The organism is Stenotrophomonas sp. Nf1 (genome assembly GCF_003028475.1).
GTDB lineage: Bacteria > Pseudomonadota > Gammaproteobacteria > Xanthomonadales > Xanthomonadaceae > Stenotrophomonas.
The window spans coordinates 173,015-230,685 of sequence record NZ_PYTV01000008.1; the positions used below are offsets into that span (position 1 = coordinate 173,015).

The 57,671-nt window shown below is 66.2% G+C and carries 49 protein-coding genes (2 of these 49 running past the window's edge); 34 read left to right on the forward strand and 15 right to left on the reverse strand.

From position 1 onward, the window contains the following. A protein-coding gene (locus C9412_RS15350; protein WP_258190279.1) for a DUF4105 domain-containing protein crosses the window boundary here: on the forward strand, positions 1-390 show its end. The gene continues 1,374 nt to the left of window position 1, outside the view; the window shows 390 of its 1,764 coding nt (coding positions 1,375-1,764); its start codon lies off the left edge, out of view; it ends in the stop codon at positions 388-390. Here C9412_RS15350 and C9412_RS15355 read toward each other — a convergent pair. Then, complete coding sequence (locus tag C9412_RS15355) at positions 368-1,444, reverse strand: ATP-binding protein (protein WP_107232436.1); 1,077 nt, start codon at positions 1,442-1,444, stop codon at positions 368-370. The genes C9412_RS15350 and C9412_RS15355 overlap by 23 nt on opposite strands. Further along, positions 1,444-2,160, reverse strand: a complete 717-nt coding sequence (locus tag C9412_RS15360; protein WP_181358678.1) for a response regulator — start codon at positions 2,158-2,160, stop codon at positions 1,444-1,446. The genes C9412_RS15355 and C9412_RS15360 overlap by 1 nt, the downstream gene beginning before the upstream one ends. Positions 2,161-2,289: 129 nt before the next feature. Here C9412_RS15360 and C9412_RS15365 point away from each other — a divergent pair, with 129 nt between their 5' ends. From C9412_RS15365 to C9412_RS15380, 4 genes are all read left to right on the forward strand, one after another. Next, a complete protein-coding gene (locus C9412_RS15365; RefSeq protein ID WP_107232438.1) occupies positions 2,290-3,444 on the forward strand; it encodes an efflux RND transporter periplasmic adaptor subunit in 1,155 nt (384 codons plus the stop codon). Between the two features lie 65 nt (positions 3,445-3,509). Beyond that, positions 3,510-6,659: a multidrug efflux RND transporter permease subunit gene (locus C9412_RS15370; protein WP_107232439.1), complete on the forward strand. Its 3,150-nt coding sequence runs from the start codon at positions 3,510-3,512 to the stop codon at positions 6,657-6,659. Continuing rightward, complete coding sequence (locus C9412_RS15375) at positions 6,640-7,032, forward strand: DUF4440 domain-containing protein (RefSeq protein WP_107232440.1); 393 nt, start codon at positions 6,640-6,642, stop codon at positions 7,030-7,032. Before C9412_RS15370 ends, C9412_RS15375 begins: the two co-directional genes overlap by 20 nt. Positions 7,033-7,115: 83 nt before the next feature. Further along, the gene (locus tag C9412_RS15380; RefSeq protein ID WP_107232441.1) at positions 7,116-7,808 is read left to right on the forward strand and encodes an MliC family protein; all 693 of its coding nucleotides are present in this window, start codon (positions 7,116-7,118) and stop codon (positions 7,806-7,808) included. A gap of 93 nt (positions 7,809-7,901) precedes the next feature. Here the strand turns inward: C9412_RS15380 and C9412_RS15385 are convergent, their stop codons facing one another. The 6 genes from C9412_RS15385 to C9412_RS15410 form a co-directional block, all read right to left on the reverse strand. Then, positions 7,902-8,390, reverse strand: coding sequence for a hypothetical protein (locus C9412_RS15385; protein ID WP_107232442.1), 489 nt, complete (start codon positions 8,388-8,390; stop codon positions 7,902-7,904). Beyond that, positions 8,380-8,946, reverse strand: coding sequence for an elongation factor P-like protein YeiP (gene yeiP / locus C9412_RS15390; RefSeq protein WP_005409468.1), 567 nt, complete (start codon positions 8,944-8,946; stop codon positions 8,380-8,382). Before yeiP ends, C9412_RS15385 begins: the two co-directional genes overlap by 11 nt. A gap of 48 nt (positions 8,947-8,994) precedes the next feature. Beyond that, positions 8,995-9,765: an SDR family oxidoreductase gene (locus C9412_RS15395; RefSeq protein ID WP_107232443.1), complete on the reverse strand. Its 771-nt coding sequence runs from the start codon at positions 9,763-9,765 to the stop codon at positions 8,995-8,997. A 101-nt stretch (positions 9,766-9,866) separates the two neighbouring features. Continuing rightward, positions 9,867-10,763 carry a hydroxymethylglutaryl-CoA lyase gene (locus tag C9412_RS15400; RefSeq protein WP_107232444.1) on the reverse strand — a complete coding sequence of 299 codons (897 nt, stop codon included), beginning with the start codon at positions 10,761-10,763 and terminating at the stop codon, positions 9,867-9,869. Continuing rightward, a complete protein-coding gene (locus C9412_RS15405; RefSeq protein WP_107232445.1) occupies positions 10,760-11,161 on the reverse strand; it encodes a VOC family protein in 402 nt (133 codons plus the stop codon). The genes C9412_RS15400 and C9412_RS15405 overlap by 4 nt, the downstream gene beginning before the upstream one ends. Positions 11,162-11,163: 2 nt before the next feature. Beyond that, a complete protein-coding gene (locus C9412_RS15410) occupies positions 11,164-11,952 on the reverse strand; it encodes an enoyl-CoA hydratase/isomerase family protein (RefSeq protein WP_107232446.1) in 789 nt (262 codons plus the stop codon). A 119-nt stretch (positions 11,953-12,071) separates the two neighbouring features. Between C9412_RS15410 and C9412_RS15415 the strand changes: the two genes are divergently transcribed. Genes C9412_RS15415 through C9412_RS15425 form a run of 3 tightly spaced genes read left to right on the forward strand, consistent with a single transcriptional unit; the run spans position 12,072 to position 14,433 of the window. Further along, complete coding sequence (locus C9412_RS15415) at positions 12,072-12,326, forward strand: FeoA family protein (protein ID WP_107232447.1); 255 nt, start codon at positions 12,072-12,074, stop codon at positions 12,324-12,326. After that, positions 12,323-14,188, forward strand: coding sequence for a ferrous iron transporter B (locus C9412_RS15420; RefSeq protein WP_107232448.1), 1,866 nt, complete (start codon positions 12,323-12,325; stop codon positions 14,186-14,188). The genes C9412_RS15415 and C9412_RS15420 overlap by 4 nt, the downstream gene beginning before the upstream one ends. Next, positions 14,188-14,433: a DUF6587 family protein gene (locus tag C9412_RS15425; protein WP_107232449.1), complete on the forward strand. Its 246-nt coding sequence runs from the start codon at positions 14,188-14,190 to the stop codon at positions 14,431-14,433. Before C9412_RS15420 ends, C9412_RS15425 begins: the two co-directional genes overlap by 1 nt. A gap of 165 nt (positions 14,434-14,598) precedes the next feature. Here the strand turns inward: C9412_RS15425 and C9412_RS15430 are convergent, their stop codons facing one another. The 4 genes from C9412_RS15430 to C9412_RS15445 all read right to left on the reverse strand — a co-directional run bounded on the left by C9412_RS15430 (position 14,599) and on the right by C9412_RS15445 (position 16,992). Then, a complete protein-coding gene (locus C9412_RS15430) occupies positions 14,599-15,060 on the reverse strand; it encodes a DUF4304 domain-containing protein (protein ID WP_107232450.1) in 462 nt (153 codons plus the stop codon). A 116-nt stretch (positions 15,061-15,176) separates the two neighbouring features. After that, a complete protein-coding gene (locus tag C9412_RS15435; protein WP_107232451.1) occupies positions 15,177-15,758 on the reverse strand; it encodes an NAD(P)H-dependent oxidoreductase in 582 nt (193 codons plus the stop codon). A gap of 54 nt (positions 15,759-15,812) precedes the next feature. Next, positions 15,813-16,208: a MerR family transcriptional regulator gene (locus C9412_RS15440; protein WP_107232452.1), complete on the reverse strand. Its 396-nt coding sequence runs from the start codon at positions 16,206-16,208 to the stop codon at positions 15,813-15,815. Positions 16,209-16,212: 4 nt separating this feature from the next. Next, on the reverse strand, positions 16,213-16,992 hold the full coding sequence (locus C9412_RS15445; RefSeq protein ID WP_181358685.1) for a 3-oxoacyl-ACP reductase: 780 nt from the start codon (positions 16,990-16,992) through the stop codon (positions 16,213-16,215). A gap of 72 nt (positions 16,993-17,064) precedes the next feature. Between C9412_RS15445 and dapB the strand changes: the two genes are divergently transcribed. The 6 genes from dapB (at position 17,065) to recJ (ending at position 25,940) form a co-directional block, all read left to right on the forward strand. Next, complete coding sequence (gene dapB, locus C9412_RS15450; RefSeq protein WP_107232454.1) at positions 17,065-17,784, forward strand: 4-hydroxy-tetrahydrodipicolinate reductase; 720 nt, start codon at positions 17,065-17,067, stop codon at positions 17,782-17,784. A gap of 309 nt (positions 17,785-18,093) precedes the next feature. Then, the gene (gene carA, locus C9412_RS15455; RefSeq protein ID WP_107232455.1) at positions 18,094-19,221 is read left to right on the forward strand and encodes a glutamine-hydrolyzing carbamoyl-phosphate synthase small subunit; all 1,128 of its coding nucleotides are present in this window, start codon (positions 18,094-18,096) and stop codon (positions 19,219-19,221) included. A gap of 149 nt (positions 19,222-19,370) precedes the next feature. After that, positions 19,371-22,613 (forward strand): carbamoyl-phosphate synthase large subunit, encoded by a 3,243-nt coding sequence (gene carB / locus C9412_RS15460; RefSeq protein ID WP_107232456.1) that lies wholly within the window; start codon positions 19,371-19,373, stop codon positions 22,611-22,613. A gap of 8 nt (positions 22,614-22,621) precedes the next feature. Beyond that, positions 22,622-23,086, forward strand: a complete 465-nt coding sequence (greA, locus tag C9412_RS15465; protein ID WP_170272484.1) for a transcription elongation factor GreA — start codon at positions 22,622-22,624, stop codon at positions 23,084-23,086. Positions 23,087-23,089: 3 nt separating this feature from the next. After that, positions 23,090-24,007 (forward strand): phosphoglycerate mutase, encoded by a 918-nt coding sequence (locus C9412_RS15470; protein ID WP_107232457.1) that lies wholly within the window; start codon positions 23,090-23,092, stop codon positions 24,005-24,007. A gap of 175 nt (positions 24,008-24,182) precedes the next feature. After that, a complete protein-coding gene (recJ, locus tag C9412_RS15475; RefSeq protein ID WP_107232458.1) occupies positions 24,183-25,940 on the forward strand; it encodes a single-stranded-DNA-specific exonuclease RecJ in 1,758 nt (585 codons plus the stop codon). Between the two features lie 48 nt (positions 25,941-25,988). Here the strand turns inward: recJ and C9412_RS15480 are convergent, their stop codons facing one another. Continuing rightward, positions 25,989-27,029 (reverse strand): DUF1176 domain-containing protein, encoded by a 1,041-nt coding sequence (locus C9412_RS15480; protein ID WP_107232459.1) that lies wholly within the window; start codon positions 27,027-27,029, stop codon positions 25,989-25,991. A gap of 217 nt (positions 27,030-27,246) precedes the next feature. On the opposite strand from C9412_RS15480, the gene tssI reads away from it, so the two are divergent. The 12 genes from tssI (at position 27,247) to C9412_RS15535 (ending at position 44,164) form a co-directional block, all read left to right on the forward strand. Continuing rightward, the gene (gene tssI / locus C9412_RS15485; RefSeq protein ID WP_107232460.1) at positions 27,247-29,490 is read left to right on the forward strand and encodes a type VI secretion system tip protein TssI/VgrG; all 2,244 of its coding nucleotides are present in this window, start codon (positions 27,247-27,249) and stop codon (positions 29,488-29,490) included. A gap of 19 nt (positions 29,491-29,509) precedes the next feature. Continuing rightward, positions 29,510-31,126, forward strand: coding sequence for a hypothetical protein (locus tag C9412_RS15490; RefSeq protein ID WP_107232461.1), 1,617 nt, complete (start codon positions 29,510-29,512; stop codon positions 31,124-31,126). Beyond that, the gene (locus C9412_RS20945; RefSeq protein WP_006441023.1) at positions 31,123-31,251 is read left to right on the forward strand and encodes a hypothetical protein; all 129 of its coding nucleotides are present in this window, start codon (positions 31,123-31,125) and stop codon (positions 31,249-31,251) included. The genes C9412_RS15490 and C9412_RS20945 overlap by 4 nt, the downstream gene beginning before the upstream one ends. Before the next feature lie 19 nt (positions 31,252-31,270). Then, a complete protein-coding gene (locus C9412_RS15495; RefSeq protein ID WP_107232462.1) occupies positions 31,271-35,755 on the forward strand; it encodes an RHS repeat-associated core domain-containing protein in 4,485 nt (1,494 codons plus the stop codon). Between the two features lies 1 nt (position 35,756). Next, a complete protein-coding gene (locus C9412_RS15500) occupies positions 35,757-36,425 on the forward strand; it encodes a hypothetical protein (protein ID WP_107232463.1) in 669 nt (222 codons plus the stop codon). 335 nt (positions 36,426-36,760) lie between these two features. After that, a complete protein-coding gene (locus C9412_RS15505) occupies positions 36,761-37,747 on the forward strand; it encodes a hypothetical protein (protein WP_107232464.1) in 987 nt (328 codons plus the stop codon). 34 nt (positions 37,748-37,781) lie between these two features. Next, on the forward strand, positions 37,782-38,369 hold the full coding sequence (locus C9412_RS15510; RefSeq protein ID WP_107232465.1) for an SUKH-4 family immunity protein: 588 nt from the start codon (positions 37,782-37,784) through the stop codon (positions 38,367-38,369). Positions 38,370-38,630: 261 nt separating this feature from the next. Then, positions 38,631-39,254: a hypothetical protein gene (locus tag C9412_RS15515; RefSeq protein ID WP_107232466.1), complete on the forward strand. Its 624-nt coding sequence runs from the start codon at positions 38,631-38,633 to the stop codon at positions 39,252-39,254. 53 nt (positions 39,255-39,307) lie between these two features. After that, positions 39,308-39,706: an Imm12 family immunity protein gene (locus tag C9412_RS15520; protein WP_107232467.1), complete on the forward strand. Its 399-nt coding sequence runs from the start codon at positions 39,308-39,310 to the stop codon at positions 39,704-39,706. Positions 39,707-39,765: 59 nt separating this feature from the next. Next, complete coding sequence (locus tag C9412_RS15525; RefSeq protein WP_107232468.1) at positions 39,766-40,194, forward strand: SMI1/KNR4 family protein; 429 nt, start codon at positions 39,766-39,768, stop codon at positions 40,192-40,194. Positions 40,195-40,369: 175 nt separating this feature from the next. After that, complete coding sequence (locus C9412_RS15530) at positions 40,370-41,101, forward strand: hypothetical protein (RefSeq protein ID WP_219906184.1); 732 nt, start codon at positions 40,370-40,372, stop codon at positions 41,099-41,101. A 144-nt stretch (positions 41,102-41,245) separates the two neighbouring features. Beyond that, positions 41,246-44,164, forward strand: a complete 2,919-nt coding sequence (locus tag C9412_RS15535; RefSeq protein ID WP_107232469.1) for a VIT domain-containing protein — start codon at positions 41,246-41,248, stop codon at positions 44,162-44,164. Positions 44,165-44,412: 248 nt separating this feature from the next. Here the strand turns inward: C9412_RS15535 and C9412_RS15540 are convergent, their stop codons facing one another. Next, complete coding sequence (locus C9412_RS15540) at positions 44,413-45,681, reverse strand: acyltransferase (protein WP_258190284.1); 1,269 nt, start codon at positions 45,679-45,681, stop codon at positions 44,413-44,415. 175 nt (positions 45,682-45,856) lie between these two features. On the opposite strand from C9412_RS15540, the gene C9412_RS15545 reads away from it, so the two are divergent. Next, on the forward strand, positions 45,857-46,717 hold the full coding sequence (locus tag C9412_RS15545) for a LytTR family DNA-binding domain-containing protein (protein ID WP_107232470.1): 861 nt from the start codon (positions 45,857-45,859) through the stop codon (positions 46,715-46,717). Between the two features lie 33 nt (positions 46,718-46,750). Here C9412_RS15545 and C9412_RS15550 read toward each other — a convergent pair whose 3' ends face one another. Next, the gene (locus C9412_RS15550) at positions 46,751-47,491 is read right to left on the reverse strand and encodes a M48 family metallopeptidase (protein ID WP_080393032.1); all 741 of its coding nucleotides are present in this window, start codon (positions 47,489-47,491) and stop codon (positions 46,751-46,753) included. A 182-nt stretch (positions 47,492-47,673) separates the two neighbouring features. On the opposite strand from C9412_RS15550, the gene prfB reads away from it, so the two are divergent. The 7 genes from prfB to C9412_RS15590 all read left to right on the forward strand — a co-directional run. Continuing rightward, positions 47,674-48,799 (forward strand): peptide chain release factor 2 gene (prfB, locus tag C9412_RS15555; RefSeq protein ID WP_107232471.1). Its coding sequence is split into 2 segments (ribosomal slippage): positions 47,674-47,748 and positions 47,750-48,799, totalling 1,125 coding nucleotides; the frame shifts between segments, so codons are not numbered across the junction. Between the two features lie 152 nt (positions 48,800-48,951). Beyond that, positions 48,952-49,734, forward strand: coding sequence for a helix-turn-helix transcriptional regulator (locus tag C9412_RS15560; protein WP_107232472.1), 783 nt, complete (start codon positions 48,952-48,954; stop codon positions 49,732-49,734). Positions 49,735-50,446: 712 nt separating this feature from the next. Continuing rightward, positions 50,447-51,832, forward strand: coding sequence for an NAD-dependent succinate-semialdehyde dehydrogenase (locus C9412_RS15570; protein WP_107232474.1), 1,386 nt, complete (start codon positions 50,447-50,449; stop codon positions 51,830-51,832). Positions 51,833-51,895: 63 nt separating this feature from the next. Next, positions 51,896-53,536 (forward strand): acetolactate synthase large subunit, encoded by a 1,641-nt coding sequence (locus C9412_RS15575; RefSeq protein WP_107232475.1) that lies wholly within the window; start codon positions 51,896-51,898, stop codon positions 53,534-53,536. Positions 53,537-53,826: 290 nt separating this feature from the next. After that, positions 53,827-55,338, forward strand: a complete 1,512-nt coding sequence (gene lysS, locus C9412_RS15580; RefSeq protein WP_107232476.1) for a lysine--tRNA ligase — start codon at positions 53,827-53,829, stop codon at positions 55,336-55,338. A 204-nt stretch (positions 55,339-55,542) separates the two neighbouring features. Continuing rightward, positions 55,543-56,688 carry a two-component system response regulator gene (locus tag C9412_RS15585; RefSeq protein ID WP_107232477.1) on the forward strand — a complete coding sequence of 382 codons (1,146 nt, stop codon included), beginning with the start codon at positions 55,543-55,545 and terminating at the stop codon, positions 56,686-56,688. After that, positions 56,685-57,671, forward strand: the start of a protein-coding gene (locus C9412_RS15590; protein ID WP_107232478.1) for a response regulator. 1,191 nt of this gene lie beyond the right edge of the window; only the first 987 of its 2,178 coding nucleotides appear in the window; its start codon is at positions 56,685-56,687; its stop codon lies off the right edge, out of view. Before C9412_RS15585 ends, C9412_RS15590 begins: the two co-directional genes overlap by 4 nt.

The window sequence follows — 57,671 nt, forward strand, 5'->3', positions numbered from 1 at the left end:
CTGTTGGAACAAGCCGCGCAACGGCGTGCCGAGCTGCGCGCCCGCGATCTGCTCAAGCGGCGCCTGTTGGCGGCAGCGGACAGCGACCAGACCCGCGCGCTGCGCGGATTGCTGGAACAGAGTGGGCAGTGGTTGCGCCCGGCAGCGTTGTTGGCCGACGGCGGCTACGGGCTGCCGCAGGCCGATGAGCAGGTGCCACTGGCGCAGGCGGTGGCGGCGATGAGTGCGCAGGCGGTGCCCGGCTGGCAGGCGCTGCGGGTGCAGCTTCGCCAGCAGCTGCCGGCGCAGCAGCGTGCCGAGATGGACGCCATCGATGCCAACCTGGCTGCACTGGGCGCACACCTGCGCAGGCAGGCGGCGATGCCGGCTACTGGCGAGGCAGCTCGATGACGAAGCGGCTGCCGCCGGCACGGCCCGGCGTGCAGTACGCCTGGCCGCCGTGCGCATCGGCGATCGCCTTCACCACCGCCAGGCCGAGGCCGCTGCCGCCGCTTTGACGCGAGCGCGATCCGTCGGCGCGCATGAACGGGGTGAAGATATCCGCGTGCAGCTCCGGGTCGATGCCGGGGCCCTCGTCTTCGATGGCGACCTGCACATGGCCCGGTGTGTCATGTACGGCGATGCGGACCCTGCCCGGGCTGGCGTAGCGCCGTGCATTCTCCAGCAGTGCCAACAGCGCCTGCCGCAGCCGGGTCGGGTCGCAGTGCGCGTTGTGTTCCTCGCGGCTGGTTTCCAGCTCCAGCACGAAGCCGGCGGTGCGGAACTGCGGGTCGACCAGGGTCATCACCGAATGCACTTCGGCCACCACATCGGTGCGTGCCCGGCGCACGTCCAGCCGTGCGTTGTCGGCCAGGCTGAGCACGCGCAGGTCCTCGATCAGCCGCGACAGGCCCTCGACCTGCGCCAGCAGGCTGCGGAACTGCGATTCATCGGGCTGGAACACGCCTTCGGCCAGCCCCTGCAGGCGGCCACGCAGGATGGTCACCGGCGTTCGCAGTTCATGGGCGATGGCGGCATGCCACATCGCGCGCTCGCTTTCCATCTGCTGCAGGCGGCGCGCCATCGCATTGAAGTCCTCGACCAGGGTGGCCACTTCGCCCGGTGAGTTCTCCTCGGCACTGGCGCGTGCGCCCAGATCGCCGTCGGCAAGCGCGCGCACGCTGTCCACCAGCGAGTTCAGCGGTGACAGGATGCGGTGGGCCAGGCGGAAGGACGCGGCGATGGCCAATGCCAGACCGGTCAGGATCACCCCCACCATCCAGGCCAGTTCAGGCCCGGTCGGCAGCCATCCTTCCGGCTCATCGGTGCTGCCGGGGAAGAATTCCACCAGCACTGCATACAGCAGCCACGACGACAGGATCATCATCACGATGACGCCGATCACCATCAGCGACATCGATACGATGATGTGCCGGCTGAGCCCGGAGCGACGCAGGCCGGCCATCAGCGGTCGGCCATCAGCCGGTAGCCGACGCCGCGCACGCTGGCCGGCACGTTCAGCATGCCGACTTCATCCAGCTTGCGGCGCAGCTTGCTGACGTGGCTGTCGACGGTACGCTCCAGCGCCTCGCTTTCGGGCAGGCATTCGTGCATCAGTTCGCTGCGGCTGAAGATGCGCGTGGGCGCCAGGGCCATGCAGTGCAGCAGCTTGAATTCGGTGAGCGTGAGCAGGACCTCGTGGCTGTAGCCGTCTCCTTCCACGTGCACGGCATGGGTGCCCCAGTCGATCAGCAGCGGGCCCACGCGCAGCGCGGTGGGCGCATCGACGCGTGCGGCGCGCAGGGTGCGGCGCAGTACGGCGCGTACGCGCGCGGCCACCTCGGCCGGGTTGAAGGGTTTGACGACGTAGTCGTCGGCACCCATGCGCAGGGCGGTCAGCTTGTCCAGATCCTGGTCCAGCGCGGTCAACATGATCACCGGCGTTTCGCCGCGCTGGCGCAGCTGGGTCAGTACGCTCCATCCGTCCAGGCGCGGCAGCTGCACGTCCAGAAGCACCAGGTCCGGGCGGGCGCTGCGGTGCAGGTCCAGTGCGGTGTGGCCATCGGCGGCGCGCAGCGTGCGCAGCCCTTCGCGTTCCAGATAGGCGGTGAGGATGTCGGCGATCTCGGCTTCATCCTCGACGATCAGGACGAGGGCGGCCAGGGCGGGGGAGGCGTGCATGCAGGGGCGGGGCGGTAAGGTGCTTGCCTCCATCGTATCTCCACACTTCCTCCATCGAAACCCCATCATCGGCCCGCACACTGCGCGCTTCAGAACCTATCCGCCGCCTGCGCGGCATTGTGCACAGCAATGAGAACCTTCAGGACGCCGGTCGCGTTGATCGCGGCGCTCACCCTGGCCATGACGGCCTGTTCCTCCCCCGAAGCCACCCCGGAAGCGGCACCGCGCGTCAGCGTGGTCACCGTCGCCCCGCAGGTGGTGCAGCGCGATGATGAGCTGCCCGGGCGCGTCGCTGCGGTGCGTACCGCACAGATCCGCGCGCAGGTGGGCGGCATCGTGCAGCGCCGCCTGTTCGAGCAGGGTGCCGAAGTGCGTGCCGGCCAGGCCTTGTTCCAGATCGACCCGGCCGCGTTCCGTGCCGATGTCGATTCGGCACTTGCCGCTCTGCAGCGCAGCGAGGCGGCACTGGGCCGCAGCCGTGTGCAGTCGCAGCGACTGCATGCATTGGCTGCGGCGCAGGCGGTCAGCCAGCAGCACCGCGACGATGCCAGCGCCGAGTTCGAGCAGGCCCGCGCCGCAGTGAATGAAGCGCGCGCGATCCTCGCCCGTCGCCAGCTTGATCTGCGTTATGCCACGGTCAGTGCGCCGATCGAGGGGCGTATCGACCAGGCGCTGGTGACCGAAGGTGCGCTGGTCGGCGTGGCCGACGCCGAACCGATGGCGGTGGTGCAGCAGATCGATCAGGTCTACGTCGATGTGCGCCAACCCGCCGCACAGCTGGAGTCGCTGCAGCGCAGTGCCGCCGGTGGCGGCGAGCTGCCCGTGACCATCATCGGGGCGGCCGGCAAGGCATTGCCCGAGCGTGGCCAGCTGTTGTTCTCGGGCATCAATGTCGATGCGCGCACCGGCGATGTGATCCTGCGGATCCTGGTCGACAATCCGCAGCGGCAGCTGCTGCCGGGCATGTATGTGCGTGCCAGGGTGCCGCGTGGTGCGCCGGCCAGCGCGCTGACGGTGCCGCAGCAGGCGGTGCTGCGCAGTGCCGGTGGCCAGGCCTACGCCTGGGTGGTGGGTGCCGACGGCAAAGCGGTGATCCGCACATTGGAGGTGGACGGCAGCGTCAACCGCCAGTGGCTGGTCCGGCATGGCTTGAAGGCGGGCGAGAAGGTGGTGGTCGAGGGCCAGGAGCGCCTGCAGGAAGGCGTGGTGGTCGATGCGCGTGACTGGCAGTTGCCGGTCGCCAGCGCCAGCACCGGCGAGGCACAGGCCGGCAGCAAGGGCTGAGCCCTTCCAGGGGCGGTACTTCCGGGGCCGGCCCCATCAGGCCCGCTCCTCCAAGGATTTCCAACATGGCACGTTTCTTCATCGATCGCCCGGTGTTCGCCTGGGTGCTGGCGATCTTCATCATTCTGGCCGGCGTGCTGGCGATACCGCGCCTGGCCGTGGAGCGCTATCCGTCGGTTGCGCCGCCCAGCGTCAGCATCTACGCCAGCTATCCAGGCGCCAGCCCGCAGACGCTCAATGACGCCGTGGTCGGGTTGATCGAACGTGAGCTGTCCAGCGTCAAGCACCTGCTGTATTTCGAATCGTCGGTAGATACCTCCGGCGAGGCCTCGATCACCGCCACCTTCAAGCCGGGTACCGACCCGGAGCTGGCGCAGGTGGATGTGCAGAACCGGATCAAGGCGATCGAGCCGCGATTGCCGCGCAGCGTGCGCCAGAACGGTCTGTTCGTGGAGGCCGCCGATTCCGGTTTCCTGATGCTGGTGGGTCTGCGTTCGCCCGACGCCAGCGTCAGCGAAGCGGCGCTCGGTGATTTCATGGCGCGCAACATCATCGAAGAGCTGCGTCGCGTCGACGGTGTCGGCCGCGTGCAGCTGTTCGGTGCCGAGCAGGCGATGCGGGTGTGGCTGGATCCGGCCCGGTTGACCGGCTACGGCCTGACCATCGGCGATGTGGCCACCGCCATCGAACAGCAGAACCTGGAGATTTCCCCGGGGCGCATCGGTGATTCGCCGGGCGTTCCCGGGCAGCGCATCACCGTTCCGCTGAGTGCCGACGGGCAGTTGTCCACGCCGGAGCAGTTTGCCGCCATCGTGCTGCGCGCCGGTGCCGATGGCTCGCAGGTGGTGCTGGGCGATGTTGCGCGTGTCGAACTGGGCGCACAGAGCTACGCCTGGGGTACGCGCGAGGACGGCCACCCGGCCACCGCCGCCGGCGTGCAGCTGCGCCCGGGCGCGAACGCGGTGCGTACGGCCGCCGCGGTGCGGGAGCGGATGGCGGAGCTGGCGCCGTTGCTGCCGCGCGGCGTGGAATCGAGCATCCCGTTCGACACCGCGCCGTTCGTGAAGATCTCCATCCAGAAAGTGGTGCAGACCCTGCTGGAGGCGATGCTGCTGGTGTTCGCGGTGATGTACCTGTTCCTGCAGAACTGGCGCTACACGCTGATTCCTGCCCTGGTTGCGCCGATCGCGCTGCTGGGAACGTTTGCGGTGATGCTGGCGCTGGGCTTCTCGATCAACGTGCTGACCATGTTCGGCATGGTGCTTGCGATCGGCATCATCGTCGACGATGCGATCGTGGTGGTGGAGGGTGTCGAGCGGATCATGGCCGAGGAGGGCCTGCCACCGCGCGAGGCGACGCTCAAGGCGATGCGCGAGCTGACCGGCGCGGTGATCGGCATCACCCTGGTGCTGACCGCGGTGTTCATCCCGATGGCGTTCTCCAGCGGTTCGGTGGGCGCGATCTACCGCCAGTTCACCGTGGCGATGGCGGTGTCGATCCTGTTCTCGGCGCTGCTGGCATTGAGCCTGACCCCGGCCTTGTGCGCGACGCTGCTGCGCCAGGCCGATCCTGGCCACCCGCGGCGCGCTGGGCTGCTGGGCGGGTTCAACCGGGCATTCGAGCGGATGACCGGCCGTTACCAGCGTGGCGTGGCCGGGGTGCTCAAGCGCAGTGGCCGGGTCATGGCGGTGTTCGTGGCGCTGGTGGCGGCCCTGTTGCTGGGACTGCACTGGTTGCCGGGCGCGTTCCTGCCCGAAGAGGACCAGGGCTACTTCATGACCTCGATCCAGCTGCCGGCCGAAGCCACCGCCGAGCGCACGCTGGCGGTGGTGGAAGCCTACGAGCGGCATGTCGGATCGCGGCCGGGCATCGCCTCCAACCAGTCGATTCTGGGCTACAGCTTCTCCGGTTCCGGCCCGAGTGCGGCGCTGGCCTACACCATGCTGAAAGACTGGGGTGAGCGCGCCGGCGCCACCGCCGCCGGTGAAGTGGAGGCGGCGCAGAAGGTGATGGCCGCGGTGGGCGAGGGCGAAGTGATGAGCGTGATGCCGCCGGCCATCGACAGCCTGGGGCGGTCCTCTGGTTTTTCGCTGGCATTGCAGGCGCGGACCGGGCAGAGCCAGGCCGAACTGCGCGCGGCGCTGCAGCAGCTGCTGAAGCTGGCCGAGGCCAGCCCGCTGTTGTCGGAGGTGCATGCCGATGGCTTGCCGGCCGGCACCAGTGTGCGGCTGGACATCGACCGGGCCAAGGCCGAGGCGATGGGGGTTGGCTTTGCCGACATCAGCAGCACGCTGTCAGCGGCGATGGGGTCGCAGTACGTCAACGATTTCCCCAACAAGGGGCGGCTGCAGCAGGTGATCCTGCAGGCCGATGCGCCGCACCGGATGGAACTGGACGACGTGCTCAAGCTCTATGTGCGCAACAGCGAGGGTGGCATGGTGGCCTTGTCCGAACTGGTGGTTCCGCACTGGACCGAAGCCCCCCTGCAGTTGCAGCGCTATCTCGGCTTCCCCGCGCTGAACCTGTCGGGCGCACCGGCGCCGGGCACCTCCACCGGCCAGGCCATGGCCGAGATGGAGCGGCTGGCCCGGCAGTTGCCCGATGGTTTCGCCCTGCAGTGGACCAGCCAGTCGCTGCAGGAGCGTGAATCGGGCGCGCAGGCGCCGTGGCTGCTGCTGTTGTCGATGCTGGTGGTGTTCCTGGTACTGGCGGCGTTGTATGAAAGCTGGTCGATTCCGGTGTCGGTGATGCTGGTGGTGCCGCTGGGCCTGCTCGGCGCGGTGGCGGCCGTGCTGCTGCGTGACATGCCGAACGATGTGTTCTTCAAGGTCGGCATGATCACCGTGATCGGCTTGTCGGCCAAGAACGCGATTCTCATCGTCGAGTTCGCACGCCAGCTGCAGCAGCAGGGCCGCGGCCTGGTCGAGGCGGCGTCGGAGGCGGCACGCCTGCGCCTGCGGCCGATCGTGATGACCTCGCTGGCATTCGCACTGGGCGTGGTGCCGTTGATGCTGGCACAGGGTGCGTCGAAGGAAACCCAGCAGGCGATTGGAACCGGCGTGTTCGGTGGCATGGTCAGCGCGACCGTGCTGGCGGTGTTCTTCGTGCCGGTCTTCTATGTAGTGGTGCAGGGCGCGCGGCAATCGATCGCGCGGCGCCTGCACAGGCGCCGGCCGATGCCGGAAGGATCCGTGGATGGAACGGAACATCGTTGATGATCTGCACGAACGCCAGCTGGCGGTGCTGGAGCAGCGCCTGTGCCAGGCGTTGCTGGAAGATGACCACGAAACACTGACCGCGCTGGTATCGCCGGCGTTGTTCATGATGGAGGGCAACGGCGGGCGCATGCTCGAGCTGCCATGGCTGGGCGATTGGCTGGCCGGCAATCTGCAGGTCAAGGGCCTGCAGGTGCAGGCGGTGGAAACGTTGTTGTGTGGGCGGCTGGCGTTGCTGTCCAGCAATGTGCGATGGGTGGTGCACTGGCGCGGCCGTGAGCATGCGATGGGGCTGCGCCTGCTGCGGGTGTGGACCTGCAGTTCCGGTGCCGGTGGCGCGCAGCTGCTGTCGATGGCGGTGCTGGCTGCATGAATGCGGCCAGCCCGGTTTCAGCCCCCGCTCAGCGCCAGATGGTAGGGTCGGGCTTTCCTGTAGTGTCGACAAGGAGTCGAGCCATGCGTGTAGTTCCCGGTCTGTTGGCCGCTTCCCTCGGCCTGGCGCTGGCCGCCTGCCAGCCGCCGTCGTCTCCTGCTGCAGCCGGCGATGCTGCCGCCCCGGCAACGCCACAGCCCAGCGCCGCGAGCGGCGGTGGCAGCCAAACCATTTACCAGTGTGGTGACCTGAGCGTGCGCGCGACCTTCAATGGCGAGGACGCGGCCACGGTGGTGATCGGCGATCGCACCTTGGCGATGACCTCCGAGCGTGCTGCGTCGGGTGCGAAGTACGCTGACGGCCAGGGCAACAGCTTCTGGACCAAGGGCAGCGATGATGGCCTGCTCAGCCTGAAGGGCGAGCCGGACCGCGAATGCCATGCAGTGGAGGCGACAGAAGGCGATGGCAGTGCCGGCGCTGCCGTCTTCCGTGCCACCGGCAATGAGCCAGGCTGGCTGGCGGTGGTCGACGGCGACACGCCGGGGCTGCAGGTCGAAGTCGATTATGGCGAGCGCCGCTTCGACGTGGCCGCGCCCACCGCAGGTGCAGACGGCTGGAGTGGCAAGGCGGCTGACGGCACCGACGTCAAGCTCAGCTTCCAGCGCACCACCTGCCAGGACGACATGAGTGGCGAAGCCTTCGAGGCCAAGGCGATGTTGACGGTGGGTACCCGCCAGTACCATGGCTGCGGAAATTTCGGCGCCAAGCAGCCGTAAGCCCTCTGTAGAGCCGAGCCCACGCTCGGCTGCTTTGCCTTTGCACAGCACAAAGCAGCCGAGCGTGGGCTCGGCTCTACATCATATTGCGGCTCATCCCTCGCAGGGCTTCAGGTCCAGCTCGAACACCAGATCGTAGCGGCCGTTGATCGCGATCAGTGCGTCACGGATCGCGCAGTCGTCGCGATGCCGCGCGACCAGATCGGTGAAGATCTTCTCGCGGCCCTCGCAGTACTCGGCATTGGCCACTTCCAGCTCACGGCGGCGCTCGTCGTCGTAGGGTTCTTCGCCGGCAAAGTGCTGGCAGGTGTTTTCACGCGCGAGGAAAGCCTGCACATCGCTGGGCATCTGGCAGTAGATGCGCACGTCGTCGACGTCATACACGTCGGCAGGAACCGGGCAGCCGGCGGCGGCGCGCGCCCTGTCCAACGCCTCGTCGCCCGAAGGCCGGTCGGCAGCGGGTTGCGGTTCGGATGTGGGTGCTGCGTTCGGCGCGACGCCGGCGGTGTTGTCCGCTGCCTGCGGCGAGCACGCCGCAAGCAGGGACAGGCAGCCGATCAGCGCCAGGCGCTTAGTCGGCACGGCCGGCGAATTCGCCGGTGGCGGTGTTCACCAGCACGCGCTCGCCGTTGACGATGTATTCCGGCACCATGATTTCGATGCCGGTGTTGAGCTTGGCCGGCTTCGGGCGCTTGGTGGCGGTGCCGCCCTTCAGTTCCGGCGGGGTCTCGATCACTTCCAGCACCACCGAGGCCGGCAGCTGGATCGCCACCGGCTGCTCGTCGATCACCTGCACGTAGATGCCGGTCAGGCCGTCGGTGATGTAGCCGGCGTCGTCGCCGATCACGTCCGCATCCAGGGTGTAGGGGGTGTAGTCCTCGTCATCGAGGAACACGAATGCGTCGCCATCCTTGTACGAATAGGTGGACTGGCGGCGCAGCAGTTCGACTTCGACCAGGTTGTCGTCGGCATCGAAGCTGGCATCGAGCTTGTTGCCGCCCGGCACGCTGTACATGATGAAGCGGAAGCGGACGTTGCCGCCGCGACCCTGCGGCGAGCTGCGCTCGATGTCGCGGATCTGGTAGACGCCGTTGTTGTACTCGACGACGTTGCCCTTCTTGATGTCGTTGGCTTTCATGGTGATCTAGGTGGTTGGGGGAGGGCGCCGTCCCGGCGCCCGGGGGAATCACTTCGGAGCGAGGCGGGTAGCGCCGTCCAGGCGGATGGTCTCGCCGTTGAGATAGGTGTTGCCGAGGATGAAGCCGACCAGGCTGGCGAAGTCTTCTGGCTTGCCCAGACGCGACGGGAACGGGATCGAGGCGGCCAGCGACTGCTGCACGGCCTCGGGCATGCCGTCGACCATCGGCGTCCAGAACACGCCCGGCGCGATCGTATTGACGCGGATGCCGAAGCGCGACAGTTCGCGTGCCATCGGCAGCGTCATCGACACCACGCCGCCCTTGCTGGCGGCATACGCAGCCTGGCCGATCTGGCCTTCGTAGGCGGCGATGCTGGCGGTGTTGATGATCACCCCGCGCTCGCCATCGGTGCCCGCCTCGTTGTGCTGCATGCGGTTGGCGGCGGCCTTGGCGACGTTGAAGCTGCCGACCAGATTGACCATCACCGTGCCCTGGAAACCGGCCAGCGGCATCGGGCCTTCCTTGCCCAGCACACGGCCGGCGCCGAGGATGCCGGCACAGTTCATCGCCACGTTCAGGCCACCGAGGAAATCGTGGGCCTGGTCGATGGCCGCAGCAACCGCCGCCTCATCGCTGACGTTGACGTTGAAATAGCGGGCCTTGTCGGCGCCCAGTGCGGCAACGGCGGCAGCGCCCTTGTCATCATTGAGGTCGAACAGGGCCACCTTGCCGCCCTGGGCGACGAGGTGCTGGGCCACGGCCAGGCCGAGGCCGGAGACGCCGCCAGTGATCACGGCACGTACGGAAGACAGCTGCATTGAACGGTCCTGCAGGTTCGAGAACCGCCGATTCTAACGGAAGCGGCGAACGTAGCCGTTGTGCACTGCGCCGCCCCGGCAGGAGCGGCGCAGTGGGGCGCTCAGCCGGCCGCCGCCAGCGCCTGGCCGGTGCGGCTGGCGGTGGCGCGGCCAAGCAGGCCGGCCAGCCAGCGGCCGGTCTCGGCCAGCGCCGGCAGGTCCACGCCGCTGTCCAGTCCCAGCCCCTGCAGCAGATAGACCACGTCTTCGCTGGCCACGTTGCCGCTGGCGCCCTTGGCATACGGGCAGCCACCGGCACCGGATACCGCGCTGTCGACCACGCGCACGCCTTCTTCCAGGCAGCTGGCGATGTTGGCGATGGCCTGGCCATAGGTGTCGTGGAAGTGCACGGCCAGCGCATCCATGGGAATCTCGGCGGCCACTGCCTGCAGCATCGCCCGCGCCTTGCGCGGGGTGCCGACGCCGATGGTGTCGCCCAGCGAGATTTCATAGCAGCCCATCTGGTGCAGGGCGCGCGCCACGCGCACCACGTCGGCCAGCGGCACGTCGCCCTGGTAGGGGCAGCCGAGCACGGTGGAGACGTAGCCGCGAACGCGCACGCCATCAGCGGCGGCGCGACGCAGGATCGGCTCGAAGCGGGCCAGCGACTCGTCGATGCCCGCATTGGTGTTGGTGCGGTTGAATGTTTCGGAGGCCGCGGTAAACACCGCCACTTCCTCCACGCCCACCGCACGGGCACGGTCGTAGCCCTGTTCGTTCGGCACCAGCACCGGGTAGTGGATGCCGGGGCGGCGCTGGATGCCGGCGTAGACCTCGGCGGCATCGGCCAGCTGCGGGACCCATTTCGGGCTGACGAAACTGGTCGCCTCGATGCTGCGCAGGCCGGTGGCCGACAGCCGGTTGATCAGTTCGATCTTGTCGGCGGTGGCCACCGACTGCTTTTCGTTCTGCAGGCCGTCACGCGGGCCGACCTCGACGATGCGCACGTAGTCGCTCATGCCGCCACCTCGTCGGCCGGGTGGTGGCAGACCGCCTCGATGTTGTTGCCGTCCGGGTCGAGCACGAAGGCGCCGTAATAGTCCGGGTGATACCACGGGCGCAGGCCCGGGGCGCCATTGTCGCGGCCGCCGGCGGCGAGCGCGGCGGCGTGGAATGCATCCACCTGGGCGCGGCTGGCGCAGGCGAAGGCCACGTGCACGCCCTGGCTGGCGCTGCCGCCATTGCCGAGCCAGAAGAACGGCTTGCCGTCGCTGCCGAAGCCGATGTGGTCGTGGGCGCCGGTCTGCTCGGCGGTCACTTCCATCACCACGCCGATCTGCAACGGCGCCAGCGCCTGCAGGAAAAAGGCCTTGCTGCGCGCCAGGTCGGCGCTGGTCAAACCAAGATGATCGAACATGTTCAGGCTTCCGTGACCCAATGGGGTGCGCGCTTGTCGAGGAAGGCGCCCAGGCCCTCCTGGCCCTCGGCGGACACCCGCAGGCGCGCGATCAGGGCGGCATTATCCCGATCCAGCGCGTCGCGGTCATGACTGTCGCGCACCTGCCGGACCAGCTGCTTGGCGGTGGACGAGGCGATCGGGCCGGCCTTGTCGAGCAGCGCCAGCTGGCGTTCCAGGGCTTCGTCCAGGCGTTCGGGTTCGACCAGCTGGTGGACCAGGCCGATGCGCAGCGCGGTATCGGCATCGAAGTGCTCGCCGGTGGCGAACCAGCGGCGGGCCTGGCGCGGGCCGATGGCCTCGATCACGTAGGGCGAGATCACCGCCGGCAGCAGGCCGAGGCGGCTTTCGGTCAGGCCGAAGCGGGCCGAGGTGCTGGCAATGGCGATGTCGCAGCAGGCGACCAGGCCGACGCCGCCACCGAAGGCGGCACCATGGACCCGGGCCAGGGTCGGCTTGGGCAGCTCGTCCAGGGTGCGCATCAGCCGGGCCAGGGCCAGCGAGTCCTCGCGGTTGTCGGCTTCGCTGGCGGCGGCCATGCCGCGCATCCACTGCATGTCGGCACCGGCCGAGAAGGAGGCGCCGTGGCCGGCCACCACCACCGCGCGCACCGCATCATCGCGGCCGGCGGCCTCCAGGGCGGCGGTCAGCCGGGCGATCAGGCCGGCGTCAAAGGCATTGTGCAGCTCCGGCCGGTTCAGCCAGAGGGTGAGGACGGCGCCGCTGCGCTCGATCTGCAAAGCATCGTTCATGGGATTCCAGGGTCACTCCATACCTGTATGGATCATAGCGGGCCATTGGTCATGGGCCATGACGCGACGCGGGAATGTTAGAATCGAGAACCATTTACATCCAGCAGAGATTACGCTAGATGACGCTGTCCGAACTGCCGCTGCACACCTCGGCCGTGGTCGAGTCCGTGCAGGACCTGCATGCCAACGATGCCATTGCCCGTCGCCTGCGCGAGCTGGGTTTCGTCAAGGGCGAGGAAGTGCGCCTGGTGGCCAAGGGTCCGGTAGGAGGGGAGCCGCTGCTGGTGCAGGTCGGCTTCACCCGGTTCGCGCTGCGGATCAGTGAAGCCAAGCGCGTCGTGATCGACGCCGCCAGCCAGGAACGACGTGCATGACCGCCACTGCCTCCACCGCCCCCCTGCGCGTCGCGCTGGTCGGTAACCCGAACAGTGGCAAGACCGCGCTGTTCAACCAGCTGACCGGCAGCCGGCAGAAGGTCGCCAACTACACCGGCGTCACCGTCGAGCGCAAGGAAGGCCGCCTGCGTGCGCCGTCCGGCCGCGAATTCGCCGTGCTCGACCTGCCCGGCGCCTACAGCCTGCAGCCGGCCAGCCTGGACGAGGCGATCACCCGCGACCTGTGCCGCGGTTTCTACCCGGGCGAAGCGGCGCCGGACGTGCTGCTGTGCGTGATCGATGCCACCAACCTGCGTCTGCACCTGCGCTTCGCGCTGGAGCTGCGTGAGCTGGGCAAGCCGATGGTGGTGGCGCTGAACATGGTCGACGCGGCGCAGCGCCGTGGCATCCAGGTGGACGTGGCCGCGCTGGAGCGCGAGCTGGGCGTGCCGGTGGTGGAGACCGTGGCGGTGCGCAAGCAGGGCGCCAAGGCCCTGGTCGAGCGCCTCGATGCGATGGTGCCGCACTTGGACGCGCCGGTACCGGGCCCGGAAGGCGGCATCGACTACCACGCCAAGGTACGCCAGATCCTGTCGGTGGCCGTGCGCATGCCGGCGCGTACCGCGAAGATCGATGACGCGCTGGACCGCTGGCTGCTGCACCCGGTGTTCGGCCTGATCAGCCTGGCGGTAGTGATGTTCCTGATCTTCCAGGCGGTGTACGCCTGGGCCACGCCGCTGATGGACGGCATCGAGGCCGGCTTTGCCTGGCTCGGCCAGTTCGTCGGCAGCGTGCTGCCGGAAGGGCCGCTGGCCAGCCTGCTGACCGACGGCATCATCGCCGGTGTCGGTGGCGTGGTGGTGTTCCTGCCGCAGATCCTGATCCTGTTCTTCTTCATCCTGGTGCTGGAGGAATCCGGTTACCTGCCGCGCGCGGCATTCCTGCTGGACCGCATGATGGCGGCCGCCGGTCTGTCCGGGCGCTCGTTCATCCCGCTGCTGTCCAGCTTCGCCTGCGCGGTGCCGGGCATCATGTCCACCCGCAGCATCCAGGACCCGCGTGACCGTCTGGCCACGATCCTGGTGGCGCCGCTGATGACCTGCTCGGCGCGCCTGCCGGTGTACGCGCTGCTGATCGGTGCGTTCATTCCGCAGAAGACGGTGTGGGGCGTGTTCAACCAGCAGGGCCTGGTGCTGTTCGGTCTGTACGCCGCCGGCATCCTCAGCGCGCTGGCAATGTCGTGGATCATGAAGAAGTGGCGCCGCGACAAGAGCGAGCACCCGCTGATGCTGGAGCTGCCGTCGTACCGCCTGCCGCACGTGCGCGACCTGGCGGTGGGGCTGTATGAGCGCGGCATGATCTTCCTCAAGCGCGTCGGCGGCATCATCCTGGCGCTGACCATCCTGCTGTGGGTGCTGCTGTCGTTCCCGGCGGCCCCGGCCGGCGCCACCATGCCCGCGATCGATTACAGCTACGCCGGCCAGATCGGCCATGCGATGGCGGTGTTCTTCGCGCCACTGGGCTTCAACTGGCAGATCTGCATCGCGCTGATCCCGGGCCTGGCCGCGCGCGAAGTGGCGGTGGCCTCGCTGGCCACGGTGTACGCGCTGTCGGCGGCCGATGACGATGCCGCCAGCCAGGCACTGACCCCGCTGATCAGCGATGGCTGGTCGCTGGCCACCGCGCTGTCGCTGCTGGTCTGGTACATCTACGCGCCGATGTGCATCTCGACGCTGGCCACCATCAAGCGCGAGACCAATTCGTGGAAGCAGATGGGTTTTGCCGCGTTCTACCTGTTCGCGGCGGCCTATGTGGCAGCGCTGATCACCTATCAGGTGACCGTGGCGCTGGGAGGCGGCTGATGGACGCGGGGCTGCTGCTGCAGTACCTGATCATCGCGGTGGCCGTGCTGGTCAGTGCTTGGGTGGTGCTGAAGAAGCAGTTCCCGGGCACCGTGCGCAAGCTGCGCGGTGCACTGGCGCTGGCGCTGCTGAAGCCGGGCCGCGCGGCCTGGCTGCAGGCGCTGGGGCGCAAAGTCGCACCGCCGGCCAGCGGCGGTGGTGGCGCCTGCGGCGGCTGCGACAGCTGCGGCCCAACCAAGAAGTAGCGTCGAGCTTGCTCGACTGCTTCTGGATGCTTCATCCACGCATGGCGTGGATCTACCGAACGCCCTGATCCACGCATGGCCTGTGCCCGGTAGGTGCGAACCTTGGTTCGCACGCATTTGAGGTTCATCCACGCATGGCGTGGATCCGCCGAGGGCCGGTCGGGTTCAGACCTCCCTGCGGATGATCGCCCGGAAGCTCCCGTCCTGATTCAACCGCCGCACCGCTTCGCGGTTGCCGTGGGTTGCCGCGAACCCGGCCACGTCGGCCAGGGCATCGAGCAGCAGGCATTTCATCGCGTCACGATTGCCCGCCTCGAGCAGGTCATCAAGATCCTGCTGGGTGAAGCGCCGGCGCAGCCCCGGCGTCTCTTCGATCCGCCAATCGACATGGGGCGTGGGAATGCTGGTGCGGTACCTGAAGGCGTTTTCCAGATCGCAAGGCTCAAGCGGGTGCTCAAGCAGCTCTGCAAAGTACAGGCCGGCATTGACGTAGAAGCCTCGGCTCTCGCTGGCACGCTGGTGATTGATCACCAGTGAGGCGCCTTCCAGCAGCCGGTAGCGGGTGGTGGACGTTCCGGCAAAGCCTGTCTTCTTCGCGCATTTGCTGAAAACAGTCGCGGATTTCATGGGCTGTGCCTGGGCCGGGAGAGGGGCTCCCAGCCTTGAGGTGCAGTGATTCCAGGTCAATTGGCAAAAGCGACACCTGAGCCGTGGCCGGCCTCCCATCCACGCATGGCGTGGATCTACCGGGCCTGTGCACCGAGCTCCGCCGCCAGTGCCAGCCACGTGGCGCGTTGTGCGGGCGTGCTGCTGCGTACCGCGCCAAGCCGGCTGATCTTCACCGGCCGGATGCCGCAGAACGCCAGGATAGTGGCGCGGAGCTGGGTGATGCCCGGGTCGCGGTAGATCCAGCGGTAGTACCACGGCGGCGTGTCCAGCGTGGTGATCACCCGCGCGCTGCGCCCGGCCAGCAGCCGGTCCCACCACACCGAGTCGCGCCGGTAGCGGAAGGCGAAGCCCGGCAGCAGCACGCGATCAAAGAAGCCTTTCAGCAGGGCCGGCATCGCGCCCCACCAGGTGGGATAGACCAGTACCAGATGATCGTAGGCCAGGATCGCATCGGCAGCGTCCTGCAGGTCGGCTTCAAGTGGCTGGATCTGGCGGTAGCCGTGACGCAGCACCGGGTCGAACTGAAGCTCGCCGAGTGCGATCAGGCGCACCCGGTGCCCCGCGTTCTCGGCGGCGGTGGCGTAGCGCTGGGCGAGGGCGCCGCACAGGCTGTCACGGTCGGGGTGGCCAAGCAGGATCAGGATGGAGCGGGACACGGCAACCTCGGCAATGGAAAGTGCGCGAGGGTGCGGTCTGCCCCTGGGGCAGAGTCAAACGCCGGAGGTGCAGCCGCTGGCGGCCACAACGCAGTCGCCGCTGCCGGAGTGCAGCCACTGTCGTAGTTCATCGCTGACCTGCTGCAGGGCCAGGTCAACCTGCTCCAGTCGCGCCCGCTCGCCGGCAATGCGCTTGCGCTGTTGATCCAGCAAGGCCAGCACGGCCGGCCAGTCGAGCCGGCCGTCGGATGCTTGCAGGCGCGAGATCGCGGCCAGCGTGATGCCCAGCGCCAACGCCTGGCGGATCAGCTGCACCCAGGCCACGTCCTGTTCGCTGTAGTCGCGGTAGCGGTTCACGCGTGGCACCGGCGGCAGCAATCCGCGTGCCTCGTACAGGCGGATGGCTTTGGCACTGGCGCCGGTCAGCCGGCTGACCTCGGAAATGCGCACCGGCTCAGTCCCTTACCAGGCCGCCATCCACCACCAGGTTCTGGCCGGTCACCGCGCGTGACCACGGGCTGGCGAAGAACAGCGCGGCATCGGCGAACTCGGCCGGGGTGGTGACGCTGCGCAGCGGCGTGTTGGCGGCGATGTAGTCGAATACCGCTTCCGGCGTGGCGGCGCTGGCATCGGTGGTGCGCAGCAGGCCACCGGACAGCATGTTCACGGTGATCCCGTGCGGGCCGAGATCGCCGGCCAGGGTGCGGGTCAGCGACAGCAGCGCGGCCTTCGCCGCGGTGTAGTCGTGGTAGGGCACCACCGGGTTCTGGAACAGGTTGGTGCCGATGTTGATGACGCGGCCGAAGCGCCGGGCCTGCATGCCGGGCAGGGCGGCCTGCACCGTGTTCAATGCACCGCGCACGCTGCCTTCGAACTGTGCCTGGAAGGCCGGCCAGCCGATGTCGGCAGCGCCGTCGCGGGCGTCACCATTGAACGAGAACGTGGCCAGTGCGTTGTTGACCACGGTGGTCACGCCCTGGCCGAAGTGGGCCAGCGCGTGCTGCAGCATCGAGTCCACCTGGGCGCGGTCGGTGATGTCAGCCTGCAGGGCGATGGCCTGCCCTCCCAGCTCGCTGGCCAGTGCGCGCGCGGCCGCCTCGCTGTGGCGGTAATTGATGATCACCCGGGCGCCCTGCGCGGCGAAGGCGCGGGCGATGTGCTGGCCGAGGCCACGGCCGGCACCGGTGACCAGCACCAGCTGTTCGCTGATCTGCATGAGGGAGCTGCCATCCATTGCATGAAAGGGCATGCAGCGTAGCAGCGATGGCGCTTGCCGGAGCGGGCGTGCTGCCGCTAGCCTGCAGGCATGAACCAGACTCCCCTGCGATTGCTCATTCACGGCGCTTCCGGGCGCATGGGCCAGGCCCTGCTGCGGCTGGCCGCCGAACATCCCGACAGCCTGCAGATCGTCGCGGCGGTGACCGGCCGGGCGCCGGCCCAGCGCGTGGTCGATGGCGTGCCGTTCTTCGCCGCCAGCGAGCTGCCCGGTGCGCCGGCGTTCGACGTGGCGATCGACTTCAGCCTGCCCGAAGGCTTCGACCCGATGCTGGCGCTGTGCGTGGAGCGCGGCGCCGGCCTGGTTTCCGGCACCACCGGCATTTCCACGGCACAGCGGCAGGCGCTGGACGCGGCGGCGACGCAGATCGCACTGGTCTGGGCCTCGAACTTCAGCCTGGGCGTGGCGGTGCTGGACGAGCTGGTCGAGCGCGCGGCGCAGGCGCTGGCCGGCTGGGACTGCGACATCGTCGAATCGCACCACACCCAGAAGAAGGACGCACCGTCGGGCACTGCGCTGACCCTGGGTGCGGCCGCGCAGCGGGGCGGGGCGCAGCCGCACTACGCCAGTCTGCGTGCCGGCGACATCGTGGGTGAACATCTGGTCCAGTTCACCGGGCCGGGCGAGCGCATCGAGCTGGTGCACCGGGCGACCAACCGCGACATCTTCGCCCGCGGCGCGCTGTTCGCTGCCCGCCAGCTGCACGGGCGGGCCGCGGGCAGCTACCGGGTGCGCGACCTGCTGCAATAGAGCGGGTAGAGCCGGCCGCTGGCCGGCTGCTACGGGATGCCTGACAGCACGGAGATTGCCGGCCAGCGGCCGGCACTACCAAGCAGGGGGCCCCGCATACGCTGCCGGATTGAAATGAATGCGCAATCGCCTGTTCATGAAGCGCGATAACCGCTGGCGCGAGCGCCCCGGCAGCGCTACAATTCGCACTCGCCGAATCACCAAAGCCGGACCGGTCCTGTACCGTACGTCCGCGCTTTTTTGCAACCCGATTCCCGAGAAGCACAGGCGTGACTTCGGCACCCCCTCGGTAGCCAAAGTGAGATTTCCGTGACCCAAGCCGCAATCCTCGTCCTCGAAGACGGCACCGTATTCGAGGGCGAATCCGTAGGCGCGCCCGGCCTGTCCGTCGGTGAGGTGGTGTTCAACACCGCCATGACCGGTTACCAGGAAGTGCTGACCGACCCGTCCTACGCCCGGCAGATGGTCACGCTGACCTATCCGCATATCGGCAACACCGGCATGACCGACCAGGACAATGAAGCGTCCAAGGTGTGGTCGGCCGGCCTGATCGTGCGCGACGTGCCGCGCCGTCCCAGCAACTGGCGCAGCCAGGTGTCGCTGCAGGACTGGCTGATCCAGCGCGGCGTGGTCGCCATCGCCGGCATCGACACCCGCAAGCTGACCCGCATCCTGCGCGAGAAGGGCGCGCAGAACGGTGCGCTGATGGCCGGCGACATCGATGTGGAAAAGGCGCTGGAAGCGGCCCGCACGTTCCCGGGCCTGAAGGGCATGGATCTGGCCAAGGTCGTCACTACCGAGAAGACCTACACCTGGACCGAGGGCCAGCTGGACCTGGACGCCAATGCCTTCGTCAGCGTGCCGGCCCGGTTCAAGGTCGTGGCCTATGACTTCGGCGTGAAGACCAACATCCTGCGCATGCTGGCCGAGCGCGGCTGCGAAGTGACCGTGGTGCCGGCCCAGACCCCGGCCGCCGAAGTGCTGGCGCTGAAGCCGGACGGCGTGTTCCTGTCCAACGGCCCGGGTGACCCGGAACCGTGCGACTACGCCATCGAAGCGATCAAGACCTTCATCGACGTGAAGATCCCGACCTTCGGCATCTGCCTGGGCCACCAGCTGCTGGGCCTGGCCTCGGGCGCCAAGACCATGAAGATGGGCCACGGCCACCACGGCGCCAACCACCCGGTGCAGGACCTGGACAACGGCCGGGTGATGATCACCTCGCAGAACCACGGTTTCGCGATCGATGAAGCGACCCTGCCGGCCACCCTGCGCGTGACCCACCGCTCGCTGTTCGACGGTACCAACCAGGGCGTGGCCCGCACCGACGTGCCGGCGTTCTCGTTCCAGGGCCATCCGGAAGCCTCGCCGGGCCCGACCGACGTGGGCCCGCTGTTCGACCGCTTCGTGGCGCTGATGGAACAGAGCAAGGCGTGATCAGTACGCCGCCGGCCCGCCGGTGGCGTCGCGATGGACCGTAAGCCCCCGCATCGCTGCTGCCCCTGGCGCGGCGCAGCGGATCAAGATTCCTGATCGACAGCGTGCGATCACCCCCCTTGTCACGCTGTACTGACTTAGAGAAGAAAATGCCCAAGCGCACTGACCTCAAGACCATCCTCATCATCGGTGCTGGCCCGATCGTCATCGGCCAGGCCTGCGAGTTCGACTACTCCGGCGCCCAGGCCTGCAAGGCCCTGCGCGACGAGGGTTACCGCGTGGTGCTGGTCAACAGCAACCCGGCCACGATCATGACCGACCCGGAGATGGCCGACGCCGTCTACATCGAGCCGATCAACTGGCAGACGGTCGAGAAGATCATCGCCAAGGAAAAGCCCGATGCGCTGCTGCCGACCATGGGTGGTCAGACCGCGCTGAACTGCGCGCTGGACCTGGCCGACCACGGCGTGCTGGAGAAGTACAACGTCGAGCTGATCGGTGCCAAGCGCGAAGCGATCCGCATGGCCGAAGACCGCGAGCTGTTCCGCGTGGCCATGGGTGAGATCGGCCTGGAATGCCCGACCGCCGCCGTCGCCCACACCCTGGACGAAGCGCTGGAGATCCAGACCCGCGTCGGCTACCCGACCATCATCCGCCCCAGCTTCACCCTGGGCGGCAGCGGCGGCGGCATCGCCTACAACCGCGAAGAGCTGGTCGAGATCGTCAGCCGCGGCCTGGAACTGTCGCCGACCACCGAAGTGCTGGTGGAAGAGTCGGTGCTGGGTTGGAAGGAATTCGAGATGGAAGTGGTCCGCGATACTGCGGACAACTGCATCATCGTCTGCTCGATCGAGAACCTGGACCCGATGGGCGTGCACACCGGTGACTCGATCACCGTGGCCCCGGCACAGACCCTGACCGACAAGGAATACCAGCGCCTGCGCGATGCCTCCATCGCCGTGCTGCGCAAGATCGGCGTGGATACCGGTGGCTCGAACGTGCAGTTCGGCATCAACCCGAAGACCGGCCGCGTGGTCGTCATCGAAATGAACCCGCGCGTGTCGCGTTCCTCGGCGCTGGCCTCCAAGGCCACCGGCTTCCCGATCGCCAAGGTCGCTGCGAAGCTGGCCGTGGGCTATACCTTGGACGAACTGAAGAACGAGATCACCGGTGGCCTGACCCCGGCCTCGTTCGAGCCGTCCATCGATTACGTGGTCACCAAGATTCCGCGCTTCGCCTTCGAGAAGTTCCCGGCGGCAGACGCGCGCCTGACCACCCAGATGAAGTCGGTGGGCGAGGTGATGGCGATGGGCCGTACCTTCCAGGAATCGGTGCAGAAGGCGCTGCGTGGCCTGGAAACCGGCAAGGTCGGCTTCGATCCGACCGGCCTGGACCTGGGCAACGAAGAAGACCTGCAGACCCTGCGTCGCGAACTGAAGGCGCCGGGCCCGGAGCGTCTGTTCTTCGTCGCCGATGCCTTCCGCGCCGGCATGAGCGTGGAAGAGATCTATGCGCTGTCGTTCATCGATCATTGGTTCCTGGACCAGATCGAGGAAATCATCGCTGCTGAAGCTGACGTCGCTGCCGGTGGCATCGATGCGCTGGACGCTGCGCGCCTGCGCAAGCTCAAGCGCGCCGGTTTCTCCGATGCGCGCCTGGCCCAGCTGACCGGCACCAACGAAGCGGCCATCCGCGCGCTGCGTCGTGCGCACAAGGTGCGCCCGGTCTACAAGCGCGTGGACTCCTGCGCCGGTGAGTTCTCCACCGGCACCGCCTACCTGTACTCGACCTACGAGGACGAGTGCGAGGCCGCGCCGACCAACCGTGACAAGATCATGATCCTGGGTGGCGGCCCGAACCGCATCGGCCAGGGCATCGAGTTCGACTACTGCTGCGTGCACGCGGCACTGGCGCTGCGCGAGGATGGTTATGAAACCATCATGGTCAACTGCAACCCGGAAACCGTGTCGACCGACTACGACACCTCCGACCGCCTGTACTTCGAACCGCTGACCCTGGAAGACGTGCTGGAAATCGTCGAACTGGAACAGCCCAAGGGCGTGATCGTGCAGTACGGCGGCCAGACCCCGCTGAAGCTGGCGCGCGCGCTGGAAGCCAACGGCGTGCCGGTGATCGGCACCAGCCCCGATTCGATCGACCTGGCCGAAGACCGCGAGCGCTTCCAGCAGCTGGTCGACAAGCTCGGCCTGAAGCAGCCGCCGAACCGCATCGCCCGCAACGACCAGGAAGCCCTGCTGCTGGCCCGCGAGATCGGCTACCCGCTGGTGGTCCGTCCGAGCTACGTGCTGGGTGGCCGCGCGATGGAAATCGTCTACGGTGAATCCGACCTGGCCCGCTACGTCCGCGACGCGGTGAAGGTGTCCAACGATTCGCCGGTGCTGCTGGACCGCTTCCTCGACAACGCCGTCGAGTGCGACGTCGACATCATCGCCGACAAGGATGGCAACGTGCTGATCGGTGGCGTGATGGAGCACATCGAAGAAGCCGGCGTGCACTCCGGTGACTCCTCGTGCTCGCTGCCGCCGTACTCGCTGTCGGCTGAAACCCAGGCCGAACTGCGTCGCCAGGTGGTGGAGCTGGCCAAGGCCCTGAACGTGGTCGGCCTGATGAACACCCAGTTCGCGATCCAGACCAGCGATGAAGGTGCCGACACCATCTACCTGCTGGAAGTGAACCCGCGTGCCTCGCGCACCGTGCCGTTCGTGTCCAAGGCCACCGGCATGGCGCTGGCCAAGATCGCTGCCCGCTGCATGGCCGGCAAGACCCTGGCCGAGCAGGGCGCGACCAAGGAAATCGTGCCGGACTACTACTCGGTGAAGGAAGCGATCTTCCCGTTCGCCAAGTTCCAGGGCGTCGATCCGATCCTCGGGCCGGAAATGCGCTCCACCGGTGAAGTGATGGGCGTGGGCCGTACCTTCAACGCCGCCTTCGCGCGTGCGCAGGAGGCCGGTGGCATCAAGACCCCGCCGATCGGCAAGGCCTTCGTGTCGGTGCGCGATCCGGACAAGAAGCGCGTGCTGCCGGTGGCCAAGGCCCTGCTGGCGCGTGGCTACAGCCTGGTCGCCACCCGTGGCACCGCCGCGTGGCTGCAGCAGCACGGCATGGACTGCGAGATCATCAACAAGGTGGTCGAAGGCCGTCCGCACATCGTCGACTCGATCAAGAACGGCGAGATCGTCTACATCGTCAACACGACCGAAGGTCGCTCGGCGATCAACGACTCGTTCTCGATCCGTCGCGAGGCGCTGCAGCACCGCGTCACCTACTCGACCACCATTGCCGGCGCCAAGGCGCTGGTGGATTCACTGGAATTCCGCGGCACCGGCCCCGTCTGGTCGCTGCAGGAGCTGCACAAGGAGTTGAATGCATGAGAGCCCCCATCACGATGAAGGGCGCGCAGAGGCTGCGCGATGAACTGGATCACCTGAAGTCGGTCAAGCGTCCGAAGGTCATTGCGGCCATCGCCGAGGCGCGCGAGCACGGTGACCTGAAGGAGAACGCCGAGTACCACGCCGCGCGCGAGGAACAGGGCTTCATCGAAGGCCGCATCAAGCAGCTGGAAGGCGAGCTGTCGCACGCCGAGATCATCGACGTGAGCAAGCTCAACGCCGGTTCGAAGGTGGTGTTCGGCGCCAGCGTGACCCTGGCCGACGTGGAAACCGACGAAGAGAAGAAGTACCAGATCGTCGGTGACCTGGAAGCGGACATCAAGCTGGGCCTGATCGCGATTTCCTCGCCGGTGGCGCGCGCGATGATCGGCAAGCTGGAAGGCGACTCGATCGTGATCGACGCCCCGGCCGGCCAGCGCGAGTACGAAATCGTCAGCGTCAGCTACGTGGACTGACGCGTGGCAACGGCGACCCTGCTGTTGCCGGCACGCAGCCGCTTTGCCGCGGCTGCGCTGCCGGACGATGTGGCACGCGCGCTCGGCCGTGCCACCACGCTGCAGGTCGCGCCGGGCGAACGCGCGCAGCTGACGCGCCATTTCACGGTCGCCGCGCCGCATTGGCCGGTGGCCGCATTGACCCGCCAGCGCGACGTCGGCGACGCCGCCGGCGCCAGCTGGCTGCGCGCCGATCCGGCCTGCATGGTGCCGGACATGCATGGCGCACGGATGATGGCCTACGGCGAAACGCTGCGGCCATCGTTGGCCGACAGCCTGGCCCTGCTGCCGGTACTGCAGCCGCTGTTCGCCGACGCCGGTTTTGTGCTGGATGCGCCCGATCCCTCGCGGTGGTACCTGCGGCTGCCGATCGATCTGGCGTTGCCGGACTTCGACAGCCCGGACGAAGTGCTGGGCGATGACCTGTTCTCGCACCTGCCCGAAGGCGAGGGCGGTCGCCGCTGGCGCGCGCTGATGACCGAAGCGCAGGTGCTGCTGCACAACCATTCCTGGAACCAGCAACGTGCCGCGCAGGGCCAGCAGCCGATCAATTCGCTGTGGTTCTGGGGCGGTGGCGTGATGCCGGTGTCGGTCAGCACCGCGCACGCGCAGGTGCGCAGCCGCGACGCCCTGCTGCAGGGCCTGGCCCAGGCGGCAGGCGTTGCCGTCGATGGCGAGCAGGCGGTGGATGCACTGGTCGACCTGCGCCAGCTGCGTTCATTGCAGCAGCTGGGCAATGATGCGATCCGCCCGTTGCTGGCCGCGCTCAAGCGTGGCGAGCTGCAGCGGCTGGTGCTCGATTTCGAGGATGGCCTGCAGTTCCAGCTCGACCGTGGCCAGCGCTGGCAGTTCTGGAAGAAGCCGCGTCAGCTTCACGATTGAGCGTGGCCTCGGCCGAGCGGGGTCGGATCCGTTTTCCATCGGAAAACGGCTCTGACCCCGATGTTTGATGGGGTTGCCGGCCAGCGGCCGGCACTACCACAGGTGCCGGGCGCAATCCCGCCAGCCTCTCCCACGCGCGGTATCATCCTTCTGTCTTTCGTAACCGGCGATGCCGATGTCCCTTGCCGCCGATGCTGTGCAGCCCGCCTCCGATACGCCGATGATCCGCCGCCGCGATGCGGTCGTGCCCGGTGCGTGGCCCGACGGCACGCTGCCACTGCTTGCACGCCTGTACGCCGCGCGCGGCGCGCACACTCCGGAACTGGCGCTGCCCAAGCTGGGCAATCTGCATGCGCCGGAACTGCTGACCGGCATCGATGATGCAGTGGGCCTGCTGGTCGAGGCCATCGCCAACGACAAGCGCATCCTGGTGGTCGGTGATTTCGACTGCGATGGCGCCACTGCCTGTGCGGTGGGCGTGCGTGGCCTGCGCATGCTCGGCGCGCAGCATGTCTTCCACGCGGTGCCGAACCGCATGGTGCATGGCTACGGCCTGTCGCCTTCGCTGGTGGAGGAACTGGCCGCGCTGCAGCCGGACCTGCTGGTCACCGTCGACCACGGCATCGCCTGCCATGCCGGCGTAACCGCAGCCAAGGCGCGCGGCTGGCAGGTGCTGGTCACCGACCACCATCTGCCGGGGCCGCAGCTGCCGCCGGCCGACGTCATCGTCGATCCCAACCTGGACGGCGACGCCTTCCCCAGCAAATCGCTGGCCGGTGTCGGCGTGATCTTCTACGTGTTGATGGCGCTGCGCCGGCAGATGCGCGAGGCCGGTGTCTTCGCCGATGGCAAGGGCCCGGACCTGACCACGCTGCTGGACCTGGTAGCGGTCGGCACCGTGGCCGACCTGGTGGCGCTGGACCCGAACAACCGTGCGCTGGTCAGTGCGGGCCTGCGCCGGCTGCGGGCGGGGCAGGGCTGTGTCGGCCTGCGTGCTTTGATCGAAGCCAGCGGCCGCGATGCCGCGCGACTGACCGCCACCGACATCGGCTTCGCGCTGGGGCCACGCCTGAATGCCGCCGGCCGGCTGGAAGACATGGCGCTGGGCATCGCGCTATTGCTGACCGAGGACCCGCGCCAAGCGCGCGAGATCGCGCAGACGCTGGAGCAGATCAATGCGGAACGCCGCGCGGTGCAGCAGTCGATGACCGACGATGCCGAGCAGGCGCTGACCCGCGTGGTGCTGGAGATGGCCGGGCAACGACCGGTGGCGGCCTGCCTGTTCGATGCCGAGTGGCATCCGGGCGTGGTCGGACTGGTCGCGTCGAAAATGAAGGATCGCCTGCATCGGCCCGTCATCGCCTTCGCCCCGGCCGAACCCGGTGCCGACACCCTGCGGGGCTCGGCGCGTTCGATTCCGGGCCTGCATATCCGTGACGCGCTGGCATTGGTCGATGCACGCCATCCGGGCCTGATCGAGCGCTTCGGCGGTCACGCCATGGCAGCCGGCCTCAGCCTGCGCCTGGATCACCTTGAAGACTTCAAGGCCGCCTTCGTCGCCGTCGTGCTGGAAATGCTCGATCCGGCCGCGCTGCAGCAGCAGGTGCTCAGCGACGGCGAACTGGCGGCGGACGAACTGGACCATCGCCACGCTGATGCGCTGCGTCTGGCCGGCCCTTGGGGGCAGGGCTTCCCGGAGCCGCTGTTCGACGGCCACTTCGAAGTGGCCAACTGGCGCGTGCTGAAGGAACGCCACCTCAAGCTGGAACTGCGCCTGCCGGGTGTGCCCGGCACGATCAACGCGATCCATTTCGGCGGCTGGCATGGCAATGCGCCGAGCCGTCATGTGCACCTGGCCTACCGGCTGGCCTGCGACGACTATCGCGGTGGCAGCGCCATCCAGCTGATCGTCGAGCATTGCCTGCCGGCGTGAGCGGCTGCGTTGCCTCGCGCATCGGCATGCGCGAGGCCGTTGTCAGGCTCAGTGCTGGATCCTGCTGACGACCGTGGGCATTTCCCATGCGCCGCCGGCGGTCACCATCCGGCACAAGCCAGAGGTGGCTTCGCTGGTCGCCACGAAGCGCTTGCCATCCCAGCCCCAGTCGGCGGTCCAGCCGCAATCGCCGAGGCCGCGGCCCTTCTGCCAGGCGCTGATGGTGGAGCCGTCGTTGTCGGTCCCGGAGGTGGTCACCAGCACCGGCTGGAACGGTGCCTTGTCGTTGGCCACCCAGAAGCCGTAGCCCTCGTTGTACGCAGCGCGCCAGCACAGTGTCGACACCAGCACCTTGTCCTTCGACAGGCGGGTGACGCTCAATTCCTGCGGCTCGCTGATCAGCGGATCGCCCTCGGTGCTGATCGTGCTGCAGTCGTCGCCCGGCGTCGCGCTGCGCAACGCGGCGCGCAGGGCAGGCGACTGCGCCAGAGCGGCATCGCCCGGACGCGCGGGTGCCAGCTTGGCCAGCGTCACCACCGGCACCGGCAGTGCCGGCACGACCTTGCCTTCGCCAGCGCTTCCCTTGCGCATCAGTGCGCCGGTGGTGCCGAGGCGGCCCTGGAACTCGTCCATCTTCAGCAGCACCGCCGAGGCGCCGCGGTCGGACAGCGTCCAACGCTGCTGGCCGTTGCCGATCACCACGATGCGGCTGCTGCGGGTCAGCGCGGCCAGCAGGGCATCGGTCTGCGCGGCGGAAAGCGTGGCGCCGCCGCCCTGCAGCTGCAAGCGGCCCAGATCCTTGCCGTTGATCTGCAGCTGCGCCTGCGCCGGGGGTCTCGGCGAGTCCTCGTCGTATTGGCCCAGCAGCAGCTGCGCGTCGACGCGCTGGCCCGGCCCGGCGGCGCGGGTCAGCAGTACCGACACTGGCGCCGCATCACCTTCATCCTGCTGGTAGCCCGCCGCGCGACAGGTCCGCGTGTTGTCGCAGGCCAGGGTCCAGTCGTGATGGGTGAAGGGGAAGGGCGCCGACGGGGCGGCGAACACTGGCGCGGAAGCAGCCAACAGGGCGCAGAAGGTCAGCGTGCGCATACACATCCTTTTGAAAGCGGAGGCACATGGTGCCTTGCAGGCGTGCGCCTGAACAGCTGTGGTGACCGGCATTCAATTGTGATCGATTTCGCACTCTCTTCAATTTTCTTAATGAATTCATCTCCTTATCCAGAGCGTTTTGCGTCAAAAAGCTGGCACATGGCACAGGTCAATGGCAAAGTCGGGCCACGACCAACATGGGACGACGGAACGCCCGATGTACGCCGAATCACTGCTTCCCGGCGCTGCCCTGCAACGCCTGCACCAGGACCGACGCCTGATCCGCGTCGACACCGCCTTGGATCCGGACACGTTCCTGGTCAAGCGCTTCGAGGGAAGCGAGGCGGTGTCGAACCCGTTCACCTACCGCATCGACCTGCTCTCGATCCAGCCACGGTTGGAGCTGAAGCAGCTGGTCGGGCAGCCGCTGCGCCTGCAGCTGGGCGATGAGTTCGGCAACCGCAGCGTGCACGGCTACGTGCGCGAGTTCGCCAGCACCGGCCAGCAGGCACAGTTCAGTGCGTATCGCGCCGAGCTGGCGCCGTGGTTCGCCTTCCTGGACTACACCTGCAACTGCCGCATCTTCCAGGACCGTACCGCGTTGCAGATCATCGAAGAGGTGTTCGCCGGCTACGCGCAGCTGGCGAAGTTCCGTTACGACCTCAACGCCGGCAAGCTGGCGCCGTTGCCGTACTGCGTGCAGTACAACGAGTCGGACTACGCCTTCGTCAGCCGCCTGCTGGAGGACGCCGGGCTGTACTACAGCTTCGTGCACGATGAAGAAGGCCACACGATGGTGATCAGCGACGATTCCACGCTGAGCACCGTGCATGGCGAGCCACGCCCGATTGCCTTCGTCTCCGATCAGGGCACGCTGGCCAGTACCGGCCTGCACCGCTGGGGTGCGCGGCGCCGGGTCGGGCCGAGCGTGCAGACCCTGCGCAGCTTCGATTTCAAGCAGCCCAGCCAGGCGCTGGACGGCAACCAGGGCAACCAGGTGCCACTGGGCCTGCTGCCGCCGCTGGAGCAGTACCGCTACGATGGTGCAGCACGCTTCAGCAACAGCCGCATCGGTACCGCGCTGGCCAACGTACGCAATGAAGAGGTGACCTGGCCGACCAAGCTGTTCGAATGTGCCGGCAATGCCGGTGAGCTCGACGCCGGCGCCTGCTTCGAACTGGAGCGACACCCCGATTTCATCGGCCGCGACGATGCCGATCGCAGCTTCTTCGTGGTCAGCGTGCAACGCGAAGGCCACAACAACTTCGCCGCCGATTTCGGCAGCGCCGAAGCGCCCAGTGTGGAAGTGCAGGCCGAAGTGCTGCGCCGGCGCATCCCGTACCGGCCGCTGCGGCGCACGCCGTGGCCGCGCATGCCGGGCCCGCAGACCGCCACCGTGGTCGGCCCGCCGGGTGAGGAGCTGCATGCCGACCGCTACGGACGGGTGAAAGTGCAGTTCCACTGGGACCGCCAGCTGGACCGCCGCGAGAACGCCTCGTGCTGGATCCGCAGTGCCAGCCCGTGGGCCGGCGCCGACATGGGCGGCGTGTCGCCACCGCGCGTGGGCCAGGAAGTGATCGTCGATTTTCTCGATGGTGACCCGGATCGCCCGATCATCACCGGCCGCGTCTACAACGAAGACAACATGCCGCCATTCGGCATGGAAGTGAGCGGCCTGAAGTCGAAGACGGTCAAGGGTGCCGGCTGGAACGAGATCACCATGCACGATGGTGCCGGTGGCGAGCTGCTGAACATGCGCGCCCAGCGCGACATGGTCACCACCGTGCTCAACGACCAGAACGCCAGCATCCAGAACAACAAGTCGACCACGGTGGCGGTGAACCACACCATGGGCGTGGGCGCCAACCAGGACATCAGTGTCGGCGGCAACCGCGGCATCACCGTCACCGGCACCGATACGCTCGGCGTCACCGGTACCCGCACCACCAACGTGACCGGCGCGGTGACCGAGAAGTACGAGACCGGTGAAACCAAGACGATTGCCGCCGCCGGCTACACCGAGACCATCACCGGCGATTTCAAGACCACCCTGACCGGCAACTACACCAGCCAGCGTACCGGCACCTGGACCGAGACCGTCACCTCCACCTCCAGCCGCACCGTGGGTGGCCTGGTCACCGAAACGTTGCAGGCCGCACGCAATGTGACCATCACCGGCCAGGACAAGCGCAAGGTGCAGGGCAAGGTGGACGACAGCAATGTCGGCGAGCGGGTGATCGACGTCACCGGCAATTTCAGCCAGGACGCCAGCGGTACCCACAGCCAGGGCTCGGACGGCGCGATGAGCCTGGAATCGGCGGTCAAGCTCACCAGCAAAGTCGGCGGCTCGGTCATCGAGATCACCGACAGCGCGATCAAGATCACCGCCGGTGGTTCGGAAGTGGTGATCGATGCCGGTGGTGTTTCGGTCAATGGCAGCGAGATCAAGCTCAACTGCTGAGCCGCACGGGAGAAACACCATGCAGGACACCCCCATGCTGCGCGGCCTCAATGCATTGCGCGATGCCTGGCTGGAGGCCAGCGCCGACAGCAGCCGGCGCCTGCTGGTCTGGCGCTTGCCGGCTGCCGCCAGTCGGTTGCTGGCCGCGTTCTTTGAAATGCAGCGCCACGATGCCGGGCGCGATACACCGGACTACTTCCTGCGCATCGATACCGCCTACGAACTGGGCTTCCGCTACAGCCGGCAGCTCAAGCAGGATCTGCTGGAGCGCTATGTGGCCAGCCAGGAGGATCTGCGCGCGCAGCAGGTGCCGCTGGGCTGGCGCGGGCCGCATGAAGGGCATCCGGACAGCGCGCACGGCGTGGTCGAGGTGCTGGAGAGTTTCATCGATCATCACGGCGAACACCTGCGCCTGCTGGCGGCGGTGCTGGAGCCGGAGCGCTGCGTGCCCGGCGAAGGATTCGAACGCTGGGTTGACGCTGCGCTGGCCGCCGGCCCCGGCCCGCGCCTGCGTCTGGTACTGGTGGATACCGAGGAGGATCCGCGCTGGCAGTCGTTGCTGGAACGGCACGGCAGGATCGCGCGCGTGGTCAGTGCGCCGGTCGACATGTTCGGCATTGCCCGCGATACCGCCGCGCAGTCTGGCGGCCGCGGCCCGGAAGTGCTGTACCGGCAGCTGCTGGCCGACCTGATGCTGCTGCTCGAACGCGGCAGCCCCTCGCAGGTGGTCGCCCGCGCTGAACGCGCGCAGGGGCTCGCGCAGCGGCAGGGCTGGCAGGACCAGCAGTCGGTGGTGCAGATGATGGTGGCCGGTGCATGGTTGAAGCACGGCGATCACGGCCAGGCGATCAACAGCTACCGCCAGGCGCGCAGCGCGGCCGAGGCCGCGCGCATGAGTGGCAATCCAGCCGCGCCGGAACTGGTGATGCAGAGCTGGTTCGGCGAGGCCGGCTGCTGGTTGGCCGCCAAGCAGCCCGAGCGGGCTGCACAGACCTACCTGCAGGCCTCGGCGTCGGCGGCCAGCATTCCGCACCCGATGTTCGCGCTGGAGGGCCGGCGCATGGCCGGCTGGTGCCAGTTGCAGGCCGGACAGCGCGAAGCGGCGCGCACCCAGTTGCTGGAGGCGATCCGCATTGCCAAGCCGCTGGCCCCGGCCGACCGCAAGGCCACCACGCTGCCGCAGGCGCTGTGGGACCTGCTGCAGCTGCAGGACGCGCGCCGCTGCGAATCGCTGCAGCAGGTGGCCGCCGATTACCTGCAGGCCAGTACCGGCCTGCTGGAAAAGGCCGATGCACAGGGCCGCGCGCTCGGCCCGCGACCCGCACGGCCGGCGCTGGACGCCATCGACGCGGAGCTGGATGCCGCGCTGGAGCGTGGCTTCCACCGCGCCCAGCAGGAGCGCGAGCGGCTGATCCAGGGAGGCGACGAATTCTTCCGCAAGATCGTGGCCGTGGGCCGCGACTTCCTCGACCCGGGCTGGAACGGCCTGCCGGCCATCGAACACCCGCTCGATCACGAGATACCGGTGTGGAGCGAGCCGCCGGCGATGCAGCCGTTGCCCGATCCCAGTGGCCTGCTGCAGGCGTCCGTGGCGGCGCCGGCCGGGCCTGCCGTTACAGGAGTGGCTGTTGCATGAAGTCGAACAAGACCGTGGTGATGCTGGTGGCCATCGTGCTGGGCATCATCGTCGTGACCTGGATCAGCGCCGAGTACCGTGACGAAGTAAAGGCGTTCCTGCGCGCGTTGTTCCGCGCCTTGTAAAGCAACAGGGAGTGTTGCCGTGAGCATCGCCGCCAAGCATTTCGATCCGCAGCTGGGCATCGACATCCACATGTACGCGGTGCCGCCGTGCCCGCTGCCGACGCCGCATATCGGCCTGGTGCTGGATCCGTTCGACTACATCCCGTTCATCGGCTCGACCATCAAGGTCAACGGTGTACATCGCGGCACCGCCGGTACCGGCGGCCTGGACATCCACATTCCACTGGGCGTGTGGGGCCCGCCGCTGGCTGCGCCGATGGGGCCGCAGTTCGACGGCGAAGAAATCTTCATGGGCAGCCGCACGGTGTCGGCCGATGGCGAGCCGTTCTCGCGGCTGGCGATGCCGGTGCTGGACTGCAACCTGGCCGGCATGATCAATCCGTTCCGGGTGAAGAAGCCGAAGAAGCCACTGCGTGCGATGTCGCTGCCGACTGGCCTGAACGTGGCCATTCCCACCAGCGTCAAGGTGGGAGGGCCGCCGACGGTGTCATGGACCGCGCTGGCGTTCCGCGCCGCGTTCGCCGGCCTGGGCAAGCTGCGCAAGAGTGCGTTCTTCCGCAAGAAGATGGATGCGTTCGCCAAGTGGCGGCGGGGCAAGTGGGGCCATCTGCCCTCCGGCTTCCTGAAGTGCAAGGTGCTGCGTGCCGAGCCGGTGGATATCCGCGATGGCAGCGTGGTGGTCAGCCACCAGGACTTCGACATTCCGGGGCGACTGTCCTTCGCCTGGCAGCGCAGTTATGGCTCGCGCCGCGCGGGCGAACCCGGCTTGTGTGGCGCCGGCTGGCAGACGCCGGCCGATATCCGCCTGGAACTGCTGGACGACGGCAGCGTGTGGTTGTCCGGCCCGGACCAGGCCGCGTTCTTCCCGGAGCTGCCGCCCGCTGAAGGCGAGGCCGGGGCGATCCTCGATTTCGTCGATGGCGCGCGCCTGCTGCGGCGGCGCGGGCAATGGCAGGTGCGCTTCAAGAGTGGCCTGAAGTATGTGTTCGGTGGCGAACTGCCGGCAGGCGTGAGCGTGCTGCCGAATCCACAGTCCTGGCCGATCGAGCGCATCGAGGACGCGCACGGCAACCACTGGCGGTTCGAGCGTCGCGACGGCCATCTGGTGCGCATCGTCGAGAGTGGCATCGGTGACCTGCAGGGCCGTTTCATCGAGGTGGAGGCGCGCCACGGCCGCATCGACCGCATGGCGCTGCATGACCCGGCCACCGGCCTGGTGCATCCGCTGGTGAGCTACCGCTACAGTGCCGACGGCGATCTGCTGGCGGCAGTGGATGCGCTGGGCGCGCCGCGCACCTTTGCCTACGAGCAGCACCGGATGGTGCGGCATACCGACCGCGTTGGGCTGTCCTTCCATTACGCGTTCGACGCGCAGGGCAGGGTGGTGCATTCGTGGGGCGATGGCGGCCTGTACGATTATCACTTCGAGTACGACGCGCTGCTGCGCGAGACCAGGGTGACCGACTCGCTAGGCCACTTGAGCGTGGTCAAGTTTGACGAGAACCAGCTGCCGCTGTGCGAGATCGATCCGCTCGATGGCGTGACGCTGTTCGAGTACGACGATTTCGGGCGGACCGTGGCGGTGACCGATCCGGAAGGACTGCGAACGGCATTTGCCTATGATGCGCATGGCAACCTGATCTGCCTGACCCGCGCCGATGGCACGACGATCCAGATGGAGTACGACCTGGACGACCACATGGTGTCGTTGCGGACGCCGGATGGCGTCGACTGGCAACAGGCATATGACGGCCAGGGCCTGCTGGTCAGCCAGACCGATCCGTTGGGTGCGACCACCCGCTTCGACTACGACGCACAGGGCCAGTTGCACGCGCAGACCAACGCACGGCAGGCGGTCACGCAACTGCGCTATGACCGTCATGGGCTTGTGGCTGCCGTCATTGATGCGCTCGGCCATGAGAGCCGCTTCGAGCACGATCCGCTCGGCAACCTGCTGCGCCAGGTGGATCCGTTGGGACAGGCCAGTCGCTACGAGTACGACGTCAAGGGACGCCTGCTGGCCACCGTTGGCCCCGATGGCATCGGCGTGCGCTGCGAGTACGATGCCGAAGATCAGCTGGTCCGCTACACCGATGAAGTGGGCGCGCAGACGCGGCTGCAGTACGTGGGCATCGGCCAGATCGGCAAGCGGCTGCAGGCAGACGGCCACAGTGTGGAGTACCGCTACGACACCGAGGAGCAGCTGGTCGCGGTCATCAACCAGCGCGGCGAAACCTACCAGCTGGTGCGCGATGCGCTGGGACGCATCGTCGAGGAGGTTGATTACTGGGGCCAGTCGCGGCGCTACAGCTACGATGCTGCCGGGCGACTGACGGCGACCCTGGATCCATTGGGTCAGCGCATCGCCTTCGCTACCGACAAGCTTGGGCGCATCACCCGCAAGACGCTGCCGGATGTGCGCCATCCTGGCCAGCAGGTACAGGAGCACTTTGCCTACGACGTGCAGGGCCAGATTGTCGAGCTGCGCAATCCGTCGCGTACAGTGAAGCGCGTGTATGACGCGCTGGGCCAGCTGCTGGAAGAGCTGCAGGATGGCTTCCGCGTGGGCTATGGCTACGATGAAGTGGGAAATGAGGTCCTGCGCGAGACATCGGCGGGTAACCGGGTGGCGTTTGGCTACGATCTGCGAGACCAGGCGGTATCGGTGGCGATCAATGACGAGCCGCCGATTTCCATTGAGCGCGACGCGTTGGGTCGCACGACACGCGAGCAGCTGAGCCCGCATCTGCAGCGCGACTTCACCTATGACAGCCGCAACCTGCTGACCTCGCAGTCGATACTGAAGGATGCTGCGCCGCTGTTCGAGACTCGCTACGACTATGACCGCAGTGGCAACCTGACCCGTCGCAGCGACAGCACGCAAGGCGTGGACGAGTACCGCTACGATGCTATCGGGCGCCTGCTGCAGCACATCGACCCGAAGGGAAGGGTCGAGCGCTACTTCAACGACCCGGCCGGCGACCGGCTGCGCACTGAAGTGAAGCAGGTGCAGGCGCGGAAGGTGGTAGGCGGCGACGATGACGACCTGACCACCTGGACGCGTGAAGGCACCTATCAGGGCGTGCACTACGTGTTCGACCGGGCAGGCGATCTGGTGCGTAAGGGCGCACCGCAAGGGCATGCGCCGGATGACCTGACGCTGATCTGGGATGCCAACCATCGGTTGGTCGAGAGTCGCCGCAACGGGCAGTCAACGTACTACGGCTATGACCCGTTGGGACGGCGGGTGTTCAAGCGTAACCCGACGCAGACGACGTGGTTCTTCTGGGATAACTTCAGGATCGTAGGCGAGCTCGTAACCGATTCAGTGTCGCCAGTAGTACTCTCTTCTCCCGCCGAGAGTGTTCTGAGTCTGACTCAATATCGGCGATGGGGGCGTCTTCTGCATGAAGTGTTTGATCGCGCAGTAGAGTTTGTCTTCTATCCTGATACCTTCATTCCGCTCGCCCTAATCAGCTGGGACGCCAAAGCGCTGTCATCTGACGAGAAGAAAGCGAGAATTCCGGAAGTTCGGTCCACTATTCCAACGGCGCCACTTGGGAGGCTGGATGTCGGCACGTCGCTCGGGGGCACCGTCGCACCCACCGATGCTTCTTCAGCCCGTCGCGGTATGCTCGGGGAGATCATGCTAGGCGCAGGCGCTAGTCTGACGAGCAGGGAGCCCGTTACGCAGCACGCTTCAGCCAATGCGTCCGCGGAACCCCCGGTCCGCCACGACATTCAGAGTGCGGCCATCCTTCAAGAAGAAGGTGATGCACAAAATGCAGGGCAAGGCCGGCCCGAGCGATCCCTTGTCTTCCTGCATGCCGATCCAAATGGAATCGTCTTTAGAGCTTTGGATGGACTTGGGGATCCGATAATTGAGATGCCTGCCCTTCGATCATTCCTTCATCAAGGCCAGTATATGGATGTCGAGACAGGCCTTGCTTACAACGTGCACCGATATTTTGATCCTGACATCGAGGGCTACATCGGTCAGGATCCTATCGGGTTGTCAGGAGGAGTTAATCCCTACGCGTATGGGTTGAATGTATTGGGGTGGGTTGACCCGCTCGGGCTGTCGAGCACATACCAGTTGACCAAAAATTTGAATGCGGCCGGTCGACCATTGCTGCCTGGGCAAACTGCCCATCATATAGTCCAACAAAACAATCCAAGTAAATATGCGGTGCTTTCGAGGGATCTGCTGGTTAGGAATGGATTGGACGTTGAGATTGCGGAGAATGGGGCAAGGCTATGGGGTACGGCGGGCTCTCAGGTTGCACAGGCCGGCCATCCGGGGCGAGCGGCCGCCAGATCTGCGGGAACCTATCATGCTGGAAAACACATTCATAGTCCGATAAATGACAAGATGATATATAGGATGTTGAGGAGCGCAGAGAAGAGAGGGGGGGCTGATGCAATACGGGCCGCGCTCAGCGAGCTGGGGCGCAGGCAGGAGAGTGGTAGTTGGAAGAATACATTCAAGGCATGCAGGGGTTGATGTGATAAAGGTTAATCAGATTAAGTCGACTGGTGAGGCCGAGAAGCTCGTTTCTGTCGATGTGGCGGGATTTGTTTTGGCGCGCTCATGCTCCCCGGGGGCATTGGACGTGGATGAGTACAAGCGCCTCGGCGCTATGCTTGATTGCGCTCATGCCATATTTCCGCTTGATGGTGTTGAAGATATTGGGTTCTGTAGGGAGCTGGTTGATGAGGTAAAGCCCCGCTACGTGGAGTTCACGATCGTGGATCCGGAGAAGGCAGAATTGAGCTTTGCTCAATTGGATGCGCTTTCGAAGCTGGATGTCGGTAAGGTGGCTAGCGGTCTTTTCTTGCTCAAGGATGATCTTTCCCTGCTTGATAGAACTTCGCACATGGATGCGCTGATGCAGGCGGGAGTTGAACTGTTTCAGGTTGAGGTTGAGTCCTTGGTAGATTCTGACGCAAGACTTGGTCCGAAGGCGAGAGCGCGGGTTGCAGAGTTCTTTTCTCGCTACCCCTCGATAATTGGAGACTCATTCTCTGTGAGTGTAAAGGTTCCTGATGTCCATCAGCGCGGGTACTACTTTAATCTTTCTGCGGATGGTGGTCGTTCATATGATTATTCGCAGCAGAGTTACTCTTTGTCGGCTGCAATGAGGGCGATTAAGGGGCTGCGGGCTGCGCCTTGATGGGTGGGCTGATTGGGGTGAATGGTGGCCCTTCTATTCTTTATGGAAGGGTTCCGGGTCAACTCCAATGGGCTCCGTGAACTAGCAGAGCCTGAAGTTTGAGACGCGGCAGATGATGATCTGATCCACAGAGAATTATGGATGCAGCAGACGAGGTGCCCAAGGAGGGCCGTTCACCGAATCAGATCCACGCAGCCCGGGTGAGCCGGGTGGATGAATTCGCCGGGGATGCACTGCGGCATTGAGCAGGCCGCGCGGCTGGTGCAGTGAGCACGCCTGCTTCAAGGGCCGCTGTTTCTGCGGCGAGAAACGCCTGCTGATTCAAAGAAGAGAGTATGAACATCAAAGTTGTTCTGATGCATGGCAGACACGAAGCAGCATTCCCGACTCCCGGTGCAGAGCTGGTGTTCTTCAACGCCCCTTTCAACACTGAGAGGCTCGCCCGGATCGAGCAGGTTCATCTCTGGTCACCTCCCGGCGACAAGCTCGAAGCGCTTCCAGAGATCCTCAAGGAAATGCGAGGTCTCAAGACGCTCAGCATCGGGCCGGGATCAATCGCGCCGTCGATCATGGATGGACTCGAGGAAGGAATTCTGCCTGAGAGCATCGAGGCATTGAGCATCCATCTTGGCACGGGGACGTTGGCCTGGCCGGGCGTTGTGCTACCCAATCTCAGGACGCTTTATGTCGACGTGCCCGTGCGCTTCGACGCATCGAGCTTCCCCGCGTTGAAAGTACTTTCGCTCTATCCAGACAAGTCATTGAAGAATCTCAGGCAGGCTCTGGCCCTGCCTCTGGAAGAACTGAACATTCTGAATGTCCCCGTGGATGGTGAGATCTTCAACATCCTGTCTGCATCGGCTGGTGGTCTCGAACGCCTGGGGCTGTTGGGCGGCACGAAGCTGAAAAGCCTCGATGGCATCGAGACACTTGCCGCGTTGACGTCGGTATGGCTGAAGAATCTGAGTTCGCTGACAGACATCCGTGCACTGGTGGGGCTCGAGCAGCTCAAGAAACTGGATATTCAGTACTGCAAGAAGATTGCCAACATCGAGGTCATCAATGATCTTTCCGCGCTTCGTGAGTTGACGCTCGTAGGTTGCGGAAAGGTTGGCCTGGAGAAAATACTGGCAAAGATCGAATCGCTTCAGAAGCGCACCATCGGAGCGACGACCTGGCCACATTCCATGTGCGGTACCGGTCTGCTGAGCCAAGTGGATCCGTGCCGCTACGCACCATCGGGCCGGTTGTGCGAGGCGGTACCGGCGCCCCGGGGACCGCGGAAGCCAGGTGTTCGAGGAACTCGCTCGTCGCGGCGTTGATCCGTGCCCCGCTGGAACAGCATGAGGTTCATGCGTGACTGAAACTGCGTTCTCCCGCGTCTATGGCTCGGGTTCGTTGGAGGTGAGTGCCCAGGTCCTTCGGGAGTTCGGACTGGAACCGTCGACGAGTGAGCTGATGTTGCGGCTGGGGCTTCCTTCAAGGCTGACCGGCGATGTGCCTATTGTTCAGTTCGAAGTGCCCCGCGTGGTCGAGGTCGATGGCGCCAGACTTCTGGCTATCGCGCGAGAGCCATGGGGTGAGGATCTGCTGCTGTGCCTGTCGGTGAGTGGCGAGGTACTTGCCGCGGGTGATGGTGGACGTCAGATCGTGAATGGACGCCTGTCGAGCTTCCTCGGGTTTCTCGAAGCGTATGAGGCATTCCAGGCCCAGGCAAAGGCAGAAGATTCCGGTCCCGTGGTCTACTCCCAGGCGGAGATGCAGGCCCGGCTGGAGGCATTCAAGCGGGGTGAGATTCCCAAGCGATCTGCAAAGCCGCGATTCGATCGCAGTGAGGCGATCAGGACCATGGTGTCGGAGTGGAGGGGCCTTGATTCTGCTGCACTGACGGGAGGGTCACGGTGGTCAATTGTTCTGGAGCAGATCCAGGATGGCCTTACTTGAGGTGTCGGCCCCGTGAGGCGACATTTGGTTGTCGCGGCACAGTCGGGACGGCGAGGATCCGCGTGGCCCAGCAGACCGACATCGGACATGGAATGTGGCTAGGTCGTCGCTCTGATAGTGTGCTTCTGAAGCGATTCATCTTTGCCTGTATTTCCTCCAGACCGGGTTTGAGAGAATGAGCAGGGAGATCGGGTCGATCTATCGAGGGGCAGGGACAAACAAGCAGAAATCAGATCGAGCATGGGCCTTGTTGGAGGGCGCATGCAGAAGCTGATTTCTCCCTGTTCGTCTGTCTTCTCATACGATCCTCGATGGGCAGAGGTGCGCCTTGGGGCTGAGCCCGCGCTCTACTACATGGGCGCCAGTTCAAGCTTCTTTGTCGATCAGAATCCAATGGGAGACCGCATTTTGGCTCCTGCTGCAGACATTGAGGTTGATCAGTCGGTCGGCGCTCTGAGATTGACGTCGACCGATAAGGGCGAGCCCGTCGAGTACGTGGTGTCCGCGGGGTGTGACTTCGACCGTCTCATCTTTGAGCTTGTGCATGTGCTGAAGGATTCGGGTCTAGCACCAGGCGAGACCGATGACAAGATTGATGTGGCCTGTGAGGGCGGTCTGATAAAGACGTGTTACATCACTCGCGTGTTTGAGGGGGATGCGCCTAGATCGCTGCGTATTGTCCGTAATGATGAGGGTATTCATGTCGTCATTCCTAGTCCGCGATATCAAGCTCGCGTCACTTCCTTGATGATGAGTGGTGCTGAGCTGTTCATTGGGACCGATGACGGAGCAACCATGAAGCGTAAGCTCACTCTTCACCAGTCCATTCTAATGTTCTTCACAGGTGTGGTTGACGAATTGAGAGAAACTTCAGGTTGTGACTAAATTTAATAGGATTGTTGATCGCGCCCTGTCGCGATTGGGGCTGTGGAGTGCAGATGGAAGTGAGTTTGAGCGGAAGGTTGGGCGGGCCGGAGGTGGGGGTGAAGTATCAACCTGAGATCGTCCAGGCACGCGCTAGATTGAAGTCCGCGTTCGCAGAGCTGTCTATTGATGGTCTGGAGACGATCGATGTTGAACTGTGGATCAGTGGCAGTTTGACAGAGTATTGCCCGGAAGGGATTTCATCGTCGGTTAGATTCTCTGCCAAGAAGAAAAGTGTTCTGCTTGCTGTCTGCGTTGGAAAGGACGAGGCAATGTCCATCGATGATGATTGCGCTGCGTCGGCAATTGGAGGTTGGCTGACGCGCGGTTTCGAAAGTGCAAAGCTGCCGCGCAGTGCCGGTAAGATCGATTTCTCGGGTGTTGCTGGCGCCGTGAAGCTCTGTTTCGCTTGATTGGTCCGGGAGGCCTGGTGTGTCCTGATTGGAGTTCCTGTTTTGAGCGCCTTGATGAAATGATCGCTGGATCGGCGCGGGTAAGGGTGTTTCCTGGCCGTGCTGCTTCTCCGGAGCTTGTGGAGGATGCAGAGAAGGAGCTTGGCTTGGCTCTGCCCGTTTCCTACAAGGCTTGGCTAGTTGAGTTTGGCAACCTTTTTGTGGGTCCAGATCCCGTTTTCGGCCTCGCAGATGCGGAGAACCGTGACGTGGCTGATGACGACCTTGTCTACAACGCTCGCTTGGTCGAGGAGAACGGCTTTCCGCCAGAAGGCCTGATTCCGATTTTCGTTCCAGACTCGGACGAAGCCTTCTACTTCGATACACGTGGAGGACTGAAAGGCGGGGAGTATCCAGTTCTGCGGTACGACTGCAATTCCGGGGAGTTCGAGTTCTCTTCTCCATCATTCTTTGATTTCCTGATGGAACTCGTTCGTCACTCAGGGTAAAGAAGCTCTTGCTCTCTAGTTCCTCGCCTTACCCCGCCCACAGCGGTGTCGCTGTAGCGCTGTGGTCTTACGCCATAGGTGAAGTGGCGGATCCGTCGACTACCTCTCGCGTTGCGCGATCCGGTGCTGATGTTGAAGCGCCGCTATGATCGTGTATTCATCCGCATCATGCGTGATGTCTTCATTGGTCTCTGTGGTGGACTGGGATATGCGAAACATTGATGGTCAAGAATTCAAGATGGTGTTCGATCAAGGTGGTAGCGTCTTCGAGGCGGTGCGGATAGCAAACAGTAGTTTTGACAATTGCGGAATGTCGTTGTCCAAGCACCCTTCAAGGATGAGTTCCGTTCGCGACGTAGTAGTGTCGAACTGCAAGGTGATCAACTCTGAGATCGGGCCGACAGTGTTCGAGGATGTCCAGGTCGAAGGGTTGGATGTGAATCCAGTTCTCCTGCTCTGGTCCTGCTTCTATAGGAGGGTGTGCCTTGTCGGGAAGATTGGGAAGATCAGAGTCAATATCGAGCCCTCCGCGTTCTGCACGGATGCCGGAGTTCTCGCGGAATTTGCGGAACGGCGCGCGGCGTTCTATTCAAGCGTAGACTGGGCTCTGGACATCAGTCGGGCGAGGTTTGTCGACTTCGCCTGCAAAGGTGTTCCTCTCGCTTTGATCCGGAGAGATCCGGAGACTCAGGTGATAGTCCGGAAGCAGGACTTCTCCGGGGTCGATATGCTGGGAACTCAGTTCGCGAGTGCGTTCCCTGAGACGCACACGAGACTAGGCATCTTTGGTGAGTCGATTGCTGAGGAGGCGTTGCTTGTAGTGCCTTTGGCCGCACCAAGGAAGCGACGTGAAGACTGGGCAGGTGGGATCGCAGAGTTGAGGCGTTTGGGTATTGTCTCGAGCTAGGCGAGTTTCCGCTCATGCTCGGCGCTCTTCCCATTGGATTGCAGGGAGTCTTGGGTGAGCGCCTGTTTCGAAGGCATCTCCCCATCCAACCCCATTCCCCCCAGCCGCGCGTTGAACCGTCCAACCTCCCGCTGGAGCAGTCCGATGCCCCTCGTCCGCCACGTGATTCCATCCGTACTGGCCCTGCTGCTCTGCGCTGTCGCCGGGGTTGCGCAAGCGCAGTCCGCCAAGGCCGTCCGGCCCGTCCGGTCGGTGCCACTGCTGCAGGTTGCCGGCGCCGAGCAGCCCATCGCGCTGCGCCAGGCCCGCATCGAAGGCGACATCCAGGCCGGCATCGCCCAGACCCGCATCACCCTGGAGTTCCACAATCCGAACCGTCGGGTGCTGGAAGGGGAGTTGCAGTTCCCGTTGGCCGAGGGCCAGCAGATCACCGGGTTTGCCCTGGATATCGGCGGCGAACTGCGCGAGGCGGTGCCGGTGCCCAAGGATCGCGGCCGCCAGGTCTTCGAGGACATCGCCCGCCGTGGCGTCGACCCCGGCCTGCTGGAGCAGACGGCGGGCAACCAGTTCCGCCTGCGCATCTACCCGCTGCCGGCCGGTGGCAGTCGCCGCGTGCAGCTGGTGCTGCGCGAGCCGCTGGCCTTCTCGGGCCAGGGCTGGCGGTGGACGCTGCCGCTGCAGTTCGCCGCAGGTGCCGCCTCGGTTGCAGTGAAGGTGCAGGCGCCGGGGGCGATGGCCGCAGGTACCGCACCGTTCCAGATCACGGCGGGCCGGCTGCGATGGCAGGGCCAGGGTTCGCAGCTGCCGCCACAGCTGCAATGGACCCTGCCGGCCGAAAGAAAGCCGCAGGTGCAGGTGGCACCGTGGCAGGACGGCCACTATCTGCTGGCGCAGGTGCCGGTGCCGGTCAGCGGTACTTCCCGCACGCCGCCGAGCGAGGTCGGCCTGCTGTGGGACGGTTCGGGTTCCTCCGGCCGGCGCGACCGCGCGCGTGAGTTCGCGTTGCTGGATCGCTACTTCGCCGCGATGGGCAACGGCACGGTCGCGTTGACTGTGCTGCGCGACCGTGCCGAGCCGGTGCGCCGCTTCCGTATCCGCGCAGGCAACTGGAGCGAGCTGCGCGCGGCTTTGCAGGCGGTGCGCCCGGACGGTGCCAGTGCGCTGGCCCAGTGGCAGCCGCAGCAGAGCGTGAAGGAGTACCTGCTGGTCAGCGACGGCCTGCTGACCTACGGGCCGGAGCAGCTGCCAGCGATGGCGCCGGATCAGCGCCTGTTTGCCATCAGCAGCGCCGGTGCCCGCACCGACAGCACGCGCCTGCGCAGCTGGAGCGAAGCGCTCGGTGGCCGCTTCGTCGCCCTGGAGGCCGACGTCGATGCCGCCGCGCGTGCACTGCTGTCGTCGCCGCTGGATGTGCAAGTCGACGCGGGACGTGGCGTGCAGGACGTGGTGATCGACCGCCGCAGTGAAGCCGAAGGCTGGCTGTGGCTGCACGCGCGGCTGGCGGCGGACGGTGTGCCGATGCGGGTGCGCGTTGGCGGGGGTGAGTGGCTGGCGCTGCCGGCCACGCAGAAGAGCGACGACGGTGAACTGCTCGCCGGCTTGTGGGCGCAGGCGCGCCTGCAGCAGCTGGCGGCCGACCGTCGCGGCAACCGCGAGGCAATGCAGCGCCTGTCGCAGCAGTTCGGCCTGGTCGGGCCGGATACCTCGCTGATCGTGCTGGAAACGCTGGAGGATTACCTGCGCTACGCGATCCGTCCGGCGGGCAAGCTGCGCGCCGAGTACGACGCCCGCTTCGCACGTCAGGTGAGCGACCGCGCCGCTGCCGATCGCCGCCGTCTGGACGAGGTGGCCGCACGCTGGAAGGAGCGCCAGCAGTGGTGGAGCCGCAGTTGGCCGAAGGATGCGCCGCCGCAGTTGAAGGGCAGGGCGCTGGAAGTGGCGTCTACAGATGCTGCGATGGAATCGGCGCCGGTGGCGATGCTGGCGGCACCTGCTCCGGCGGCCCCGCCTGCGCCGATGGCAGCGGCAACCGAGCAGCGCAGGGAGGCCAGCAGCGCGCGCGCGCGTCGCTCCGTGCCTGCGGCGAACCAGGCGCTCGACGCGGTGGTGGTCACCGGTTCGGCCATCGATCAGGCAGGGCCCGCCAACGAGGGCGAGCTCGGCATCCAGCTGGCCGCATGGCAGCCGGATTCGGCCATCGCCCAGCGCCTGCGCCAAGGGCCATCCTCGCAGCTGTATAACCGTTACCTGGCCGAGCGCGATGCGCATGCCGACAGCAGTGCGTTCTTCCTCGACGTGGCCGACCTGCTGCTGGAACAGGGGCAGCGCGAGCTGGCGCTGCGTGTGCTGTCGAACCTGGCCGAGATGGACCTGGACAACCGCCACCTGCTGCGCGTGCTTGGCTACCGGCTGATGCAGGCCGATGCACCGGCGCTGGCGGTGCCGGTGTTCGAGCAGGTGCTGGCGATGGGCCAGGAAGAACCGCAGAGTTTCCGTGACCTCGGCCTGGCGCTGGCCGCCGCCGGGAAGCCGCAACAGGCTCTGGCGCCGCTGTACCAGGTGGTGGTGCGGCGGTGGGACAGCCGCTTCGATGGCATCGCGCTGATTGCGCTGGATGAGCTGACCCATCTGGTTGCACGCAGCACGCCCAGGCTCGACACCGGCAGCATCGACCCGCGCCTGCTGCAGGCGATGCCACTGGACCTGCGCGTGGTGTTGTCGTGGGATGCCGACAACAGCGACATGGACCTGTGGGTGACCGACCCGAATGGCGAGCGTGCGTACTACGGCAACCGCCTGACCTACCAGGGCGGGCAGATGTCGCAGGATTTCACCGGCGGCTATGGGCCCGAGCAGTTCTCGCTGCGCAACGCCAAGCCCGGCAGGTACAAGGTGGAAGCCAACTATTTCGGCAGCCGCCAGCAGCTGGTGACCGGGGCGACCACGCTGATGCTGCGCCTGACCACCCATTGGGGCACGCCGAAGCAGAAGGACCAGATAGTGACGATGCGGCTGAAGGACCGCGCCGAGACCGTACTGGTGGGCGAGTTCGAGGTGAAGTAGCGCCACGCCACGCGTGGCTGCCCAAGCCCTGACCCTGTAGAGCCGAGCCCATGCTCGGCTTACCGCGAAAGCAGCCGAGCATGGGCTCGGCCCTACATCAGCGTGACGCTCGTGCTGGTCGGCGAGTTCGAAGTGAAGTAGCGCCATGCCATGCGTGGCTGCCCAGGCCGCGATCCTGTAGGGCCGAGCCCATGCTCGGCTCACCGCAGAAGCAGCCGAGCATGGGCGCCGCCGTTAAGGACAGCGGATCATCGGTTCATCGGTGGGTCGCGCCCAATCCATGCGCTGCGCATGGCAGGGGCAGCCGAGCATGGGCTCGGCGCTACATCAGCGTGTCGCTCGCTGCGCCGTTGCGGATCGGCTTTCAGCCCGAACAGCGGCCGCAACCAGCGCGTGCGGCGGATCAGCAGTTCGTGTATCAGCAGGCAGCCAGCCACCGTGCCGCCCAGCAGCAGGGTCGGCTCAAGCCACGGCTCCAGCTGCAGCGGCTTGAGCCAGAACAGCAGCGCGATGATCAGGCTCTGGTGCAGCATGTACCAGGGGTAGATCGCCTCGGTGCAGTACGGCAGCCAGCGGAACGGGCGGTCGAGCAGCACCTTGCCCCAGCCGAGGATGGCCAGCAGCGCGGTCCACACATACAGCGACTGGGTGGTCCTGACCTGCAGATCCCAGAACGGTTCGGGCCACTGCCGCAGCGGTGAATCGTCCGGCAGCAGCTGGCCGAGGATGCGCAGGCCCATGTACCAGCTCACCGCCGCCAGGGCCAGCCACAGCGTGGTGCGGCGCAGGGCGACCACCCGTTCCCAGAACATCGGCTCGCGCGCCAGCAGGTAGCCGGCCAGGAACACCGTGGCGTACTTGGCGTGCTGGTACCAGTCGCCCATCAGCGCATTGGTGGAGGGGTAGATCGGCTCCAGCCAGACCACCCAGGCCAGCAGCAGGGCGAACGGGATGCCGATCAGCAGGGTCGGCGAGGCGGCCATGCGGGCCACGGCCCCGCGCACCACGGCCAGGCCCAGCACCGGCATCAACAGCGCCAGCGCCAGCGTGTAGTTCCACAGGTAGGCCAGGTACCACAGATGGTTCCAGGTGATGCCGTACTGCCAGCCGGCAAAGCTGCCTTCCGGCCACGGCCGCACCTGCCAGTAGCGCAGCAGGAAGTGGCCGAAGCCTGGCGCCACATGGCCGTTGGCAACGCCCTCGCAATAGGGCTGGATCGGCACGATCACGAACATGCCGAACAGCAGCGGCAGCAGCAGCCGCCAGGTGCGCAGGCCGGCAAAGCGCAGCAGCTTTCCTTCCGGGCGCATCAGCGCAATGGCGATACCCGAGATCAGGAACAGCAGCGACATCCGCCAGCGGTTGAAGAACAGCATCGGCCATTGCAGCCATTCGGCGGTGTGCACGCTCTTGAGGTGGAAGCCCCAGTCGTCCACGTAGGCCATGCCGGTGTGGTAGAGGATCAGCAGCGCGAAGGCGAACACGCGCAGGGCGTCGATGTCGTGGCGTCGGGTCATGGTCGGGCCTGGCCGGGAGGTCGCGCCAATCTCGCCCTCGCCGCTGGGTCGGGCCATCGCCAGGGGGCTGCCGGCGCCCGTGCAGTGACCAATGGCGGGCGTGATGGGACCAATGGAGCAGCTACCCTCGGTCCCTTCAGGCAGGCTGGAGAGCCACCCCACGATGGAAGCTGCAATGGCCCCGGGCCGTCCTCCGCGCTGGCGCACGTCCACCCGCCTGCTGCTGTGGGCCGCGATCCTGTCGGCCTCGGCAGTGACCAATGCGCTGGTCGAGGTGATGGACGCCGCGCGCCGGGGGGCCGATCTCGGGCTGTGGGAGCCGATGATCTGGGAATTCAGCAGCCTCAGCATGATCCTGTTGACCTTGCCGCTGCTGTGGTGGGGCTGCGAGCGCTGGCCGCTGCATGCCGATACCTGGACGCGGCGTTTGCCGATGTATCTGCTTGCCAGCGTGGGTTGGTCGCTGCTGCACGTGGTGGGCATGATGCTGGTGCGGCATCTGGCCTATGCAGCGCTGGGCTACCGTTACCAGGACGATGCCGGCTGGTTGGAGCGTCTTGCCTACGAGTACCTGAAGGATGTGCGCACGTTCGCGCTGTTCGTGGCGCTGGAGCACTTCGCCAGCTGGTTCGGCCGGCGCCGGCAGGGTGAGGCGAGCCTGCTGGCCGAGCCCGATGTGGGCCCGCCGGTGGAGCCGGTCGAGCGTCCGCAGCATTTCCTGGTGCGCAAGCTGGGCAAGGAGTTCCTGGTCGCCACCGGGGATGTGGAATACGCCCAGGCCGCAGGCAATTACGTGAACCTGCGTGTGCGCGGGCATGACTACCCGCTGCGGATCACCATGGCGGTGCTGGAGCAGCGGCTGGACCCGGCGCTGTTCCTGCGGCCGCACCGCAGCTGGCTGATCCACCGCGACCAGCTGCGCTCCATCGAGCCGCTGGACGGGGGCGAAGCCCTGCTTCACATGGCCGATGGCGTCAAAGTGCCGTGCAGTAGGCGACAGCTGCCGCTGCTGCGCCAGGCCCTGGCGGGGGTCTGAGCGGGCGGACCGGTCGGCCCGCCCGCACAGGGATTACTTCTTGTCCTTCTTGATCATCGCGTCGATGCGCGCGGCACGGGCTTCCGAACCCGGGTGCGAGGACATCAGGCCACCGTCGCTGGACAGCTTGCGGAACATGCTGGCCAGGGCGGCCGGATCGTAGCTGTGGCGCTTCATGAACTGGTAGCCGTACTCATCGGCGGCGCTCTCTTCCTTCTGCGAGAACTGCGCGTTGATGAAGCCTTCGGCCAGTTCGCCCAGCTGGCCCTGGCTGAGCTGGGTCAGGTTGCCGTTGCCCGAGGCCGCCAGGCCTTCACGGCCGGCCGAAGCGAGCAGGGCGGTGCGCATCTTGGTCTTGCTGTGGCCGAGCTTCACGTGGCCGATTTCGTGGCCGATCACGCCACGCACTTCGTCGTCGCTGGCCATGTCCATCAGGCCGGTGTAGACCCGGACGCAGCCGTTGGCCATGGCCCAGGCGTTGACGTCGGCGGTGCGGTAGACCTTGAAGTTCAGGTTCAGGCCGTCCTCGTTGGACAGGCCTTGGGTGATCTTGGCCAAGCGTTGGGCGTAGGGATCGTTGCCGGTGACCACCTGGTTGTCCTTGTCCATGTAGGCACAGGCCTGGTCGGCGGCGGCCGAGACTTCCGCGTCGGACAGGGTCAGCGCCTTGCCGGCCTTCAGGCCGGTGCTGGTCAGGCCCTTCAGGTCGATGGCCGAGGCATTGGCGGCCAGCAGGCAGGCGGCCAGGCACAGGGTGGAACGCATGATCGTCATTGAATTGGTGCTCCTTGGGTTGGGAATGACCGCGTGGCCCCTGTTCCCGCGGCGGTCGGGAAGTCTACCGGCATCGTGCCGGCCCGTGTCCAGCGGTCGGCCCGGCCGCGCCGGCGTGCCTCGCCGGGGCAGGGCGGCTGCGGTATCATTGGCAGTCATCTTTTGATTGCATAACCGCCGACATGATCGAATTGAATCCTGTCCGCCAGCGCATCACCGATCTGACCGATCGCGTGCTGTCGCTCCGGGGGTATCTTTGACTACGACGCCAAGAAAGAGCGTCTTGAAGAAGTAACGCGGGAGCTGGAAAGCCCCGACGTCTGGAACAACGCCGAGTACGCGCAGAACCTGGGGCGCGAGCGCTCGAGCCTGGAGAAGACCGTGGGCGGCATCGCCTCGGTGCTCGACGGCCTGACCGATGCGACCGAACTGCTGGAGCTGGCCGAGTCCGAGCAGGACGAAGAAACCGCGCTGGCAGTGGTCGCCGACCTGGACAAGCACCAGGCGCACGTGGAGAAGCTGGAGTTCCAGCGCATGTTCTCCGGTGAGATGGACAACGCTGCGGCCTTTGTCGACATCCAGGCCGGTGCCGGTGGCACCGAAGCCCAGGACTGGGCCGAAATCCTGCTGCGCATGTACCTGCGCTGGTGCGAATCGCGCGGCTGGAAGACCGAGCTGATGGAAGTGTCCGGTGGCGATGTCGCCGGCATCAAGTCGGCCACGCTGCGCGTGGAAGGCGATTACGCCTATGGCTGGCTGAAGACCGAGACCGGCGTGCACCGCCTGGTGCGCAAGTCGCCGTTCGACTCGGACAACCGCCGCCACACCAGCTTCACCTCGGTGTTCGTGTCGCCGGAAATCGATGACAACATCGATATCACCATCAACCCGGCCGACCTGCGCACCGACGTGTACCGTTCCTCCGGTGCCGGTGGTCAGCACGTGAACAAGACCGAGTCGGCGGTGCGTATCACCCACATCCCGACCAACATCGTTGTGGCCTGCCAGACCGGCCGCAGCCAGCACCAGAACCGCGACAACGCGATGAAGATGCTGGCCGCCAAGCTGTACGAGCTGGAGATCCAGAAGCGCAACGCCGAAAAGGATGCGGTGGAAGCCACCAAGTCCGACATCGGCTGGGGCAGCCAGATCCGCAACTACGTGCTCGACCAGAGCCGCATCAAGGACCTGCGCACCGGCATCGAACGTTCGGACACGCAGAAGGTGCTCGACGGTGACCTGGACGAGTTCGTCGAGGCCAGCCTGAAGGCGGGCCTGGCCGTGGGCTCCAAGCGCCTCGATGCCTGATCGGCGCGCCTGCGCGGATATCATCACCCTCGTACGCAACGCCGAGGGTGGCTGATCCGGCTTTCTGTAGAGCCGAGCCCTGCTCGGCTGCCTTTTGCGGGTAGCAGATCCGTCGAGCGTGGCTCGACGCTACAACACGTGCGGCGGTAGCGATGATGCGCAGCGAAGGTGAACGCAAGGAACTGGGCGGCTTCCTCAAGGCCTGCCGCGCCCGTGTCGACCCCGCCACGCTCGGCCTCCCGGTCGGGCGCCGGCGTACCCCGGGCCTGAAGCGCGAGGAAGTCGCGCTGGCCATCGGCGTCAGCGTCAGTTGGTACACCTGGATCGAGCAGGGCCGCGAGGTCCGCGCCTCGCCGGAAGTGCTCGAGCGCCTGGCCAAGGTGCTGCGGCTGAGCGATGACGAGCGCGCCTACGCCTTTGCGCTGTCCGGTTACGGCGTGCCGCTGGAATCGCCGGATGAGAGCGTGACCGACGGCCTGCGCCAGCTGGTGGAAGCGATGCAGCCGATCCCGGCCTACGTGCGCAACACCCGCTTCGACATCCTGGCCTGGAACCCGGCCATCGCCGAGTTGTTCGTGGACTACAGCCAGCTGGCGCCGCACGAGCGCAACACGCTGCGGCTGATGTTCCTGTACCCGCCGTACCGCACGCTGATCCTCAACTGGGAAGAAATGACCCGCGGGTTGCTGGCCGGCTTCCGTGCAGCGATGGCGCAGGCGCCGGACAAGGCGCCGTTCCTGGCGCTGGCCGAGGATATCGCCGCGCACAGTGAGGAATTCCGCCAGTGGTGGCCGGAGCACGACGTGCGTCGCTTCGACGAAGGAGCGAAGAAGCTGAACCATCCCACGCGCGGGGTGCTGGATCTGCAATACGTGGCGCTGGTGCCGGAGAGCCGGCACGACCTGTCACTGGTGACCTACCTGCCGCGTAGGTAGGTTGGTCGGCAGGGCTGCGCCCTGCACCCGCAGAAGCCGAAGCAGCTGCAACAGCAACAGCGGGCATTCCGTGGCGTGGCGGGGCGGTGTCGAAGTGCGGGGACGCCGTAAACCCGTCCCTGGGGGCTTGGCAGCCGCTTGCTCGTGTGCGCTGTCCTGCGCACACGGCAAGACCGGGGTTGGGCGTCCTGCCCAACCCGCCCGAGGCACGCCTCGGGCCCATGCGGCTGACACCCCGCACTCCGACACCGCCCCACCTTCGACAGGTTCACGCGGCTGTTGGTAGGTGTCGACCTTGGTCGACATATCTGTCAGACATCGAAAGAAATTCCGGGGTCAGATCCGTTTTCCTATGGAAATCGGATCTGACCCCAAGAGCATTCCCGACAGATCGCGGAAAACTGTCGAAGGCGGGGTGGGTCCGGTTGCGGGGGCGTGAGCGCCATGGATGGCGCGACCGAGGCTACATGGACGTATTCACGCCGTCCCCCGCAACCGGACCCACCCCGCCATCCCACGGAATGCAGGCCTTTGACCTTGACGTTGCCCTGGCCTCTGCGGGTGCAGGGCGCGGCCCTGCCGACCAACCCCATTCAGGCAGGTAACTGCAGGTCACAGGATAAGCAGACGCCTTGTTGCCTTCATCAAACGGGTCCACATTCCTGTGCAGGAGACGGGCCGCCGCCCGTTGTCGAGACACCAGGAGACCTGCATGTCCGCTGCCCCCAGCACCGCCATTTCCCGCGATCCGGCCACCGGCCAACAGATCGCCAGCCATCCCTTCGCCACCGACGCCGAACTGGAAACGCTGCTCGCTCGCGGCCAGGCCGGCTTCGCCGCCTGGAGCGGCCAGAGCCTTGAACAGCGGGCGGGCGTGCTGCGCGCGATGGCGGGCGTGCTGCGTCGTGACCGCGAGAAACTGGCCGCGCTGGCCACCGCCGAAATGGGCAAGGTCCAGGCCGAAGCGCTGGCCGAGATCGAGAAGTGCGCCGTGCTGTGCGACTGGTACGCCGACCACGGCGCGCCGTTCCTGCGCGACGAGCCGACCCAGGTGCCCGACGACAAGGCCTACGTGTCCTACCTGCCGCTGGGCGTGGTGCTGGGCATCATGCCGTGGAACTTCCCGTACTGGCAGGTGATGCGCGCGGCGGTGCCGATCCTGATGGGCGGCAATGGCTTCCTGCTCAAGCCGGCCGAGAACATCGTCGGCACCGCACAGCTGCTCGATGCGGCGTGGCGTGATGCTGGGCTGCCGGAGGGGACCTTCATCGCCGCCAACATCAGCCGCGAGGGCACCAGCCGCGCCATCGCCGATGACCGCATTGCCGCCGTCACCCTGACCGGCAGCGTGGCCGCCGGCCGCAGCATCGCCGCCCAGGCCGGGCAGGCGCTGAAGAAGGTGGTGCTGGAGCTGGGCGGCTCGGATCCGTTCATCGTGTTGGCCGATGCCGATCTGGATGCCGCGGTCGACGCGGCCGTGGCTTCGCGCTTCCAGAACACCGGGCAGGTCTGCATCGCCGGCAAGCGCATCATCGTCGAAGACGCGGTCTACGACCGGTTCGTGGCGCAGTTCTGCCAGAAGGTGCAGGCGCTGACCATCGGCGACGGCCGCGACCCAGGCAACCGCATCGGCCCGATGGCACGCCAGGACCTGCTCGAACAGCTCGATGCGCAGGTGCGCGCGTCGGTGGACGCCGGTGCGCAGTTGCTGGTTGGCGGTCATCAGCTGGACCGGCCGGGCGCGTTCTATGCGCCCACCGTGCTGGCAGGGGTGGAGCCGGGCATGCAGGCCTTCGACACCGAAACCTTCGGTCCGGTGGCCTCGATCAGCCGCGCCCGCGACGCCGACCACGCGGTGGAACTGGCCAACCAGAGCGAGTTCGGCCTCAGCGGCAACCTGTGGAGCGGCGACCGCGCCCGCGCGATGCAGCTGGCACGCCGGCTGCAGACCGGCGGCGTGTTCGTCAACGGCTTCTCCGCCTCCGACCCGCGCGTGCCGATCGGCGGGGTGAAGAAGAGCGGCTTCGGTCGCGAGCTCTCGCACTTCGGCATCCGCGAGTTCGTCAACGCGCAGACGGTGTGGTTCGACAAGCGTTGACGCGCGGCTCCCATCCTTCCTGCAACGATTCACCATCAGTCCAGCGAAAAGGACGGCATTCCCATGTCCAAGGGTTCAGACCTGCTCGTCGCCGCACTTGAGAACGAAGGCGTCGAGCGTATTTTCGGCATCCCCGGCGAGGAGAACCTCGACGTGGTCGAGTCCCTGCGCCATTCCAGCATCGAGCTGGTCATCACCCGCCACGAGCAGGCGGCGGTGTTCATGGCCGCCACCTATGGTCGGCTGACCGGCAAGCCCGGCGTATGCCTGGCCACGCTCGGTCCGGGCGCGCTCAACTTCACCACCGGCGCGGCCTACGCGCTGCTCGGTGCGTGGCCGGTGATCATGATCACCGGGCAGAAAGGCATCGTCGCCAGCAAGCAGGCGCGCTTCCAGATCGTGGACATCGTCAGCACGATGAAGCCGCTGACCAAGCAGGCACGGCAGATCGTCTCGGCGCGCACCATCCCCACCATCGTGCGCGAGGCCTTCCGCGTCGCCCAGGAAGAGCGCCCGGGCCCGGTGCTGCTGGAGCTGCCCGAGGACATCGCCGCCGATGAGGTGGAGGGTGTGGCATTGATTCCGCCGCACGCGGTGGATCGGCCGATTGCCAGCCCGGAGGCGCTGGATCGTGCGGCGCAGATCATCCGCGCAGCCAAGCGGCCGCTGCTGATGATCGCCTCGGCCGCCTCGCGGCCGCAGTCGAGCGAGGCGCTGTCGGCGTTCGTGCTGCGCGCCGGCATTCCGTTCTTCACCACGCAGATGGGCAAGGGCGCGGTGGCCGGCGGCTCGGGCCTGTACATGGGCACCGCCGCGCTGACCGAGCGCGATTACGTGCACATGGCCATCGATCAGGCCGACGTGATCGTGACCATCGGCCATGAGGTGACCGAGAAGCCGCCGTTCGTGATGCGCCCGGGTGGCCCGACGGTGATCCATATCGGCTACTCGCAGGCGGCGGTGGAGCAGGTGTACTTCCCGCAGGTGGAGGTGATCGGCGATATCGGCCGTTCGCTGACCCAGCTGGCCGATCGCATCGAAGGCGCGGTGCCGAACGCCGATGCGCTGCTGCCGCTGCGCGCGACCATCCTGGAGCACCTGGCCGACCGTGCCGAGGAGGCCGGTTTCACCCCGCAGCGGCTGGTGCACGACGTGCGCCAGGTGATGCCGCCGGACGGCATCGTGGCGCTGGACAACGGCATGTACAAGATCTGGTTTGCGCGCAACTATCGCACCCAGGTGGCCAACACGCTGCTGCTGGACAATGCGCTGGCGACGATGGGCGCGGGCCTGCCGTCGGCGATCATGGCCTCGATCCTGTATCCGCAGCGGCGGGTGCTGGCGGTGTGCGGCGACGGCGGTTTCATGATGAACAGCCAGGAGCTGGAAACCGCGCGCCGGCTCGGCCTGAACCTGGTGGTGCTGATCCTCAACGACGGCGCCTACGGGATGATCCGCTGGAAGCAGGCGGTGGATGGCTTCACCGACTACGGCATGACCTTCAGCAATCCTGATTTCGTGAAGTATGCGCAGGCCTATGGCTGCAAGGGGCATGAGGTGACCGCCATCGAGCAGTTCATCCCGACCCTGGAGGCGGCCTTCAATGAGGGTGGGGTGCATCTGGTGTCGGTGCCGATCGACTATTCGGAGAACCAGCGTGTGCTGGTGGACGAACTGCGGCAGGCGTTCCCGGGAAACGGCTGACGGTCGCCGGCGCGCGATCGGGCGGGGCGCGCCCGCGATCTCGCCCCCGCGATCTGGTCGGTGTCGACCTTGGTCGACACAGGGAACGCCAACCAAGGTTGGCGGCTACCAGAGCAGGGAACGCCAACCAAGGTTGGCGGCTACCGGGCATCGCCAAACGGGGTCAGATCCCTTTGCGCAGCAAAGGGATCTGACCCCTCTCCCGGCCGGGGCAGGGCGGTTTTGGTATGCTGGGCAACCGGCTGTGCCGGGCGCAGCATCCCCCCTCACTACACGATTCCCGCAGATCCATGAGCGAAGCTACCGATACCCCCCCCGTCGACGAAAACAAGTTGATCGCCGAGCGCCGTGAGAAACTCAAAGCGCTGCGTGGGCAGGGCATCGCGTACCCGAACGACTTCCGTCGCCAGGACTTCGCCGGTCGCCTGCAGGACGAATTCGCCGATGCCGAGACCTGGACCGCGGAGGCGCTGGAAGGCAACGGCCGCCAGGTGAAGATGGCCGGCCGCCTGATGGCCAAGCGCATCATGGGCAAGGCCAGCTTCGCCCAGATCCAGGACGAGTCCGGCCGCATCCAGCTGTTCCTGCAGGGCGCCGCGCTGGGCGATGCCTACACCGCCTTCAAGGGCTGGGACGTGGGCGACATCATCGCCGTCGAAGGTGGCCTGACCCGCACCAAGACCGGCGAGCTGTCGGTCAAGGCCGAGTCGATCCGCCTGCTGACCAAGTCGCTGCGTCCGCTGCCGGACAAGTGGCACGGGCTGGCCGACGTCGAGCAGCGCTACCGCCAGCGTTACGTCGACCTGATCGTGACCCCGGAATCGCGCGCGGTCTTCATCAAGCGCTCCAAGATCATCCGCGCCATGCGCGCGTGGCTGGACAACCGCGACTTCCTGGAAGTCGAAACGCCGATGATGCATTACATCCCCGGCGGCGCGGCGGCCAAGCCGTTCACCACCCACCACAACGCGCTGGACCTGGACCTGTACCTGCGCGTGGCGCCGGAGCTGTACCTCAAGCGCCTGACCGTGGGTGGCCTGGAGCGGGTGTACGAGATCAACCGCAACTTCCGCAACGAAGGTGTCAGCACCCGCCACAACCCGGAATTCACCATGATGGAACTGTACGAGGCCTATGCCACGTACAACGAGATCATGGACCTGACCGAGGGCGTGATCCGCGATGTGGCGCAGACCGTCAACGGTGGCACCGAAGTGGAATGGGACGGCGCGAAGATCGACCTGGGCCCGGCGTTCCGCCGCTGGCGCATGGACGAGGCGGTACGCCACCACAATCCGGAAATCTCCGCCGCCGACTGCACCGACCGCGAGGCGCTGCTGCGCCATTGCGAGCGCTTGAAGATCCGCGTCAAGCCGTCCTACGGCTGGGGCAAGCTGCTGCTGGAGATCTTCGAAGCCACCGTCGAGCACACCCTGATCCAGCCGACCTTCATCACCGATCACCCGGTGGAGGTCTCGCCGCTGGCCCGCGCCAATGACAATGACCCGGGCTATACCGACCGCTTCGAGCTGTTCGTCAACGGCAAGGAGTTGGCCAACGGCTTCTCCGAGCTGAACGACCCGGAAGACCAGGCCCAGCGTTTCCAGGCCCAGGTGGCTGCGAAGGAAGGCGGTGACGACGAGGCGATGCACTACGACGCCGATTACATCCGTGCGCTGGAGTACGGTATGGCGCCGACCGGCGGCCTGGGTATCGGCGTGGACCGTCTGGTGATGCTGCTGACCGGCAGCAGCTCGATCCGCGACGTGCTGCTGTTCCCGTACATGCGTCCGGAGCAGTAAGACGTCTTTCTGACGCCCGTTTGTGCGCGCCGTCGCGAAATGAGACGGCGCGATTGACGCCTATCGCACTAGGCGTATCGTTATTGCACTTCCTTGACGTCCTGTATGGCTTGATCGGCGTCGGGGGAGGGCACGGTGCGGAGAGCCCGCTTCACGCCGTGATGACGATCATGAACCGGGACGCATGACACGGGAGTCAGGCCGATGCAGGGTGCGAGCGTTCGCAGCGGCAGAATATCCTCGCCTGCTGATGATCCAGCATGGTCGAAAAACCAGGCAGAATATGCGTTGAACATCGTCATTGTTGACGACCAGACGTCCGCCAGGACGATGCTGCGCCATGTCATCGAAGACATCGCGCCCGAACTGAGCGTGTACGACTTCGGCGATCCGCTGACGGCATTGGCCTGGTGCGAAGCGCACCCGGTCGATCTGCTGCTGCTCGACTACCGCATGCCGGAAATGGACGGGCTGGAGTTCGCCCGCCGCTTCCGGCGTCTGCCCAAGCACCGCGACATTCCGGTGATCCTGATTACCGTGGTGGGCGACGAGCCGATCCGGCAGGCGGCGCTGGAAGCGGGTGTCATCGATTTCCTGGTCAAGCCGATCCGTCCGCGCGAACTGCGCGCGCGCTGCTACAACCTGTTGCAGCTGCGCCAGCAGACCGAGAACGTGAAGCAGCGCGCCTTGTCGCTGGAACAGCGGTTGCTGGCAAGCATGCACGAGGTCGAGGAGCGCGAGCGCGAGACCCTCTCGCGGCTGGCGCGGGCGATCGAGTTCCGTGATGCCGGCACCAGTGCCTACCTGGAGCGCATGGCGCGAGTGGCCGGCCTGATCGCCGATCAGCTTGGCCTTCCCGAAGACGACGTGCGCCTGATCGAGATGGCCGCGCCGCTGCATGACATGGGCAAGATCGCCATTCCCGACGCGGTTCTGCTCAAGCAGGGCAAGCTCAACGACGAAGAACTGGCGATCATGCGCCGACACCCGCGTATCGGCCACGAGCTGCTCAGCGGCAGCCAGAACCGCTTCATCCAGGTCGGCGCGTTGATCGCGCTGCGCCACCATGAACGCTACGACGGCAGCGGCTATCCCGATGGCCTGGTGGGCGATGCCATTCCGCTGGAGGCGCGCATCGTCGCCGTGGCCGATGTGTTTGACGCACTGATATCGCCACGCCCGTACAAGGAAGCGTGGACCATGGAAGCCACGCTGGCCTATCTGTATGCACAGCGCGGGCGCCTGTTCGACCCACGCTGCGTGGACGCACTGCTGCGCGGCCGCGAACAGCTCGAGCACATCTGCGCCGAGCACTCGATGGCATCGGCGCGGCCGGGGCTGGGCGCGTGAAACGCGCGTGGTCGCGGCTGCGACTGCGCCTGTCCCAGCGACAGGACAGCGAGCATGGGCAACAGATCGTCCGCATCGTCCTGATCAGCCTGATCCTGGCCTACGTGCTGCTGCCAGCGCCGCGCCACGATCTGCCGCACACGCAGTACGTGGGCGTGCTGGCCATCGTGCTGACCGGCCTGAGCCTGTCGTTGCTGCTGTTTGGCTGGCTGCTGTGGCGCCCCGGCCGTTCCGACCCGCGCCGCGTGCTGGGCATGCTGGCCGACTATGGCCTGATTGCCGCCGGCATGGTGCAGATGGGCGAGCCGCTGGCCTGGGTCTACATCGTGGTGATGTGGGTGACCGTCGGCAACGGCATGCGCTTTGGCAACCATTACCTGTATGTGGCGGTGGCCATGGCGATGGTCAGCTTCGGTTCCACCGTGCTGCTCACGCCTTACTGGGAGCGCAATTTCCGCCTGGCCATCGGCCTCTGGCTGGGGCTTGCGGCGGTGCCGTTGTATTTCTCGACCCTGCTGCGGCAGTTGACCGAGGCGATGGCCGAAGCGCGCCGGGCCAGTGAGGCCAAGAGCCGCTTCCTGGCCAACATGAGCCATGAATTCCGCACGCCGCTCAATGGCCTCAACGGCATGACCGAAGTGCTGGCCACCACGCGGCTGGATGACGAGCAGCGGGAATGCGTGAACACCATCCAGGCGTCGTCGCGCAGCCTGCTGGCCCTGGTCGAGGAGGTGCTGGACATCTCGGCGATCGAGGCCGGCAAGCTGCGGGTGGTGGCCGAGGATTTCGCGCTGACCGACGTCATCCAGGCCATCGGCCTGATCCTGCTGCCACAGGCCAAGGCCAAGCGCCTGGACTACCGGGTGAAGGTGGCCGACGGCGTCCCTCCGCGGCTGTGCGGCGATGTCGGGCACCTGCGCCAGATCCTGCTGAACCTGGCCGGCAATGCGGTCAAGTTCACCGATCACGGCCGCGTCGAGATC

Excerpts from the sequence above, each read along its gene's own strand:
- C9412_RS15540 (WP_258190284.1), bottom strand. The coding sequence starts at position 45,681 with ATGACCCGACGCCACGACATCGACGCCCTGCGCGTGTTCGCCTTCGCG.
- C9412_RS15505 (WP_107232464.1), top strand. The coding sequence starts at position 36,761 with ATGAACATCAAAGTTGTTCTGATGCATGGCAGACACGAAGCAGCATTC.
- C9412_RS15535 (WP_107232469.1), top strand. The coding sequence starts at position 41,246 with ATGCCCCTCGTCCGCCACGTGATTCCATCCGTACTGGCCCTGCTGCTC.
- C9412_RS15415 (WP_107232447.1), top strand. The coding sequence starts at position 12,072 with ATGACGCTGTCCGAACTGCCGCTGCACACCTCGGCCGTGGTCGAGTCC.
- C9412_RS15360 (WP_181358678.1), bottom strand. The coding sequence starts at position 2,160 with ATGCACGCCTCCCCCGCCCTGGCCGCCCTCGTCCTGATCGTCGAGGAT.
- C9412_RS15370 (WP_107232439.1), top strand. The coding sequence starts at position 3,510 with ATGGCACGTTTCTTCATCGATCGCCCGGTGTTCGCCTGGGTGCTGGCG.
- C9412_RS15585 (WP_107232477.1), top strand. The coding sequence starts at position 55,543 with ATGCAGGGTGCGAGCGTTCGCAGCGGCAGAATATCCTCGCCTGCTGAT.
- C9412_RS15480 (WP_107232459.1), bottom strand. The coding sequence starts at position 27,029 with ATGCGCACGCTGACCTTCTGCGCCCTGTTGGCTGCTTCCGCGCCAGTG.
- carB (WP_107232456.1), top strand. The coding sequence starts at position 19,371 with ATGCCCAAGCGCACTGACCTCAAGACCATCCTCATCATCGGTGCTGGC.
- C9412_RS15405 (WP_107232445.1), bottom strand. The coding sequence starts at position 11,161 with ATGTTCGATCATCTTGGTTTGACCAGCGCCGACCTGGCGCGCAGCAAG.
- C9412_RS15570 (WP_107232474.1), top strand. The coding sequence starts at position 50,447 with ATGTCCGCTGCCCCCAGCACCGCCATTTCCCGCGATCCGGCCACCGGC.
- C9412_RS15365 (WP_107232438.1), top strand. The coding sequence starts at position 2,290 with ATGAGAACCTTCAGGACGCCGGTCGCGTTGATCGCGGCGCTCACCCTG.
- C9412_RS15395 (WP_107232443.1), bottom strand. The coding sequence starts at position 9,765 with ATGCAGCTGTCTTCCGTACGTGCCGTGATCACTGGCGGCGTCTCCGGC.
- C9412_RS15425 (WP_107232449.1), top strand. The coding sequence starts at position 14,188 with ATGGACGCGGGGCTGCTGCTGCAGTACCTGATCATCGCGGTGGCCGTG.
- C9412_RS15400 (WP_107232444.1), bottom strand. The coding sequence starts at position 10,763 with ATGAGCGACTACGTGCGCATCGTCGAGGTCGGCCCGCGTGACGGCCTG.
- C9412_RS15355 (WP_107232436.1), bottom strand. The coding sequence starts at position 1,444 with ATGGCCGGCCTGCGTCGCTCCGGGCTCAGCCGGCACATCATCGTATCG.
- C9412_RS15560 (WP_107232472.1), top strand. The coding sequence starts at position 48,952 with ATGATGCGCAGCGAAGGTGAACGCAAGGAACTGGGCGGCTTCCTCAAG.
- C9412_RS15375 (WP_107232440.1), top strand. The coding sequence starts at position 6,640 with ATGGAACGGAACATCGTTGATGATCTGCACGAACGCCAGCTGGCGGTG.
- tssI (WP_107232460.1), top strand. The coding sequence starts at position 27,247 with ATGTACGCCGAATCACTGCTTCCCGGCGCTGCCCTGCAACGCCTGCAC.
- C9412_RS15380 (WP_107232441.1), top strand. The coding sequence starts at position 7,116 with ATGCGTGTAGTTCCCGGTCTGTTGGCCGCTTCCCTCGGCCTGGCGCTG.
- C9412_RS15420 (WP_107232448.1), top strand. The coding sequence starts at position 12,323 with ATGACCGCCACTGCCTCCACCGCCCCCCTGCGCGTCGCGCTGGTCGGT.
- dapB (WP_107232454.1), top strand. The coding sequence starts at position 17,065 with ATGAACCAGACTCCCCTGCGATTGCTCATTCACGGCGCTTCCGGGCGC.
- yeiP (WP_005409468.1), bottom strand. The coding sequence starts at position 8,946 with ATGAAAGCCAACGACATCAAGAAGGGCAACGTCGTCGAGTACAACAAC.
- C9412_RS15530 (WP_219906184.1), top strand. The coding sequence starts at position 40,370 with ATGTCTTCATTGGTCTCTGTGGTGGACTGGGATATGCGAAACATTGAT.
- lysS (WP_107232476.1), top strand. The coding sequence starts at position 53,827 with ATGAGCGAAGCTACCGATACCCCCCCCGTCGACGAAAACAAGTTGATC.
- C9412_RS15545 (WP_107232470.1), top strand. The coding sequence starts at position 45,857 with ATGGCCCCGGGCCGTCCTCCGCGCTGGCGCACGTCCACCCGCCTGCTG.
- C9412_RS15410 (WP_107232446.1), bottom strand. The coding sequence starts at position 11,952 with ATGAACGATGCTTTGCAGATCGAGCGCAGCGGCGCCGTCCTCACCCTC.
- C9412_RS15430 (WP_107232450.1), bottom strand. The coding sequence starts at position 15,060 with ATGAAATCCGCGACTGTTTTCAGCAAATGCGCGAAGAAGACAGGCTTT.
- recJ (WP_107232458.1), top strand. The coding sequence starts at position 24,183 with ATGTCCCTTGCCGCCGATGCTGTGCAGCCCGCCTCCGATACGCCGATG.
- C9412_RS15490 (WP_107232461.1), top strand. The coding sequence starts at position 29,510 with ATGCAGGACACCCCCATGCTGCGCGGCCTCAATGCATTGCGCGATGCC.
- C9412_RS15520 (WP_107232467.1), top strand. The coding sequence starts at position 39,308 with ATGGAAGTGAGTTTGAGCGGAAGGTTGGGCGGGCCGGAGGTGGGGGTG.
- C9412_RS15525 (WP_107232468.1), top strand. The coding sequence starts at position 39,766 with ATGATCGCTGGATCGGCGCGGGTAAGGGTGTTTCCTGGCCGTGCTGCT.
- C9412_RS15445 (WP_181358685.1), bottom strand. The coding sequence starts at position 16,992 with ATGGATGGCAGCTCCCTCATGCAGATCAGCGAACAGCTGGTGCTGGTC.
- C9412_RS15550 (WP_080393032.1), bottom strand. The coding sequence starts at position 47,491 with ATGACGATCATGCGTTCCACCCTGTGCCTGGCCGCCTGCCTGCTGGCC.
- C9412_RS20945 (WP_006441023.1), top strand. The coding sequence starts at position 31,123 with ATGAAGTCGAACAAGACCGTGGTGATGCTGGTGGCCATCGTGCTGGGC.
- C9412_RS15515 (WP_107232466.1), top strand. The coding sequence starts at position 38,631 with ATGCAGAAGCTGATTTCTCCCTGTTCGTCTGTCTTCTCATACGATCCT.
- C9412_RS15575 (WP_107232475.1), top strand. The coding sequence starts at position 51,896 with ATGTCCAAGGGTTCAGACCTGCTCGTCGCCGCACTTGAGAACGAAGGC.